We start from the raw sequence: 56169 nt of genomic DNA on the forward strand, positions 1-56169 counted from the left end.
GGTGACCGAAGAGGATGTGTTTGTTGGTAGGGACGTAGTCCAGACCGTCATTGTTGAGCACGGCGGGAGTGGCCCGTCGCGGGTCGAGTTGCATCACATTGTTGGCAATGAACAGACTGTAGTAGCGGTAGGCAACCAGATAAATGGCCACGGCCGCGACCACAATCCACAAGGCGTTGATCGCCTCACCTCGGCGCAATGCCACGACACCAAGGGCGCACGCCCCTACGATTGCCAGCAGCAGCCAGGGTAGATGGCGTAGCAGGCTATTATTATTTTTCATTTTATGATTCCAGCCAGAGTGGACAAGAAAGACAGCCACCCCGAGTTTAGCTCGCCTGACGGCAAAGGCCATACCCGACATAGGTCGAGAGCCATCACTTTGCTGGCAAGCTTTAACAAGGCGGGTCTATAGTCAGCGGACATTCAGAGGATTGCGTCATGAGCGAACACCCTGCCGATCGCCGCCGCTTCAAACGAATTGCGTTCGATGCCAAAACCGAATTGAGCCAGGGGGAATTCATCTGGCCGGTGAAGCTGATTGACCTGTCACTCAAGGGGCTGCTGATCGAGAAGCCCGAGCCGTGGCTGGGTAATCCAGACTGGCATTTCCTGGTCGATATTCATCTGACCGAGGACGTCGAGATCAAGATGGATGTGATGTTGACCCACGATGACCATGGCCAGCTTGGGTTTGAATGCAAGCACATCAGCCTGGAATCGATTGAACGCCTGCGGCGGTTGATCGAATTCAATCTGGGCGATCCCAAGGAACTGGAGCGCGAATTGGGCGCTTTGATCGAAATCTGAAGCCCAACACTGATCCAATGTGGGAGCGAGCCTGCTCGCGATAGCGGTTTAGCATTCAACGATGATGTTGACTGATAGTCCGCTATCGCCAAGCAGGCTCGCACAGGGGGCTGTGTTCTACCTGGAAATTATTCGAACAATGCGTCGAGGGCCTGTTCCAGGCGGGTCACGGCAATAATCTGCAACCCCGGCGGCGCTTCCTTGGGCGCATTGCCCTTGGGCACGATGGCGCGTTTGAAGCCGTGCTTGGCCGCTTCCTTCAGGCGTTCCTGGCCACTCGGCACCGGGCGTACTTCGCCCGACAGCCCAACCTCGCCAAACACCAGTAAATCATGCGGCAGCGGGCGGTTGCGCAAACTGGACATGACCGCCGCCATCAACGCCAGGTCGGAGGCCGTTTCCAGCACCTTCACCCCGCCGACCACGTTGAGGAACACGTCCTGGTCGTGAGTCGGAATCCCGCCGTGACGGTGCAGCACCGCCAGCAACATCGCCAGGCGATTCTGATCCAGCCCCAGCGTGACCCGGCGCGGGTTCGCCAGATGGCTGTCATCCACCAGCGCCTGGACTTCCACCAGCATCGGCCGCGTCCCTTCCCACGTCGCCATGACCACACTGCCCGGGACTTCTTCCTGGGCACGGGTGAGAAAAATCGCTGACGGGTTGGAGACTTCTTTCAGGCCCTTGTCGGTCATGCCGAACACGCCCAGTTCGTTGACGGCACCGAAACGGTTTTTCACCGCACGCAGCAATCGCAAGCGCCCATCGGATTCGCCTTCGAAATACAGCACCGTATCGACCATGTGCTCCAGCACGCGCGGTCCGGCCAAGGCGCCTTCTTTTGTCACGTGGCCGACGAGGAAAATCGCGGTGCCGCTCTGCTTGGCATAACGCACCAGCAACGCCGCACTTTCCCGGACCTGCGACACGCCGCCCGGCGCCGATTGCAGCTGTTCGGTGAAGATCGTCTGGATCGAGTCGATCACCATGACCTTGGGTTTTTCGACCCGGGCGGTGGCAATGATGGTTTCGATGCAGGTTTCAGTCATCACCCGCAACTGGTCCTGAGGCAAACCGAGACGGCGGGCGCGCATGGCCACTTGCTGCTGGGATTCTTCGCCGGTGACGTACAGCGCCGGCATGACTTTGGCGAGGTTGCACAAGGTCTGCAGCAAAATGGTCGACTTGCCGATGCCAGGGTCACCACCGATCAGCACCACCGAACCATCCACCAACCCGCCGCCCAACACCCGATCAAGCTCACTGGAGGCGGTGGAGAAGCGCGGAATCTCTTCGACGCTGACTTCGGCCAGGGTCTTGATCTGTGCCTGTTGGCCGGTCCAGCCGGTGCGACCGCTGGGTGGCGCGGCGCCGCCGCTCTCGACCATGGTTTCGGTCAGCGTGTTCCAGGCCCCACACTCGCCGCACTGGCCGGCCCACTTGGGGAAGGTTGAGCCGCACTCGGTGCAGCCGTACATGCGCTTGGCCTTGGCCATCTGAACTCCCGGCAAAAACCGCGATGATAGCTCAGCTGACGCGGATCAGCGCGGCGCCGCTGTGCGGATTTCACCCTTGGCCAGACGCGCGGCGCTGTTGCCCAACGGATCTTCAGCATTAAGGTCGGCGCCCTTGGCCTTGAGCTCATCCAGCAATTCGACCCGTTTGAACAGGCCGGCGTACATCGCGGCGGTCTGGCCGGCGCCGTTACGTTGGTCGGGACTGCAATGAGCGGCCAACAGGGTTTTGGCGATCTGGATTTCGCCCTTGAAAATTGCGCCCATCAGGGCGGTGTTGCCGCGTTGATCCTGCGCGCAGGCGTCGGCCCCGGCCGCGAGCAAACGGTCCACGGCGCCGGTCTGGCCGTGATAGGCGGCAAGTATCAGCGCGGTGTAACCCTTGCTGTCGCGAGTATCGAGGGAGTACCCGGCCTCGATGAAGGTCTCGAGCATCGGTACATCGCCACGGCGGGCGGCATCAAAGTAGTAATCCTGCAGTTGAACCTTCAGCGCGGCGGGATCTTCGGCCGGCCCTGCGAAGACGCTGAACGACACGCACGCCAGAAACAGCGATAGACAAAAACGCATGGCAAGCTCCTTGGTCTGACGGGACCTCCTCAAGAGGCCCCGCTTTCAGGCAAACGCGATCAGTCGGCCAGCTTGGCCGCCAGTGCCTTGACCCGGCTCAGATCCCCCTTGGCCACCTTGGTCACGCCGCTCCCGTATTCCGGGTCGGCCTTATAAAGGAAGGACAGGATGATGTGCTTGCTCTCGTCATCGGTGGTGGCCAGTGAGCCGCCGAAGCTCTCGATCAAGTCCTTGCGTTCTTTCTTGCTGAACGAGCGGTACAGATCCCCGGCCTGCTTGAAGTTCTGCTCTCGCTGGATTTTCGCTTGCTGCGTGCTGCCCGACAGGGTCGACTGGCTGTAACGCGCAGTTTGCGGCTCGTCACGCGGCAGCAAACGGCTCGGCTGATAATTCACACCGCTGCTGCTGTGGCCGATGTTCATCGCGCCATCCTGGTTACCGTTGTTCACGGCGATCTTGGGTGCATTGATCGGCAATTGCAGTGCATTGGCGCCCAGGCGATACAGTTGAGTATCGGCATAAGAGAACACCCGCCCCTGTAATAAGCGATCTTCGGAAGGCTCGATACCTGGAACAAGATTGGCCGGTGCCATGGCAACTTGTTCCGTTTCCTGGAAGACATTTGCCGGGTTACGGTTCAACACCATTTGTCCAACTTTTCGCTCAGGAACTCCGGGCCAGATTTTGGTGGCGTCCAATGGATCGAAATCAAACTTGTACAAATCTTGAGGATTTAATACCTGGACGTACAAGTCCCATTTCGGAAACTTACCCTTGTTAATATGAGACACCAAATCATTAGTCATATGACTGTAGTCTTGACCTTGAACATTGGTAACTGCTTTTGGATCGAGGTTATTAATCCCCTGCAGACTTTTCCAGTGAAACTTCACGTAGTGAACTTCACCCTTGGCATTCACCAACTTGTAAGCATGAACACCGTTACCGTCCATTTCCCGATAACTGGCCGGTGTACCGGCATTGGAATATAACTCCGTCAGGGTGCGAGTGGCCTCTGGCACATGAGAGAAGAAATCGAAGCGGCGGGCATCATCGTCCAGGTTGGTACGCGGGTCCGGCTTGAAGGCGTGGACCATGTCCGGGAATTTGATGGCATCACGAATGAAAAAGGTCGGGAAATTGTTGCCGACCAGGTCCCAGTTGCCGTCCGCCGTGTAGAACTTGGTAGCAAAGCCACGGGGATCACGCAGGGTTTCTGGCGAATGGTTGCCATGGACGACCGCCGAGAAACGCACAAACACCGGGGTGCTTTGACCGCCAGAGAACACCTTGGCTTTGGTCAGGTCACTCAGGTCGTCCGTTACCGTGAAGGTGCCGTGGGCTCCGGTGCCGCGGGCATGCACGACGCGCTCGGGAATTCGTTCGCGGTCAAAGCGTTGGAGTTTCTGGATCAACTGCACGTCCTGAAGCAGCACCGGGCCGTTGGCACCGGCGGTTTGCGAATTCTGGTTGTCGCCGACGGCAGCACCGTTATCGCGGGTCAGGGTCGCAGCGTGGACGGAGAAGGACAGCAGGCTGGCGGTTAACACGCCAAGGGTACGCCGATGGGGAAAAGCCCCGAGGCCAATGGTCGAAGTCATATCAGGTTCCTCTGTTTTCAAGGCGCACTCCAAGTGCGCTACCCAGAGGCTAGAGGCCCTGGCCGCAGAACATAAATAGAAAGAACGCAATGCGATGATTCAGAAAATTGTGTGGCCAATCAGCTTGTTAGCGCGTAGTTCCCGCGCGATTGGTGGCACTTTGAAAACTAAATGCCTGCAAATGTGTCGATAAACACGGGCATTGTAAGAAGGCGTTTCGAGCATGAGCGGATTTGCTGATTTACACTGCGTTCACCAACCTCATCTGTAACAAGGAAATAACCTATGGGCGTGATAAGTGAGTTCAAGGCCTTCGCGGTCAAAGGTAATGTGGTCGACATGGCCGTCGGTATCATCATTGGCGCTGCATTCGGCAAGATCGTTTCATCGTTTGTCGGCGACGTGGTAATGCCGCCAATCGGCCTCTTGATCGGTGGGGTGGACTTCAGTGACCTGGCCGTTACCCTCAAGGCAGCCAACGGCGATATCCCGGCGGTGGTGCTGGCTTACGGCAAGTTCATCCAGAGCCTGATCGACTTCATCATCGTCGCTTTTGCTATCTTCATGGGCGTCAAAGCCATCAACCGTCTGAAACGCGAAGAGGCCGTCGCGCCAACCTTGCCGCCGGTTCCAACCAAGGAAGAAGAGCTGTTGAGCGAGATCCGTGACCTGCTCAAAGCCCAGAACAATCAGCCCTGAAGGCTGGTTGCATGCAGAAAAACGGCGCCTGCAGGGCGCCGTTTTTTTTACCAGAAGTTTTCCACCGCCACCTGGCCGGGTCGTCGACTGAGGCTCAGGTGCATGTCGCGCTGTTTGAGCAGCTTGCGTGTGTCATCGATCATCTGTGGATTGCCGCAGAGCATGACCCGCGAGTGCTCGGGCGTAAGCTCTACGCCTGCCACACGCTCCAGTTCGCCATTTTCGATTAGCGTGGTGATTCGCCCGTTCAGGGCGCCGGGGTGCTGTTCACGCGTGACGGTCGCAATGAACTGCAACTTGTGCGCGTATTCCGCCAGATAGTCGCGTTGCGTCAGCCCTGCGATCAGCTCCTGATAAGCCAGCTCGCGGGCCTCACGTACGCTGTAGACGAGGATGATCCGCTCAAATTTCTCCCACACCTCGAAGTCCTGCAGGATCGACAGAAACGGCGACACGCCAGTGCCTGTGGATAACAGCCAGAGATCACGACCATCGACGAAACGATCCAGCGTCAGGTAACCGAAAGCCTGACGGTCGACCAGCAGCGTATCGCCGACCTCCAGTCGACTCAGTTCACTGGTGAACTCACCGCCCGGCACGACAATGGAAAAGAACTCAAGGAATTCGTCATAGGGCGAAGAGACCATTGAATAGGCGCGCCACACGGTGCTGCCGTCGGCTTTCGTCACGCCCAGCCGGGCGAATTGCCCCGCCCGAAAACGAAAGCCAGGGTCTCTGGTGGCCCGCAACGTGAATAGGTTGGGGGTCAATGGCTGAACATCAGTCAGGGTCTGGCGAGTGAATTTTTCTGCACTGGCAGTCATGAGGTGCTCCATTCAACAGATGACCCAGTGTCCCGCAAAGCGAGCGCTGGAAACACCGGTGATTTGTAGTGGCTTTAGATAAAAGGCCATTATTTCGCCTGCACTCTCCGCATTTTAAAATGACTACTAACCAGTAACTACATAACTAAATTGTAATGGTTGAAGGATGAACCCCATATAACTTCGCCTTTGCGGGCTAAGAACCAGTTATGTATTTTCCGGACTTTTCAAGAGCAAAAAAATTGCAGCGTATGTGTAGGAATGGTCCTACACTCGGAGCGTGCTGGATTTCGGATCCAATGTGCACCCCCTGAGAAACCCACATGGAGTTCAACCGATGGAAATGTGGAAGGATTCACAATTAAGGCAGATATCGAACGCACGGAATGTTGAGTCTGCATACGGGATGTCACTTAATCTCGTTCAAGATCTTGGCTTTAAATTCTGTGCCTTTTCAATAACCTCACATTCGCGAGGACCGCACTTCGAGAGGGTAAATCTCAACAATTACCCAAGCGAGTGGAACGTGAAATATGCACAAAGTCATTTCAGCGATGAAGATCCGATACTGGCTCATTGCAAACGTTCAACGCTGCCAATTCTATGGGAAGAGAAGATCTACTCGAAAGCACCAGGACTGTGGCAAGCACAAAAAAAACTGGGTTTGCAGCATGGCTGGTCACAATCGTTTCACGACGACAAAGGGCTCTGCAGCATGTTGAGCCTGGCCAGAAGCGACAGCCCCATCACGCCCTATGAGCTATATGAAAACCTGGGCTATGCGATGTTTATCAGCCAACAACTGCATGGACTTGTCGCTCAAAATCTGCCTTCGCGCATACCCCATTCGTGCCCTGTTTTGTCGACACGCGAACTCGAGATATTGAAGCTGTCAGCCGACGGAAAGACGGCATACGAAATATCCAGGATCCTGTACCTCTCTGAACGCACCGTAAATTTCCACATACACAATGCGATTCAGAAACTGGGCGTCAACAACAAGATCGCGGCGGTCATCGCGGCAGCCAGGGCCTGCATGATCTGAGCAGTACGTCCGAATAAACGAAGGGGAAAAACCCGCGAGTATTCCGAAAGAAAAAAACGTACCATTTGCGGCTCCTCCAGAGTGATGACGAGTGAAACATCACGTCGTAGTCCACTCGGACGGCCCCGCCCGCTACAACGCTTCAGGCAGCGGGACACCACACCTGTTGACTACCCAGAGCCCCCAGCCTCATGCCCCTGCTCGAAACGCCCTTCGCCCAACTCGATCTGATCCGTCAGCCAGAACAACAGAACGAACCGCTGCAAGCTTTCGATGCAGCAGACGAATACCTGCTCAATCATCTGTCCGAGCAGCAACCGGCCGCGGACACCCGAGTGCTGGTGCTCAACGATAGCTTCGGCGCATTGGCCGCGAGCCTGGCAGGAAAAGTATTCGTGACCAGCAGCGGCGACTCGTTCCTGGCTTTCCAAGGCCTGGAAAAGAACCTGATCCGCAATGGCCGGGCCTTCGACACCGTACCCATCGTACCGGCCAACGAAAAATTTACAGGCCCGTTCGACCGTGTGTTGATCCGCGTGCCGAAAACCCTGGCCTTGCTGGAAGAGCAACTGATTCGCCTGCAAAACCACTTGGCCCCGGGCGCCCAGGTGATTGCAGCAGCCATGGTCAAGCATCTGCCTCGCGCGGCGGGTGATCTGCTGGAGCGCTACATCGGCCCGGTACAAGCCTCATTGGCAGTGAAGAAAGCCCGGCTGCTGATCGCAACACCTGAAACCAAATCCCCGGCCGTGTCCCCCTACCCTTCACGCTATCAACTCGACACACCGGCGATCGAGCTGCTGAACCACGCCAATGTGTTCTGCCGCGAAGGGCTGGACATCGGTACGCGAGCCTTTCTCCCACATTTGCCCAACAACCTCGGCACAGCGCGAGTCGCCGACCTTGGTTGTGGAAATGGCGTACTGGCAATCGCCAGCGCTCTGCAAAACCCTGAGGCCCGGTACACGCTGGTGGACGAGTCGTTCATGGCGGTGCAATCGGCCAGCGAAAACTGGCGCGCTGCGCTGGGTGACCGTGAGGTGATCGTGCGTGCGGACGACGGCCTGGCCGGGCAAGAGCCGCAATCGCTGGACGTGGTGCTGTGCAATCCGCCGTTTCACCAGCAACAGGTCGTTGGCGACTTTCTCGCCTGGCGGATGTTCCAGCAGGCGCGCGAAGCCCTGGTGGTTGGCGGTGCGCTGTACATCGTCGGCAACCGTCACCTGGGTTACCACAGCAAGCTCGCACGGCTGTTCCGCGGTGTTGAACAAGTAGCGGCTACGCCGAAATTCGTCATTCTCAAAGCCCGCAAGTAATCGCAGGTAAAAAAACCCTCCGTGACAGGAGGGTTTGAATCCGTGCCGCAAGGCAACGGGATGGGAATGTCGAGTGTCTCAGTGCGTGGACAGACCTGCGGCGTTCATGAACATGCGCATCAGGCTGGCCACGATAAACAAGGCCCCCACGCTACCGACCCAGATCAAGGCCAACCAACCGAGCCGCTGCCAAAGCGGTTTTTTCTCTGCTTCCTTGATTTCCTCAAGGGAATGTTTGCCAGCCATCATCGTGACCTCCTCTGAAACGGCGCAGGAATCGGCCCTGCGCCGTTGTCGTGTGCGCTAGTGATAACCGTCTTCGTGGGTCACCTTGCCGCGGAACACGTAGTAGCTCCAGAAGGTATAACCCAGGATGAACGGGATGATAAACAGCGTACCGACCAGCATGAAGCCCTGGCTTTGCGGCGGTGCAGCGGCGTCCCAGATCGAGATCGACGGCGGCACGATGTTGGGCCACAGGCTGATGCCCAGACCGCTGTAGCCAAGGAAGATCAGCACAAGGGTCAGCAGGAACGGCGTGTAATTCGCATTGCGGGCCACCGCGCGAATCAGACCGTACATGGTCACCAACACCAGAATCGGCACCGGCAGGAACCAGAAAAGATTCGGCAGCGTGAACCAGCGAGCGGCGATTTCAGCGTGAGTCAGCGGGGTCCAGATACTGACGATACCGATCACCGCCAACACCACGAATGCCAATGGCCGTGCCAGATCGTGCATCTGCTCCTGCAACTTGCCTTCGGTCTTCATAATCAGCCAGGTGCAACCCAGCAGCGCATAAGCCACCACCAACGCGAGGCCGCAGAACAGGGTGAACGGTGTCAGCCAGTCCAGTGAACCACCGGCAAACTGGCGATTGACCACCGGCAGCCCATCGATGAATGCGCCCAGCGCCACCCCCTGAAAGAAGGTTGCAGCAATCGATCCACCGATAAACGCCTTGTCCCACAGGTGACGCTTGTCGTCCTTGGCCTTGAAGCGGAACTCGAAGGCCACGCCACGGAAAATCAGCCCGATCAGCATGAAAATCAGCGGCAGGTACAGCGCCGAGAGCACCACCGAATAGGCCAGCGGGAACGCGCCGAACAAGGCCGCGCCGCCCAGTACCAGCCAGGTTTCGTTGCCGTCCCAGACGGGAGCGACGGTGTTCATCATCACGTCACGGTCGGTCTTGCCCGGGATGAACGGGAAGAGAATCCCGATCCCCAGGTCGAAGCCATCCATGACCACGTACATCATGATGCCGAAGATGATGATCACGGCCCAGATCAGCGGAAGATCAATACCCATGACTCAAATCTCCTTGGTCAGGCTGGGGCTGCTATCAGCGTCGGCGTCATCGTCGGCGGCGGACAGCGGACGAGCCGGCGTGCGTTTCTTGCCTGGACCACCTTCGGGCGTTTCCTTGCCTTCGTCGATCTTCGGCCCTTTGCGCACCAGGCGCATCATGTAGCCCAGACCGGCACCGAACAGCGCGAAATACACCACCACGAACAGGATCAGCGTGATGCTCATCTGCAAGAAGCTGTGATTGGAGGACGCATCTGCCGTGCGCATCAGGCCGTAGACCACCCACGGCTGACGGCCGATTTCAGTGGTGAACCAACCGGCGAGGATCGCGATCAGGCCGGATGGCCCCATCCACAACGCCAGATAGAGGAACGGTCGCGAGGTGTACAGCTTGTCGCTCTTGCGCAGCCACAGGCTCCACAGTCCGGTGAAGATCATCAGCATGCCCAGCCCCACCATGATCCGGAACGACCAGAACACGATAGTCGAATTCGGCCGGTCTTCAGGCGGGAAGTCCTTGAGCGCCGGCACTTGCTTGTCCAGGGAGTGCGTGAGGATCAGGCTGCCAAGGTACGGAATTTCCACCGCGAATTTGGTCCGTTCTTCTTTCATGTCCGGCCAACCGAACAGGATCAGCGGGGTTGGCTCATCGCCATGATTTTCCCAGTGACCTTCGATCGCGGCGATTTTTGCCGGCTGGTGCTTGAGTGTGTTGAGCCCGTGGAAGTCACCGATGACGGCCTGGATCGGCGCCACGATCAAGGCCATCCACATCGCCATCGAGAGCATGGTGCGGATCGCCGGATTGTCCTTGCCGCGCAGCAAATGCCAGGCCGCCGAGGAGCCGACGAAGAAAGCGGTGGCGACGAACGCGGCCGTGGCCATGTGCATCAGGCGGTAGGGGAATGACGGGTTGAAGATCACGGCGAACCAGTCGGTGGGAATGACCTGGCCATTGATGATTTCGAAACCTTGCGGGGTCTGCATCCAGCTGTTTGAAGCAAGAATCCAGAAGGTCGAGATCAGCGTGCCGATGGCGACCATAACCGTGGCGAAGAAGTGCAGGTTGCGCCCGACCTTGTTCCAGCCGAACAGCATGACGCCAAGGAAACCGGCCTCAAGGAAGAACGCTGTCAGTACCTCGTACGTCAGCAACGGCCCTGTCACGGAACCGGCGAAATCCGAGAAGCGGCTCCAGTTGGTGCCGAACTGATAGGCCATGACCAACCCGGACACCACGCCCATGCCGAAGTTGACGGCAAAGATCTTCGACCAGAAATGGTAAAGATCGCGGTAAGTGTCGTTGTTCGTCTTCAACCACAGACCTTCGAGCACCGCCAGGTAACTCGCCAGGCCAATGGTGATGGCCGGGAACAGGATGTGGAATGAGATGGTGAACGCGAACTGAATTCGGGCGAGATCAAGCGCCTCCAAACCGAACATAAGTCTTCCTCTGTCAGGTAATACCGGCTGAAGGCTTGCGGCCTGCACCCACTGCCCCCACGGATATGGAGTGTGGCGAATTAGCATTCGTTCTTTTTTTACAAACATCACAACGTAGGGAGTCTGGCCATCTGGCCGCCGGATCATTTCCACAAGGGTCTTGATCTGGATCAAGCAATGGTTGAAAGAGTAGTCCGATTTTTGACGATGGACGGTGTGGTCTTTTGACGCGTGACAGGTTGCCTCATCTCTGTGCTCATGAACTGAAACACATTCCCTGTGGGAGCGGGCTTGCTCGCGAAAGCGATCTGTCTGGCACCTTTATGGTGAATGTGTCGACGCCTTCGCGAGCAAGCCCGCTCCCACAGGGGATTTCTGTGTTTTTGGAGATCGGTGTCTAGCTAACTAAATTTAACCATCCTGCAACTTCTGGTTACAGGATGGTGATAATCTCGACCCTCCCCTCGCTCAAGAACCGCCCTCAGATGCCCAGCCACGCGCCCTTGCTGCTACGTCATCACCGCCCTTTTATCGCGTTCTGGCTGGCTCGGGTGTTTACCGCCAGTGGTTTTCAGATGCTCACCGTGGCTATCGGCTGGAATCTGTATCAACTGACCGGCAATGTGCTGGACCTGGGCTTGGTGGGGCTGGTGGAATTTGCCCCGCGGGTGCTGTTCATGCTGCATACCGGACATGTCGCGGACCGCTATGACCGGCGCAAGGTTGCGGCGATCTGTCAGTCCCTGCAGGCGTTGATCGCTCTTTCACTGGCCATTGGCAGCGCGACCGACCATGTCACCCGGGAAATGATCTTCATCCTCGCGTTCCTGCTGGGTGCTGCGCGCTCTTTCGAGATGCCGACCACCCAGGCCTTGCTACCGAGCATCGTGCCCAGCGCGCTGTTTCCCCGCGCAGTCGCCGCCGCGCAGTCGGCCCAGCAATCGGCCACCATCGTCGCCCCGGCCCTGGGCGGTTTGCTCTATGCCTTCGGTAGTGTCTGGGTGTATGGCCCGACGGTGATCCTCTACATCATTGCCTGCCTGTTGATGCTCAATCTGCCCGCCCGACAAACGCCGCTGAACAAGGGCAAAGCGACCCTGGACTCGTTGCTCGCGGGCATCCGCTTCATTCGCAGCCGCCCGGACATTCTCGGGGCGATCTCCCTGGATCTGTTCGCGGTATTGCTCGGCGGTGCGACAGCGTTGCTGCCGGTGTTCGCCAAGGACATCCTGTTGACCGGCCCATGGGGCTTGGGCCTGTTGCGTTCCGCCCCGGCAGTCGGTGCGCTGTTGATGTCGCTGTACCTGGCGCGATTTGCCGTGGAGCGCAAAGTCGGGCGGGTGATGTTCACCGCCGTCGGTGTGTTCGGCGTCGCGACCATCGCGTTTGGCCTCTCGACTTCGTTCTGGTTTTCCCTGGCCGTGCTGGTGGTGTTGGGCGCGGCGGACATGATCAGCATGGTGATCCGCGCCTCCTTCGTGCAATTGGAAACCCCGGACGAAATGCGCGGCAGGGTCAGCGCCGTCAACGGTCTGTTTATCGGCGCGTCGAACCAGCTGGGCGAGTTTGAATCCGGCCTCACCGCCCATTGGTTCGGCACCGTGCCGGCGGTGGTCATGGGCGGTATTGGCACATTGGTGGTGACCGGGGCGTGGATCAAACTGTTCCCGACCCTGGCCAACCGCGACCGCATGCATGTACCGGTGGAAGAAGTGAAGGTCTGAGTCCTTCTAAACAACCAACTCCCCCGCCACGGCAGCTCGCGTGGCTTTACCGCAGAGTTGCTCCACCAGCGTCAGGGCAAACTGCAGGGCCGCACCCGATCCCTGCGCGGTGATGCAGTTGCCGTCGACCACCACGGGCTGGTCAATAAAATTACAACCCGACAGTTGATGGCTGGCCGATGGCAGGCAGGTCATGCGCCGCTGTCGCAAGACGCCGAAGGCTTGCAAGGCCAGCGCGGGGGATTCACCGATGCCGGCGAACAGACGCCCGGCGGCGGCCTGGTCCTTGATCAACTGTTGCAGGGGCTGATGCGCGGCGAGGTGCTGTGAACCCACCTCTCCTCCAGGCAATACGAGAAGGTCGAACGGCTGAGCCAGCAAATCCACCAGCATCGCATCGGCGGTCAGGCGGGTACCGCGAGCACAAGTGATCATGCGTCGCCCCTCAATGCTTGCCACCACCACTTCAACCTTGGCGCGGCGCAGTACATCGATCAGGGTGACGGTTTGCAGGTCGTCGATGCCCTCGGCGAGGGTAATCAAAGCTCTAAAGGTCATGGGCGCGGTCCACAGAATGATCTTTAAAGCGTAGTCAGCTTTCCTGGCCCTTGTTCGAGCGCTGCCGTTACTTGATGTAAAGCTGTGTCGACATCGTGTTGCGGGGCGCGTTGATGGAGGTGTTGCTGAAGGTAAAGATGCCGTCCTGCTTGCCTGCAAGATTGAAGATATACAGATTGCCGACGGTTTTTTCTCCGGGCGCGCACTCCTTCAGGTTGCCGGTTTGATAGGCACACACCGACGTCCGGTTGCCGTCCACTTCAAAACCATCCAGCGCAACGTGCGGACTAAGGCTACCGTAGCCAATCTCCAGAACGTAGACCTTGATGCTTGGACCACTGTGGTCGCAGCTCGTCTGCTCCTGTTTCTCGACAATATTTTCAAGACCACAGCCCTGCGATTCGACCTTGATCACTTTCACCTGAGTCAACGCAGACGCCATCGCCGCCGAGGCCGTTTGCGCCCCCAGCCACAACGCCATCGCGACGCCAATCACCGCAACCCCACACTTTTTAATGCAATACATATCGCCCCCCAGAACCAGCGCGCAGTATGGCGCACTTCGCTTTAGCGCAAAACATCGGCGACGATCGCAGCCATAAGCAGCCACAGCCCCACGCTGCTGGTATGATGCGCGGCTTTTTCCGACCCGCAGAAAATTACCAGGCGCCTTCAACGGTCTGTGCTTTGCTGTTGAGGTCGATACATTCACGGCGCCGGGCGCGCCACGGGGAGCAGACATGCTGGAAAGGCTGTTTCAACTCAAGGCACACAACACCAACGTGCGGACCGAGATTCTGGCGGGCGTCACGACCTTCTTGGCCATGGCCTACATTCTGTTCGTCAACCCGAGCATCCTCGGCGAGACCGGCATGGACAAGGGCGCGGTGTTTGTCGCGACCTGTCTGGCAGCCGCCATCGGCTCGACGACCATGGGCCTGATCGCCAACTACCCGATCGCGCTTGCGCCGGGCATGGGCCTGAACGCCTTCTTCACCTACACCGTGGTCCTGCACATGGGCCACACCTGGCAAGTGGCGCTGGGGGCGGTGTTCATCTCGGCGGTGCTGTTTTTCCTGCTGTCGATCTTCCGCATCCGCGAATGGATCATCAACAGCATCCCGCTGCCGCTGCGCTCGGCCATCGCGGCCGGTATCGGCCTGTTCCTGGCACTGATCGCCCTGCATAACGCCGGCATCGTGGTCAGCAACCCGGCGACCATGGTCGGCCTCGGTGACCTCAAGCAGCCGGCACCGATTCTCGCGACCCTCGGTTTTGCCCTGATCGTCGCCCTCGAAGCGCTGGCCATACGCGGTGCGGTGCTGATCGGCATTCTGGTCGTGACTATCGCGTCCATCGCATTGGGCTTCACGCCGTTTGGCGGCGTGATGTCGATGCCACCGTCCTTGGCGCCGACCTTCCTGCAACTGGACATCAAGGGTGCGCTGGACATCGGTCTGGTCAGCGTGATTTTCGCTTTCCTGTTCGTCGACCTGTTCGACAACTCCGGCACACTGATCGGCGTCGCCAAGCGTGCCGGCCTGATGGGCAAGGACGGCCACATGCCGAAAATGGGCCGCGCCCTGATCGCCGACAGTACCGCGGCCATGGCCGGTTCATTGCTCGGTACATCGACCACCACCAGCTACATCGAATCCGCCGCCGGCGTGAGTGCCGGTGGCCGCACCGGCCTGACCGCCGTCGTGGTGGCGATTCTGTTCCTGCTGGCGCTGTTCTTCTCGCCATTGGCCGCCAGCGTTCCGGCATTCGCCACCGCCCCGGCGCTGCTGTTCGTCGCGGTGTTGATGACATCCGGCCTGGCCGAAATAGACTGGGACGACATCACCGTTGCCGCACCGGTCGTGGTCACTACGCTGGCCATGCCATTCACGTATTCCATCGCCAACGGCATCGCCTTCGGTTTCATCTCCTGGACCGCGATCAAGTTGCTGTCCGGCCGCGGCCGTGAACTGAACCCGGCGCTGGTGATTCTTTCGATTCTGTTCGTGATCAAGTTGGGTTGGTTCAACGCATGACTTTTGATTCCCAGGCTTACGCCGTCCAGCTCGAAGAAAAGGTCACGCGCCTGCGCGACCTGCTGGCCCCGTTCGATGCACCGGAACCTGCGGTGTTTGACTCGCCGCTGAAAAATTTCCGCCTGCGTGCCGAGTTCCGCCTGTGGCGCGAAGGCGGCGATCGGCATTACGCGATGTTTTCCCAGGAAGACAAACGCACGCCGATCCTGATCGAAGAGTTCCCGATCGCCAGCCTGCGCATCAATGAATTAATGCCGCAGCTCAAGGCGGCGTGGAAGGCCAGTGCGGCGCTGAGCCACAAGCTGTTTCAGGTGGAGTTCCTCACCACCCTGGCCGGCGATGCGATGATCACGCTCTGCTATCACCGCCCGCTGGACGAACACTGGCACGCGGCGGCGACAAAACTGGCCGCCGACCTGAACGTCAGTGTTATCGGTCGCTCGAAAGGCAAACGCGAAGTGATTGGCCAGGATTACGTGGTCGAGAAACTGGACGTCGGTGGTCGCACGTTCAGCTATCGCCAGCCTGAAGGCGCCTTCACCCAGCCCAACGGCACCGTGAACCAGAAGATGCTCAACTGGGCTTACGACGCCCTCGGCGATCGCCCGGACGACTTGCTGGAGCTGTATTGCGGCAATGGCAACTTCACCCTGCCGCTGGCGACCCGCGTACGCAAAGTGCTCGCCACCGAAATCAGCAAGACGTCGGTCAACGCCGCACTGAGCAACCTCAGCGAAAACGCTGTGGATAACGTCACCCTGGTGCGTTTATCCGCGGAAGAGCTGACCGAAGCCTTGAACGAAGTTCGTCCGTTCCGTCGCCTGCACGGCATCGACCTGAAGAGCTACGAGTTCGGTAGCGTCTTCGTCGATCCGCCTCGCGCCGGCATGGACCCGGACACCTGCGAGCTGACCCGGCGCTTCGACAACATCCTCTACATCTCCTGCAACCCGGAAACCCTGGCAGCCAACATCGCCCAGTTGCACGACACCCATCGCATCACCCAGTGCGCGATGTTCGACCAGTTTCCGTGGACACATCACATGGAATCCGGGGTGTTGCTGACGCGTCGTTAATTGCAGCCCTCCCCTACAAAACAGCCGTCTGTACGACGGCTTTTTTGTGGGTGCTCATTCGGTGACCTCTGCCTTGCGCGGACGCCCGCCTTTACGGCCATTAGCCCGCGCAGCCTCGGCTTTGGCGGCGCTGCTTTGGCGACCATTGCGCGAGGCGATGACCGAGGCTGCCATGTCCATCAAAGGCTTGCTCGCCGAAATCATCCCGGCGATGGACACGTGCAGATCCTTGCCAACATGGCACAGGGCGGTTCCGGAAAAGCCGACTTTCAGATCTACGAAATCCTCGATGTCGAAATCATCAAATTCCGGGTAGTGCTGCACAGGCAGCAGCACGCCACTGCCATCAGTAAAGCTGACCGCCAGACAAGGTTCCATAAACCTCACCGAAATCGCCTGCAATCCGCTTTTTTGGCGCACTTGCCCGCGCTGGATGGCTTCATCCAGCACTGCCTCGGTGACGGGCCGATCGGCCAGCATTCCTGCCTGTATCGTTTTCATAGTTGGATCTCCACCCCCTCCGGAACACCGATCAGCGCCAGCAGGGTCTTGTTCGTCTCGGGTTCATAGCAAGCCGAGCCAATCATCCAGGTCGTACTCGCAATCCTTTTTACCACCACGACTTCGCTGGTCTGCCAGTCCCATTTCTGATGATCGAGACAGACCGTTTGTAGCTTGTCCCACCAGATGGCCCGGGCGCGTCGCAGGTGGGCGGGCTGTCCAAGTGCGTGCCGCAACCCTTCCAGCACTGCCACAGGTGGCCGGTTTGAATGAGGAACCACATCCCACAGCTCGACACTGTTGTGCCAAAAGCAGAATTTGAAGCGTGCACTCCAGCTTCCGGCGTCTACATGCGCGTGCGGCGGACAGTGTTCATCGCGCAGCATGATCACCATTGAAAATCCTTTGTAGCTGAATAATCGCATGCTAACCCATCCGTTAGGTTAATGAGTCCACAGACTCGACACTCCCTGGAAAATCCGACAATTGGCTCTGCGCCAAATTGCCTTTATGCCTCTGAGACTAGCGCCAAGCCTCGTCTTGAGCCGGTGGATAACTGCGCAAAATAGTAAGCAATCCTTTCCTCGTGCCCACAAAAAAGCCGTCACGAGAACGGCTTTCCTGGCTTGGCACACAATCATCCCGGCTGGTTTTTTCGATACTCGGTGGTGGTGATGCCCGCGTACCCCCAGTTATCAGTATCGACTTCCTCGATCACGATGTGAGTCAGCTCCGGTGGCTTGCCGAGGACGCGTTTCAGGGTGTCGGTGATTTCGGCGATGACCTGGGCTTTCTGCTCCCGGGTGACGCCGTCACGGGTGATGCGTACGCTGACGAAAGGCATGATGCTGCTCCTGTCCGGTTATCAAATGAGACGCCGGTCAAGTAAAGCACCGCTTCGTCGATTTCATCTACAGTGGCGCAGTCCCTCATTTGATCCGTGGTGTCATCAATCATGCAGCGAGTATTCGACGATCTTCAGCTGGGCAGCATCGAACTGTTTTGCCTCGCGGCCGAGGCCGGCAGCTTTACAGCGGCCGCGTTGGTGGCCGGCGTAACACCGGCCGCCGTGAGTCGGTCGGTGTCGCGCATGGAAGAACGTCTGGGCGTGCGACTGTTTGCGCGCACCACCCGCAGCGTCAAGCTGACCGACAGTGGTCGCCGCTATTACGAGGAGTGCCGTCAGGCATTGGCACAACTGGTCGAGGCTCAGCGCGAGGTCATGGGCCAGCAGCAGCAACCGTCCGGCACACTGCGTATCAGTATTCCCACGACGTATGCGCACCACCGGATCTTGCCGTTGTTGCCGGCATTTCGGGCGCGGTTTCCAGATGTGAAAGTCGAGTCGCACATCAGCAATCGCAACATCGATTTCGTCGGCGAAGGCTATGACATGGCGATCCGCGTGCGGGCGATTCCGGATTCCGGTCTCATTGCCCGGCACCTTGAGGACGCCGAGCTGGTGATGATTGCCAGTCCCGAGTACCTGAAGCGCGCAGGTGTCCCGCAAAGCCTGGACGATCTTGCGCAGCACGAATGCATTCAATACGAACTGCCCAGCAGCGGTCGGCGAATTGCGTGGCTGTTCAACGACAACGGCGCACCGCAGGAGATTCTTGCCGAGGGCAGCTTCAGCTGTTCTGACGATGTGCTCGGCGGCGTGACCTTGGCCAAAAACGGGGCGGGGCTGTTTCAAACCTACCGCTTCATCGTCGAAAACGAGCTGGCCAATGGTTCGTTGGTCGAAGTGCTCAAACCTTATGGCGGACGCTCCCGGCCGTTTACCCTGCTCTATCCACAGAGTCGCCATATGCCGCTGAGACTGCGGGCATTCATCGATTTTCTGGTTGAACATTTGCCGCGTTAAAACATTGAGACTGTCCGATCACCGCACACAAAACCTGAATGAAAGCGCTCTTCAATTGACCGAACTAACCAGCTAGTACAATTTATCTCCACAGGCTGAATACCCCAGCCCATTCCAAAAATAATAAGTGGAGAGACTTCGATGTCCCCTATCGTTCTGGTGCTCAACGGCCCGAATCTGAACCTGCTCGGCACTCGCGAACCGGCGACGTACGGCCACGAAACCCTGGCCGACATTTCGGCGCTGTGCGGACGCGCCGCCGAAGAGTTCGGCCTGGCCGTGGAGTTTCGCCAGACCAATCACGAAGGCGAATTGCTCGACTGGATTCACACAGCCCGCGGCCGTTGCGCCGGGATCGTGATCAACCCGGCGGCCTGGACACACACGTCAGTGGCGATCCGCGATGCCTTGATCGCCAGCGAATTGCCGGTGGTCGAAGTCCACTTGTCCAACGTCCACGCCCGCGAGCCCTTCCGGCATCACTCCTTCGTTTCAGCCATTGCCACTGCGGTGATGGCCGGTTTCGGCAGCCACGGTTATCGCCTGGCGCTGGATTATTTCAGCCAACGTTTGAAGGGGTGAACGCCGTGACTCAGAACAACGCGGTATTGGCCGGGCTGATCGGCGCCGGCATCCAGGCTTCCCGTACCCCGGCGCTGCACGAGCATGAAGGTAATGCCCAGGGTTTGCGTTATCTCTATCGCTTGATCGACCTCGATCAGCTGAAACTCGATAGCAGCGCCCTGCCCGACCTGCTGATGGCCGCCGAGCGAATGAACTTCACCGGTTTGAACATCACCTTCCCGTGCAAGCAAGCGATCATCCCGCTGCTCGACGAATTGTCGCCGGAAGCTCGTGGCATCGGGGCAGTGAACACCGTTGTGTTGAAGGACGGTAAACGCATCGGCCACAACACCGATTGTTTGGGATTTGCCGAGGGTTTTCGCCGTGGATTGAAGGACGTTGCCCGCGAGCGTGTGGTCCAGATGGGCGCTGGCGGCGCAGGTGCGGCGGTGGCCCACGCGCTGCTGAGCGAAGGCGTACAGCTGCTGAGTATTTTTGATGTGGAGATCAGCCGCGCTCAAGCCTTGGCGGACAACCTCAATCAACACTTCGGCGCTGGTCGGGCCGTGGCGGGGCATGATTTGCCGAGCACGTTGGGCCAGGCGAATGGGTTAGTGAACACCACGCCCATGGGCATGAAAAAACTGCCGGGCATGCCGGTGCCGGTGGAGTTGCTTCGGGCTGAATTGTGGGTGGCGGAGATTGTTTATTTTCCGCTGGAAACCGAGTTGCTACGCAACGCCCGCGCCTTGGGTTGTCGTACGCTGGATGGCGGCAACATGGCGGTGTTTCAGGCGGTGAAGGCGTTTGAATTGTTCAGTGGCGTGGTGCCGGATGCGCAGCGGATGTTGGCGCATTTTCAGAGCATGAATGGCTAAGGTAGAAAGTATGAGGGCTGCGTCGCAGCCCAACGGGGCGATCCCCCTCGCCACAGGTCAGGCCTGCAGGTATCGCAAGACCGACTCGCAGATCATCTCCCGATGCCGCTGCTTGATGCTTTCGTCCGGCAAGTCGATCTGAAAGATCTCACCGAAGGTGTGGCGGTTCGACACGCGATAAAAACAGAATGAGCTGATCAGCAAATGCACATCCAGGGGCTCAAGCCCTGAACGGAACACGCCCTCTTCGGCCCCGCGACGCAAAATCACGCCCAGTGAGTCAAGGATGGTGTTGTTCATCGCCTTGATCGCGTCGGAGCGCTTCACGTATTCAGCGTTGTGAATGTTCTCGATGCTGACGATGCGCACGAAATCGACATTGCGATCATGGTGATCGAAGGTGAACTCCACCAACCGCCGGATCGCCTCCACCGGGGCCAGTTCGGCCAGGTGCAGGTGGTTTTCCGTATTGCGGATATCGCCGTAGAGTTTCTCCAGCACCTCGACGTAGAGCTGCTCCTTACTGCCGAAGTAGTAATAGATCATGCGTTTGGAGGTGTGGATGCGCTCGGCGATCGCGTCGACGCGAGCACCGGAAAGCCCTTGCTGGACGAACTCGACAATCGCCTCTTGAAGAATGTTCTCGCGGGTCTTTTCCGGGTTGTTCTTGCGACTCTTGCGCGGCTCGGCAATGGGTTCGGCGGGCGCTGCGGAGAGTTCTGAAGTTATCGTCATTGCGGGCTCACGGCCATCACTGCACAGGCTGGCGATTATGGGCCGCGCCGCACAGTGAAGGAAGCCGCGCGGCAGCGCTTTGTCGCCGAGTTTACGATTTTCCTACAACTTTGCCTGACGTACGGCACCGCTTCGGGATTTGGCCATGGCCGCCAGGCGCACCGCCACGTTAGCCGCGCCGTAACCGGCGTAGCCATTTTTGCGCTGGATGATTTCGAAGAAGAACCGCCCTTCAAACGGCTCGGTATAAACGTGGAACAGCTCACCGCCCTGGGCATCACGGTCATAAAGAACGTTGAAATACGCCAGTTCGCTGAGGAATTCGTCATCGAAGTCGAATCGTGCAGCAAGGTCGTCGTAGTAATTGAGCGGGATATCCAGCAGCGGCACGCCCGCCTCTTTCGCACGACTGACTTCGGCAAAGATGTCATCGCAATCAAACGCAATGTGATGCACACCGGAGCCGCGATAACTCGACAGCGCGTGTGAGATCGCGGTGTTGCGGTTCTCGGAAATGTTCAGCGGCAAGCGAATCGAACTGTCGCGACTGCGCAACGCCCGGCTCTTCACCAGACCGTACGGATCGGGCAGCACCACTTCGTCGTCGGCTTCGAAATCCAGCAGGCTCTTGTAGAACAGCACCCAACTGTCGAGGCTGTCGGCCGGCAGCGCCATCGCCATGTGGTCGATGCGCTTGAGGCCGCCACCGGTCACCGTGGCTGGTTGCAGATTGAAGTCGGTGCCGTAGACATCAGCTTCCTGATCCACCAGATAGATCAGGCTGCCGTCCGGAGCGCGCACGGCGGCCAGCTCAAGTTCATTGGGGCCGACCAATCCGCGATACGGTTGACCTTTATAGGCCACGGCTCGAGCCAGCGCACTCGCGCTGTCCTTGACCCGCACGGCGGTGGCGCATAGTGAAGGCCCGTGTGCTTCGAAAAAACTGTGGGCAAACGAGTAAGGCTCGCAATTGAGGATCAGGTTGATATCGCCCTGGCGCAGCAGGCTCACGCTCTTGGAGCGATGTTGCCCGGCCTTGACGAAACCCAGGCGCTCCAGCCAATGGGTAAGCTTGGCGCCAAGGCTTTCGTCCACTGCAAATTCGAGAAACTCGATGCCGTTGTATCCGCTGGCTTTGGGCGTCTCGAACAGAATGTCGGGATGGGTCGACGGTGCCGCTTCCTGCGCCAGACGCTGACGGGTCTTCTCCTCCAGATACAGCAACGAGCGCAAACCGTCGGCGGCATTGGCCCGAGGCGGGGCGGCGCGGAAACCGTCATTGAAGATTTCCAGCGACAGCGGCCCGGTGTAACCACTCTTGATGATGGGTGCCAGGAAGCCCGGCAAATCGAATTCGCCCTGGCCCGGGAAGCAGCGGAAATGCCGACTCCATTCCAGCACGTCCATCGCCAGGATCGGCGCGTCGGCCATCTGCACGAAGAAGATCTTGTCACCGGGAATCTCGGAGATCGCACTCGGATCACCCTTGAGCGACAGCGTGTGAAAGCTGTCCAGCAGCACACCGAGGCTTGGGTGATCGGCTTGACGGACGATGTTCCACACCTGTTGCCAAGTGTTCACATGCCGGCCCCAGGCCAATGCTTCGTAGCCGATCCGCAATCCGCGTGCGCCGGCGTGTTCGGCCAACAGGCGCAGGTCATCGATGAGGATGTGTTCATTCCCGACGGAGTCGGCGGACGCGTTGCTGCACACCAGCACCAGGTCGGTGCCCAGCTCCTGCATCAGGTCGAACTTGCGCTCGGCCCGTTCCAGATTGCGAGACAAACGGTCGCGGCGGCAGCCTTCGAAGTCGCGGAACGGCTGGAACAGCGTGATCGCGATCCCGAGATCGGCGCACATCTGTTTAATTTCCCGCGGGCTGCCGTCGTAGTAGAGAAGGTCGTTTTCGAAAATCTCCACCCCGTCGAAACCGGCGGCGGCAATGGCTTCGAGTTTTTCCGGCAGGGTACCGCTCAAGGAAACGGTGGCAATGGAACGCTGCATATTTCGGCTCCCGGTGGAGGCTTCGGCTACAGGGAATTTGCGCCGCTTTTAAAAGAGTGAGCGAATTATTGGGCGGGCTTGATTAATGAGCAATTCAAAGTGTACTACCCGGTTAGTTTTGCGTGCGATTATCGAACACAATGCCCTTTGGCGAATTGACGATTTTTCGTCCACTGCCCAACATCGACAACACATTGAGCCCGGTCACACACATCGGTCTCGGTGACCAAAGAACCAGAACACCACATAAAAATAATCGGTGGCCTACATGACTCCTTCTCAAAGCTCTCCCGTGGAGCGTTCCTCCATGCCTTCTGCCAGTGGCGGTATCGGCGACAAGATTCGCGGCGCCATGGCGGTCGGCAAAACCCGTTGGGGCATGCTGGCGCTGGTGTTTTTCGCCACCACGCTCAACTACATCGACCGCGCCGCACTGGGCGTCATGCAGCCCATCCTCGCCAAGGAAATGAGCTGGACGGCGATGGACTACGCCAACATCAACTTCTGGTTTCAGGTCGGCTACGCCATCGGTTTCGTCCTGCAAGGCCGGCTGATCGACCGGGTCGGCGTGAAACGCGTGTTCTTCTGCGCGGTGTTGCTCTGGAGCCTGGCGACCGGCGCCCACGGCCTGGCCACTTCGGCGGTGGGCTTCATGGTTTGCCGGTTCATTCTCGGATTGACCGAAGCCGCCAACTACCCGGCCTGCGTGAAAACCACACGTTTGTGGTTCCCGGCCGGCGAACGCGCCGTGGCCACCGGCATCTTCAACGCCGGCACCAACGTCGGCGCGATGTTCACACCGATGCTGCTGCCGCTGATCCTGCACGTGTGGGGCTGGCAAGCCGCGTTCCTGTGCATGGCGTCACTGGGCGGGATCTGGTTGCTGTTCTGGGGTTTGAAGTACTTCAACCCGGAAGATCATCCGAGCGTCAAACAATCGGAACTGGACTACATCCAAAAAGAAGTCGAGCCGGAACAGGCCCGCGTCCCGTTCTCGAAAATCCTGCGCATGCGTGGCACTTGGGCCTTCGCCCTCGCCTACTCCATGACCGCGCCGGTGTTCTGGTTCTACCTGTACTGGCTGCCGCCGTTTCTCAATCAGCAATACAACCTGGGGATCAACGTGACCCAGATGGGCATCCCACTGATCATCATCTACCTGACCGCCGACTTCGGCAGCGTTGGCGGCGGGATCCTCTCTTCGTTCATGATCGGCCGCGGCATGAACCCGATCAAGGCGCGACTGTTGTCCATGTTCCTGTTCGCCTGCTGCATCGTCGGCGTGATCATGGCGGCGGGTTCAAGCAGCCTGTGGGTCGCGGTGTTCGCCATCTCCCTGGCCATCGGTGCGCACCAGGCGTGGACCGCGAATATCTGGAGCCTGGTGATGGACTACACGCCTAAACACATGATGAGTACGGTATTCGGCTTCGGCGGCATGTGCGCCGCCATCGGCGGGATGTTCATGACCCAGTTGGTCGGCCACATCCTGACCGTCACCAACAACAACTACACCGTGCTGTTCACCCTGATTCCGGCGATGTACTTCATTGCCCTGATCTGGATGTACTTCATGGCGCCACGCAAGATTCCTACCGTCACCGAGTAAAAGTCGACGCAATTCCCCTGTGGGAGCGAGTCTTTGTGGCGAGGGGACTTGTCCCCGTTGGACTGCGCAGCAGTCCCAAAATCTGAATTCTCGGTGTATCAGATACAACTTGAATTCAGAAATTGGGGCCGCTTCGCGACCCAACGGGGACAAGTCCCCTCGCCACAAAGGCCCGCTCCCACCGCTCGTTCACCGTTTTACCGACGACTCTGCTGCCACGCCGCCGCCAACCCGCTGCAGCAAATCACCGCGATCCCGATCACCGTGGTCAGGGTCGGTGTGTGGGAGAACAGCAGCCAGCCCAATAAACCGGCAAAGACGATCTGGCAATAACCGAACGGCGCCAACAACGCGGGGGCGGCGTGACGGAAGGCCTGAGTCAGAAACAGATGCGCGGTCATCCCGCAGGTCCCCAGCGCCACCATCATGAAACCATGCCCAAGGGTCGGCACTTGCCAGAAGAACGGCACCAGCGCGCTCATCACCAGGGTGTTGCACAGGCCGGCGAAGAAGTTGCTGGTGGTCGGGCTGTCGATGTTGCTGAGCTTGCGGGTGAGCAGTTGATAGAAGCAGAAAAACAGCGCCGAACAGAGCGGCAGCAACACCGCCGGCGTGAACAGATCGCCACCGGGATGGACGATAATCAACACGCCGACAAATCCGCAAATCACCGCGATCCATTGGCCGCGGGTGACACGTTCACCCAGCAGCGGTACCGACAGCGCAGTCACCAGAACCGGCGCAAGAAAGTTGACCGCCGTGGCTTCCGCCAACGGGATGTACTGCAGCCCGGTGGTAAAAAACAGACTGGTGCCCAACAGGCACAACGCCCTCACCAACTGCAGCATCGGCCGTTTGGTCCGTAGGACGCGCAGCCCGGATTGCGGCAGAAAAATCCCGGCCATCAGTAGGGTGTGAACCACATAACGAGCCCAGACCACCATCACGATCGGATAGAAGCCCGAGAGGTATTTCGAAAAAGCGTCATGGCTGGAGAACAGGAACGTCGCAACGACAATCAGCAGGATCCCTTTAAAGGGCTGGTTTACGCCGGAGAGCGGAGTGCTGGCTGTCATGGTTATCCCTTGCGAAGTGAAACGTGTCGCGGACGGCGAGTTCAAACAATTTAGAACCTGGTTCCAGATTCCAACACAAGCATAGGCCGAAAGTGTTCGAACATCGCACGGTTTGCGACCTACAAAAATCCACTGGCGGCGCACCGAGGTTAACTGAACAACTCCGACGCCAGACTCGCCGCCGCCAATTCCTCGGTATACCTCACCAGCAGCGGCGCCAACTCATGCAACCGCGCCCCCGGCATCCGTGCACTCGGCCCGGCGATACTCAGCACGCCGATCACTCGCCCCTCGCTCGGGTGCCGCACCACCGCCGCAATCGCCGAGGTGCCCACCGCCGAGCTTTCCTCGACCCAGGCGTAGCCCTGCTCCCGCGCCAGACGCAGGCGTTCGAGCAATTCAATGTTGGAACGCGGCGCATTCGGCCCGAGGTCTTTTGGCCGCTCGCCGCCCTGGCGTTCCACCAGTGACAACGCCTCGGCATCGCTCATGCACGCCAGCCACGCATGGCCCGACGCGGTATAGAACAACGGCGCATCGCGGCCCATTTCCGGGTCATAACGCAGGCCGGAACGGGCGCCCTGAGACTTGGCGATCCAGACCTGCCGCTCACCTTCAATCACCCCAAGACGCACCAGCTCCCCGGTTTCCTGGGCCAGGCGATCCAGCACGGGCTGGACGATATCGGCGCCGCTGCCCGACAGGTAACGAAACCCCATCGCCACCAGTTTGGTGGACAAGTGATACCGCAAGTTTTCCGGATTCTGCCGCACATACCCCAGCCGGATCAGCTCGGCGAGCAGTCGGTGAGTGGCGCTTTTAGGGATGTCGAGTTGCTCCGCGAGCAGCTGCATCGGCAGACCGCGAGGATCACTGGTGAGGCTTTCGAGCACGTTGAAGACACGTTCGATCTGACTGCCGGCCATGGGAGGTTCCACCTACAATTTGCCTGATTCTAGAAGATGAACCGTGTAATGCGAAATCTGGAACCCGCTATTCCATAGACGCAGCGACTCGCCTGCTCGTTAAATACCTGCCCCCTGACGGAATTCAATGGGTGATCCATGTTCCTACAGTCTGCAAGGCTACCGGCCCGTAAACGAAAAAAGCCGGACAGCCGGACTGGCGCCGCTCCCACACTCCAGCAACACTCATCACCACGGACAATCAGAGGATTCCCACATGCTATGGAAAAAAGGCCGACGCAGCGACAACGTGGTCGACGCCCGTGGTGATAATGTTGGCGGCGGTGGCGGCGGGATGCGTTTCGGTGGCGGCAAAGGCCTGAGCCTGACCGCGATTGTCCTGATTGTGGGGATCGGCTGGCTCACCGGCCAGGATCCGATGCAAATCCTCGGCGAACTGACCGGGCAAATGACCGAACAATCGGCCCCGGCCACCAACCAGAGCCGCAAGGCGCCGCCGGCCAATGATGAAGGCGCCGAATTCGTGCGCTCGATCCTCGGCGATACCGAGGACACCTGGGGCCAGATTTTCCAACAGGCCGGGCGACAATACAAAAACCCGACGCTGGTGCTGTTCAGCAACCGGGTGAATTCAGCCTGCGGCCTGGCGACATCGGCGACCGGGCCGTTCTATTGCCCGGCCGATCAGAAGGTCTACCTGGACATGGCTTTTTTCCAGGAAATGTCGCAACGCTTTTCCGCGGCCGGTGACTTCGCTCAGGCCTATGTGATCGCTCACGAAGTCGGACACCACGTTCAGACCTTGCTCGGCGTTTCCGCGAAAATTCAGACGGCCCGTCAGCAAGGCCGGCAGATGGAAGGTGATGGCGGCCTGTTGGTACGTCAGGAGTTGCAGGCCGATTGCCTGGCCGGTGTCTGGGCCAACAATGCGCAGCAGCGTCTGAACTGGCTGGAACCGGGTGACATCGAAGAAGCCTTGAACGCGGCCAACGCCATCGGCGATGACCGTTTGCAGCAACAGGGTCAGGGCCGCGTGGTGCCCGACTCGTTTACCCATGGCACATCGGCGCAAAGGGTGCGCTGGTTCAAAACCGGATTTGCGCAAGGCCAGGTGGGCCAGTGCGATACCTTTGCGGCGAAAAACCTGTAAATGAAAAATTGGCTGTTGATTGTGTTGTTCACGTGCGCAAGCACCCAGGCTGCGGAGCATGGCGTCAAGGAACTCAGCCCCGGGCGATTATTGTTGAAAGAAGGCGAGATGGCGGTGAGCCTCGGCCCGGCGCCAGCGAAAATCGAACGCGTGCTGATCATCATCCATGGTCGCCTGCGCAATGCTGAAACCTATCGACAGAGCGCCGAGCATGCGGCGGAACTGGCCGGGCAAAGTTCAAGCACCTTGGTGATTGCTCCGCAATTTCTCAACGAAACCGACATCGCTCAGCACCCGGTGGCTGACACGGTATTGCGCTGGCAGGGCAATGACTGGATGGCTGGAGGCTTATCCACCGCTCCTTTTGCGCTGAGTTCCTATGCAGCCCTCGATCAAATCATCGAGCGAGTCAGCGACCGCCGGCAGTTTCCGGACGTGAAGCAAATCATCATCGCCGGGCACTCCGGTGGCGGTCAGGTGGTCCAGCGCTATGCGCTGCTGGCGCGTGAGCAACCGGCCCTGACGGCCGCCGGCGTGAAGCTTCGCTACGTCGTCGCCAATCCTTCGTCCTATGCGTACTTCAACGAGCAGCGGCCGGTGGCGTTCAACCATGCGGCGTGTCCCGGTTTCAATCGCTGGAAGTATGGGCTGTCGGATTTACCCGTTTATGCCAGTGGGCAAACGGCACCGCAGATTGAAGGCAATTACGTCAAACGGGACGTGACTTACCTGCTTGGGCAACAAGACACCGACCCGCAGCATCCGGCGCTGGACAAAGGTTGTGAGGCTGAAGCGCAAGGTGCTTATCGTCTGGTTCGCGGGCGGAATTTTTTCAATTACGTGCTGCGTCGCAACCCGAAAGGGGTCAATCAGCGGCTGGTTGAAGTGCCCGGAATCGGGCATAACGGGGATGAGATGTTGACGTCGCCGGAGGGGCAGAAGGTGTTGTTTGGTCAGTGAGCTTGTGGTGTCTGGCCTGACGCCATCGCGGGCAAGCCCGCTCCCACAGGTATGTGTCGTACCTGAATTATCCTGTCGACACACAATCCTGTGGGAGCGGGCTTGCCCGCGAAGGGGCCCTCAAGCCGAGAGCATTTCCCGCAACACCCCACAATCCGCCGCATGCCAATCCGTCAATTCAGGCCAAGGGTTATCTGGCAAATTCACCAACACCGTGCGCGCCCCTGCCGCCCGACCGCAATCCAGATCAAAGCGGTAATCACCGACCATCACCATCTCGCTCGCCGGCACGTTCCAGGCCTCGGCCAGTTTCAGCAAACCACCGGGATGCGGTTTTGGCGGCGCTTCATCACGCCCCAGCACATCCTCCTCGGCAAAGCAGTCCGCCAGGCCGATAGCCTCCAGTGTCACGTGCGCCAGCTCCCGGGCATTGCGCGTCAGAATGCCCAGGCGATAACCGCGCCCGGCCAACTCACGCACCAGCTCCACCGCACCCGGCGCCGCTTTCGAGCCCAACGCCAAATCGCGTTCGTGCTCCAGCAACCAGGCATGTTTGGCGGCCGCTTCATCGGCCGGCAGCGCGGCGAGGTGGGTCAGGATGTCGTCTTCGGCCGGGATCGCCAAGGCCACGCGGATCGCCGCGAAGTCATGCACGGCCACCGTCAGGGTGCCGTCCATGTCGAACACCCAGTGCCGCACCTCGGCCAGGCTCATGCCCAATCCTTGCGGTGACGGATCAAGCCTTCCTGCGTCACCGACGCCACCAGTTGCCCGGCACGGTTGAACACGCTGCCACGGGTGAAGCCGCGAGAGTTGCCGGCCCATGGGCTGTCCATTGCGTACAGCAACCAGTCATCGGCGCGCAGATCCGCATGGAACCACAGCGCGTGATCGAGGCTGGCGACTTGCATGTCTTTCTGCCAGACCGATTTGCCATGAGGCTGCATCGAGGTGGTCAGCAGACCGAAGTCCGAAGCGTAGGCCAGCAGGTATTTGTGCAGCGCCGGAGAATCCGCCAAGGCACCGTCGGCGCGAAACCAGACGTACTTGACCGGATCGGACGGTTGCGGGTTGTAGGGATCTTTCTCGGTGATCGGTCGGAATTCGATCGGTTTGGGGCACAGAAATTTTTCGCGCATGTGCTCAGGAATCAGGTGCGCACGCTGCTGGGTGAGCTCCAGTTCCGAAGGCAGGTTTTCCGGGCCGACCACGGTCGGCATTTCGGCCTGATGCTCGAAGCCTTTTTCGTCGTACTGGAACGAGGCACTGCAGGTGAAGATCGGGTTGCCCTTCTGGATCGCCGTCACCCGACGCGTGCTGAAACTGCCGCCATCACGCACCCGGTCAACCTGATACACCACGGGCAATGCGGAATCGCCCGGACGCAGAAAATAACCGTGCATCGAATGCACATGGCGCGTTTCTTCGACCGTCTGACTGGCCGCCGACAAGGACTGACCGATCACCTGACCGCCGAACAACTGGCGAAAACCCAGGTCCTGACTGCGGCCACGGAACAGGTTTTCTTCGATCGGTTCCAGGGTCAGCAAGTCGACCAGATCATCCAACACTTGGCTCATTCAGACTCTCCTCACACAAAGCATGCCGCGCAGTCTTGGCTGCGGCGGTCGATTCAGTTTATGGCCAGGGCCCATGGGGGCCATTGTAAACGTCCGTGCCTGCTTATCCATGCAAGGTTTGCAGCCATTGTTCACGGGTGATGCGGTACAGCACATGGTGACGCAGGGGATGATTGGCCGCGAGCTTGGGGTGTTCGAAATCATCGGCTGAATCATGGTGCATGCCGATGGCCTGCATGACTTTTTCCGAAGGCAGGTTGTCTTTGGCGGTAAACGACACGACCTCTTGCAGCGCCAACCGGTCAAAGCCGTAGCGCAGAGCGGTCCACGCCGCTTCACTGGCATACCCCAGTCCCCAATGCTCGCGCGCCAGGCGCCAGCCGATTTCAGTCGCCGGGGTGAACGGCGCGTCGAAACCGACCACACCGAGGCCGGTGAAACCGATGAATGCCCCCGTGTCCTTGCGCTCCAGCGCCCAGAGGCCGAAGCCATGCTCGGCAAAATGCCCGCGAATCCGTCCGATCAGCGACGCACTTTCCAGGCGACTCAACGGCGCCGGAAAATAACGCATGACCTGTGGATCGGCACACATCGCCGCAAACTCCGGCAAATCCTCATCGCGCCACTGCCGCAACAACAGTCGCGCGCTCTCGAGTTCCAGTATCGGCTCCATCGTCTCCTCCCCTTTCCATGCCGCAAGTCTACATCGCTGGTAGGATCCTTCCTTCATTCCGAACTGAATTCGTCATGCCGCTGCCACTGATCTACCACGAAGACTACAGCCCCGAATTCCCGGCGGATCACCGCTTCCCCATGGACAAGTTTCGCCTGCTGCGCGATCACCTGGTGGACAGCGGCCTGACCCGCGACGCCGACCTGCTGCGCCCGGAACTCTGCCCCCCGGAAATTCTCGCCCTCGCCCATGACGCTGCCTATATCGAACGCTACATGAGCGGCGAGTTGTCCCGCGAAGACCAGCGGCGCCTCGGCCTGCCTTGGAGCGAAGCGCTGGCCCGGCGCACCGTGCGCGCAGTCGGCGGTTCGTTGCTGGCGGCGGAACAGGCGCTGGAACACGGGCTGGCCTGTCATCTGGCCGGAGGCACCCATCACGCGCATTACGACTATCCGGCGGGTTTCTGCATCTTCAATGACCTGGCGGTGATCAGCCATTTTCTGTTGGAAAGCGGCCGTGTGAATCGGGTGCTGATCTTCGATTGCGACGTGCACCAGGGCGACGGGACTGCACGGATTCTGCACAACACCCCGGACGCGGTGACCGTTTCCCTGCACTGCGAAAAGAATTTTCCTGCACGCAAGGCCGAAAGCGACTGGGACATCCCGTTGCCCAAAGGCATGGGCGATGCCGATTACCTGAAAGTGGTGGACGACGCGCTGAATTATTTGCTGCCGCTCTACCAACCGGACCTGGTGTTGTACGACGCCGGGGTCGATGTGCATAAGGACGACGCACTCGGTTACCTGAAGCTGACCGATGAAGGCGTTGCCGCTCGCGATGAAAGCGTGATGCGCCAGTGCCTGGGGCGGGATATTCCGGTGGTCGGGGTGATTGGCGGCGGCTACAGCAAGGACCGCAAGGCTTTGGCGCGCCGCCACGGCATCCTCCATCACAGCGCGCAACGGGTCTGGCAGTCATCAGGTTGTCATTGAGGTGTGAGTCTTTACCCACAATGCCTGTGGAACTGCCTGTGGATAACCTGAGTGAAAGGGTCTGCAGGCCATGCGGTACTTAGCCTGCAACTCGGTGGTTGTTTTTTAACCACCTATTTTGAGCCCACCAATGCCCCTGTGGGAGCGGGCTTGCCCGCGATGAGGCCGGCACTTCCAACATCTTTATTGACTGACAGTCCGCTTTCGCGGGCAAGCCCGCTCCCACATGAATCTGTGCTGATAGAATGCGCGGCTTATTCCGCCATACCGCAGCGCATTCCATGACCCAGCCCTCGACCTCCTCCCCTTCCCACGTCGCCATCATCGGCGGCGGCCCCGCCGGCCTGATGGCGGCCGAAGTGTTGAGCCAGGCCGGGATCAAAGTCGACCTGTACGACGGCATGCCTTCGGTGGGGCGAAAATTCCTGCTGGCCGGTGTCGGCGGCATGAACATCACCCACTCTGAAGCCTACCCGGGGTTTCTCTCGCGCTACGCCGAACGCGCCTCGCAAATTGCCCCGCTGCTTCGCTCATTTGGCGCGGATGCGTTGTGCCAATGGATTCATGACCTGGGCATCGAAACCTTTGTCGGCAGCTCCGGCCGGGTGTTTCCGACCGACATGAAAGCCGCGCCCCTGTTGCGCGCCTGGCTCAAACGCCTGCGAGACGCCGGCGTTGTTATCCACACCCGCCACCGCTGGCTCGGCTGGGATGACACCGGTGGATTGCGCATCGACAGCCCCGAGGGCGAAAAAACCATCAAGTCCGACGCCACCTTGCTGGCCCTCGGCGGTGGCAGTTGGTCACGCCTCGGTTCGGATGGCGCGTGGATGCTGCCACTGAAACAGCGCGGCGTAGGATTGATGCCGCTGCAACCGAGTAATTGCGGTTTCGAGGTGCAGGCCTGGAGCGACCTGATGGTCAGCAAATTCGCCGGTGCGCCGCTGAAAAACATCGCCATCGGCCTCAATGACGACGTGCCGCGCTTGGGCGAATGCGTGATCACCGCGACCGGGATTGAAGGCAGTTTGATCTACGCCCTCTCGGCACCGATCCGTGAAGCTATCAACGCGCACGGCTCGGCGACCATTCACCTCGACCTGTTGCCGGGCCGGCCTGTGGATAAAGTTCAGGCTGCGCTGAGCAAACCGCGTGGCTCCCGTTCCATGTCCAAACACTTGCACAGTCAGCTCGGGATTGATGGGGTGAAAGCGGCGCTGTTGCGCGAACTCACACCGGCCGAAAGCTTTGCTGATCCGGCATTGCTGGCCAGAGCGATCAAGGCACTGCCCCTGACGCTGGTCAAAACCCGTCCACTGGATGAAGCCATCAGCAGCGCCGGTGGCGTGATGTTCGAGTCGATGGATGAACGGCTGATGCTCAAGCAGTTGCCTGGCGTGTTTTGCGCGGGGGAAATGCTCGATTGGGAAGCGCCGACCGGCGGCTATCTGCTGACCGCGTGTTTCGCCAGTGGGCGTGCGGCGGGGGTGGGGGTGGTGGAGTGGTTGAAGCGAGGGGCGTGATTTGTTGGCCATACGTACTTCGACAGCCTTCAAGATCCACCCCTCACCCCAGCCCTCTCCCCACAGGGGAGAGGGGGAAAGGGAGCAGATCTCCAAGCCTTTCAAATCATGCGTTCGACTCGATATCTCAGGTCGCAGAATATTCAAAGAAACCCACGGTTAGTCCCCTCGCCCCTCTGGGGAGAGGGTTAGGGTGAGGGGACGGCTCTCAAGCCAATCCCACCATCAAGGCTTCTTCTTACGCGGCCCAGTGTTAAACACCGGCACCTTGCGCACAGGCTTGATCGAAGGCTCCGGCGTCGAAGCATCCCCGCTCTCCACCCACTTGCCCAGATTGCGTTTACCGCCACCGGAGGTCTTCGGCTTCTTCGGTTTTTTCGGCTTCTTCACCACCTGACCGCTGGCATCGGTATCCGGCACCCGGTGTTCAGGTTCGAAATCATGTTCCATCTGCCGCGGCAATGTCTGACGGGTCAACGTCTCGATGGCCGACAGCAGATTCACTTCATCGGCACAGACCAGCGAAATGGCCTGCCCGGTAGCGCCCGCACGGCCGGTACGACCGATGCGGTGGATGTAGTCTTCCGCCACGATCGGCAGGTCGAAGTTGACTACCAACGGCAGGTCTTCGATATCCAGACCACGGGCGGCAACGTCAGTGGCCACAAGAATCTGTACTTCGCTGGCCTTGAACCGGTCCAGCGCACGCTGGCGGGTTGCCTGCGGCTTGTCGCCGTGGATGCCGTCGGCGTTGATGCCCAGGCCCTGAAGTTTTTCCACCAGCGCGTCCACGCCATTGCGGGTCTTGGCGAACACCAGCACCTGCTTCCACTTGCCCTTGCGCAGCAAGTGAATGAACAGCTCCGGCTTGCGCTTCTTGTCCACCGTCACCACCCACTGTTTAACGGTGTTGGCGGCGACGTTGCGCGGGCTGACTTCGATGCTCAGCGGATCGTTGAGCATTTGCCCGGCGAGGGTGCGGATCGCGTCGGAGAAGGTCGCGGAGAACAACAGCGTCTGACGTTTCTTCGGCAGCGCCTTGTAAATGTTCCCCAGCTCCTCGGAAAAGCCCAGGTCGAGCATGCGGTCCGCTTCGTCCAGCACCAGGGTTTGCAGCTGGTTGAACTTGAGGGCGTTCTGACGGAACAAGTCGAGCAGACGGCCCGGCGTCGCCACCAACAGATCGACACCTTTGCGCAGCTTCATCATTTGCGGGTTGATGCTGACACCGCCGTACACCGCATAAGTGCTCAGCGGCAGGTTCTCGGCGTACTGACGCACGGCTTCGTGAACCTGTTCGGCCAGTTCGCGGGTCGGCACCAGGATCAGCGCGCGGACCGAGTTGGCGGTGACTTTCGGCCCTTCCATGGCCAGCAATTGCAGGAGCGGCAGCGCGAAACCGGCGGTCTTGCCGGTGCCGGTCTGGGCGGCGGCCATCAGGTCGCGACCGGCCAGCACCGCCGGAATGGCTTGCGCCTGAACCGGCGTCGGGGTCTGGTAGCCGAGCGTCTCGAGAGAGCGCAGCAAGGGTTCGATCAGGCCAAGGGTGGCGAAAGTCATGGGATTACCGTAGGAAAATTCAGCGCAGTTGTGCAAAACGAGTGTGCAATGGCGCGCAGTTTACCCTAATTCACGCTCGATTCTGTCTGCACCACGGCAGCAGGTCTTTGCGGAGCCCGGCGCCACTGCGGCAGACCGATCAGCACCACCGCACTAATGATCACCATCATCGCTAGCCCTTCCTCGATGCCTATGGTCTCGCCGACAAACACGATCCCCAGCAACACCGCCACCGCCGGGTTGACGTAGGCATAACTGGTCGCCGCTGCCGGACGTACGTTTTTCAAGAGGTACATGTAGGCGTTGAAGGCGATGATCGAACCGAAGAAGGTCAAATAGGCCAAGGCTGCCCAGCCTTCGATTGGCGGCATGGCTTGCAGATGCTCGCCGCTCAGCGCACTGCCGATCAGCAACACCACGCCACCCACGAGCATTTCCACGGCACTGGCCATGGCGCCCTGAGGCAGCGGCAAGTGTTTGCTCCACACTGAACCAAAGGCCCAGGAAGCCGCCGCGAACACCAACAACAGCGCACCCAACGGGCTCGATTGCAGGTTGGACCCGAGGTTGAGCATGGCAATGCCGATCAGCCCGAGCACAATCCCGGCCCATTCGAGACGGGTATTTCGCGCGCCCCAGAAATAGCCGCAAAGCAAGGTAAACAGCGGCACCGTCGCCACCGCCAATGCCGCCACGCCGGACGCCACACCCATGTGCTCGGCCACGCTGACCCCGCCGTTACCGCAAGCGAGCAGCAAAATCCCGATGATCCCGGCGGCTTTCCACTGCGCCCAGGTCGGTGCCGGTGCCCCGCGCCAGCGCAGGAAGGCGTACATCAGCGTCCCGGCGATCACGAAACGGATACCGGCGAGCAGCAACGGCGGCCAGTACTCCACACCGATGCGAATCACCAGATAGGTCGAGCCCCAGATTACGTACAGGGCGAAGAAAGCGGCGATCAACGGTAACGGGAAACGGCGCATGGGCAGCTCGACGACAGGAAAATGTGAACAGCTATTCTAGAAAGGCCAGCGGCGTAAAATAAGTTACAAAACCTGTTTATAGCGCCAGTACACTTTTCAAATCACGGAGATCGGCGCTATAAACCGTGTTTTCGAAAGTCAGCCATTTTTCAGGAATACGACCATGGATAAATACGACCGCATGCTCCTCAGCGCCCTGCTGGAAAACGGTCGTGCGTCCTACGCCGACCTGGCGCGCAAGGTCAACCTGTCCGCCCCGGCCGTGGCCGAGCGCGTGGCCAAGCTCGAAGCCTGCGGGGTGATTACCGGTTATCAGGCGAAAGTCGACATGGCCAAGCTGGGGTTGCCGATCCAGTGCGTGATCGAACTGCGTTTGAACCAGCACGGCAACCAGAAGGCCTACGACGATCTGATCAAAATCCCACAATTGACGGAATGCCATCGGGTGACAGGTGATCCGTGCGTGATCATGCAAGCGGCGGTGGGCTCGATGCCGGAGCTGGAAGAGTTGATCAACCGGATCGCCAAGTTCGGGTTCAGCAAGACCTCGATTGTGCTGTCGAGCGCCATCGAGAAGCGCGTGCCGTTGGGGCAGCTGGAAGGGAATGGCAAAGCCTGAAACACCGCAAATCCCCTGTGGGAGCGAGCCTGCTCGCGATAGCGGAGTACCAGTCGACATCGATGTTGAATGATTAATCGCTATCGCGAGCAGGCTCACTCCCACAAGGGATTTGCAGTGTTTTCAGAACCCGCGATGGCGCTTGAGGCCAAATGTGCCGTCAGTTGGCCGCCAGTTCGGCATCGGCCATAGCCCGGCGAGCCTGACCAAAAACCCGTTCCCACAGGTGTTACCTAATCCCTGTGGGAGCGGGCTTGCCCGCGAAGCGATCTGTCAGACGCCGCTGTAACTTGCAGGCAACAAACCCGGCATATCCCGTAGACGCACCCAAGGTTCCTTGCGCCAATGCAGCAGTCGCAGCGTTCCGCCCGCCCATTCCATCGCCCGCATATGCGGCGCTTGATTCGAAATGGACCCGACTTCCTCCCGCAACATCGGCACCACGTCGTGGGTCAGCCAACGTCGTAAATGGCGGTTTTCCGGGCAGTAGTGGTACACCAACATCGCGTATACGCCCGATTCACTCAGCATCAAGGTCTCTTCGAGGTCATCATTTCCGGACAGACACATCAGTTGCTTCTGATCCGCATCAAGCTTGAGCACTTGCCTTCCATTTATGTCCACACCCATCAATCGACCGATATCGCGGGCGCAAAACCAGGGCTCTGCGTGCAGCAAAAGTGCTCGCAGCTGGATGTGATGGCGGATGAATGTTTTGGGGGTGAAGTGAGCTGCGCTCGTAGCTGATTGCGCAGAGTCTTCGGGGGGATTGGGGGTAACTTTAATCATGGCGAATTTCCTACTGAAAGTTGGAGCCGCCAGCATCACTTGCAGATGATGGGTGGCAGCTATGTGCGGGTCTGCAAGACCGAGTCAGTAGACAACCCCGGCAGACCCGAAGGTCTCCCGCACACAGCTACCATAAATCGATGGTCGCAAATAAAGCGACGCGATTATAGGTGTGCCGTTAGGCGTCTACCAAACTATCGGCGGGCTTGCAGTCCCGGTCGCTGAATTGGCAGCGACGTCCCAGAGGTTATCGATGCGACAGGTACGGGGCAAGACGGACAAATTCCTAATATTTGGTAGGAGCAATCGTCGATTTTGAGGCGTGGTTAAACACAAGGATTGAGATCGAACACCGACCTGTGGGAGCGAGCCTGCTCGCGATAGCGGTTCATCTTCAACAGTTATGTCGACTGACACTCCGTTATCGCGAGCAGGCTCGCTCCCACAGGGGATTTGCGGTGTTTTCAGAACCCGCGATGCCGCTTGAGGTGTTCGTTGATCTTCGCCGCCGGCACTTTCTGCAAGCTCACCAGCAGATCATGGGACAACTCGCGCAACCCATGCTTCTGCTGCAGTTCCTGAAGCAGATGCTCCGTCAGGTTGGCCGCCATTTCGGCATCGGCCATGGCCCGGTGAGCCTTGCCGGTGTTGGGCAGGCTGGCGAAGGTGGTGAGGGTGCCGAGTTTGTGGTTCGGCGCGGCGGGCATCAGGCGGCGGGCGAGGAGCAGCGAGCAGGCGAAGTTCTGCAAGCGGGTGCGCTTGATGCGACTGAGTTCGAAGTCCCAGAACTTCTGGTCGAACGCGGCGTTGTGCGCCAGCAGCGGCGTGATGCCGACGAATTCGTTGACCTCGTTCATCACCTGCTCGGCCGATGGTGCGGTGCGCAGCATGGCGTTGCTGATGCCGGTGAGTTGTTCGATGAAGGCTGGCACGCGCACGCCGGCGTTCATCAGGCTCTGGTAACGCTCGACGATGCGCCCCTGTTCAAGGATCACCACGGCTATTTCCGTGGCCCGGCAGCTGCTGCTCGGGGAGATCCCGGTGGTTTCAAAGTCGATGACTGCTATGCGTTCCAAACCTGTTTCAACTCCGTAAAAATCAATTCTTGAGCAGCAACGCGCCTTCGATCGGCACGTAGCGGCTGGCGGCGCGGATCAGCGAGTTGGCCGTCAGGCCCGGCACGCCGTAGGCAACGGCTTGCACGCCGTGCTTGGTGATGATGCGCTCCAGCAGCATGTCGAAGTCACCGTCGCCGGAGGCCAGCACCACTTCGTCGACGTGATCGGCGGCATCCATGATGTCGAGGGTGATGCCCACGTCCCAGTCGCCCTTGGCCGAGCCGTCGCTGCGCTGGATGTAGGGCTTGAGCTTCACGATGAAGCCGAGGTTGCGCAGGATCTGCTGGAATTGCTGCTGCTTGCTGTCGCCGCGATCGATCGCGTAGGCATAGGCCTCGACGATCTCGCCCTGTTTGCTGATATCAGCCCACAACGCGGCGTAGTTGAAGTGGCAACCATAGGCCTGACGCACGGTGTAATAGAGGTTCTGGACATCGGCGAACACTGCGATTTTTTTCACCGTGCATCCTCTTTGGCGCAGTTGCGCGCAGGCTGGGTCAGGCACCAGGCCCGAAAAGTGGCCCAGTATGCCAGCCTGAAGGATTGTTCCGCGAATAATCGGCCCGAAGCATTTTGGAGCCTCGGACGAATGGCAACCTGTGGCGAGGGAGCTTGCTCCCGCTGGGTCGCGCAGCGGCCCCAAAAAAGGACTGCTGCGCAGCCCGGCGGGAGCAAACTCCCTCGCCACGGGTTCAGTGTTACACCTGTAACGTTGAATCAGACGAAGGAATCGTCGTCGCCGCCAAAGAACGACGAGCTGTCATCGCTGTAGTCGGCGTCGGTGAAGCCGCCCTGATCACTGGAGTTGTCAGCCACACGCTGATCGTCGCCCGAGCCGTTGTCACCGCTCTGATCGTTGACCTGGGCCGGCTCTTCCTTGATGACTTCGACGATTTCCTGAGGTTGCTGATTGCTGTGGAACAGGCTGCTGATGCCTTGCGCCAGCATCACGCCACCGGCCACGCCAGCCGCGGTTTTCAGGGCGCCGCCAAGGAAACCACTGCCAATCCCAGGGGCTTGCTGCTGCGGCGCGTAATTCTGCTGCGGCGGTGCAGCGCCGAAGTTCTGTTGCGGTGGCTGCGAGTTGAACGACGGCCGCCCCGGCTCACGCCATCCACCATTGGAGGACGGCGCGCTTTGCGTCGATGCAGGCTGCGGATCACGGGAACCGCCACCAAAGATGCTCGACAGAAAACCACCGCTGGCGGGCGCCGACGGCTGAGTCTTGGCCGATTGCAGCTCGGCCTGCAATTGCTGGACTTGCTGAGTGAGTTGCTTGTTCTGTGCGTCGAGGCTTTTGAGGGCGGCCTCTTGAACCAGAATTGCCTGGGTCATGAAATAACCTGCCGCCGGTTGGCGAGTCAGGTGTTCCTTGATCCGCGCCTCGGCCTGGGCGTCGCGCGGGGCTGAGTCCGTTTCGGCCTGTTGCAGCCGGGAAAACAGTCCATCGATCAGGGTTTGTTCTTCGCTGTTCATGGCGACCTCGTAGATTGCCGGAGAAATCGTTGACCTTACCAAAGAGGATAAGGTGCTCGACCTTAATGGAGGCTGAAACAAGTTGTTTCAATGACCTTTACCGAACGTTTACGTTTGCGCCCCAAAGGGCTTCATCGGTTAAAGTGGGCCACCGCTTTCAACCTGCGATACCGACTGATGAATCCGTTCGATGTACTGCGTGACTCTCTGTATTTCTTCAAGCGCAATCTGGGTCAGATTGTGCGGTTGTGCCTGCCGCTGGTGATCTTCGAAGCGCTGCTGCAACAAGTGGTTGATCGCTCCACCGAGCCGGACAGTTTCCCCGGCATCAGCGTGATGGTCGGCTTGCTGGTCTATCCGCTGTACACCGCCGCATTGATCCTGTTTCTGGATGCCCGCAGCCGTGGCGAATCGCCAAGCACCCGCGAGCTGCTGTCGAGGTCGGCGTACCTGTGGCCGCGCTTCGCCCTGCTCACTGCTCTCAATACCTTGCTGATCCTGATCGGCCTGTCGCTGTATTTCCTGCCGGGCATCTGGCTGATGGTGACCTTGGCGTTTGGCGAATACTTGCTGGTGCTGCGCGGCCTGGCCCCGTTGGCGGCGATGAAGGAAAGCTTGCGCCTGACCCGCGGCCATTTCCTGCGCATCCTGGTGTGCATCCTGTGTGTGATGGGCCCGTTGTGGGTGCTCAAGGGCGCAACCCTCGCGATTTACCCGGAGCCGCAGAACCCGGTCATTTCGCTGCTGATCGACAGCGCTCACAGCTTTTTGCAACTGTTCACCAGCGTGGTGTTGTTCCGGTTGTTCATGCTGATTGCCGATGCCCCCGAGAAAATTGATCGACCGCTCTGACCCATGGGCTTAAGCCCGACGCTCGGTTATGCTCGGGCTCATCTTTTGTAACGCTATAAGCCGAGCCATGACCCGTCTACTGCGCTACACCCTGCTGGGCCTGCTGATCGCGGCAGGCCTGATTGCCTTACTCATCTACAACCTGACCTGGCGTCCCGAAGCCAAGGAAGCGTTACCGGTCAGCTGCAGCACTCAGGCGCCCACGCTGGTACCCGGCCAAGCGCTGAAAGTGATGACCTGGAACGTCCAGTACCTGGCGGGTAAACGCTACGTGTTCTGGAATGACCTGGCGCAAGGCGACGACGAAAGCCCCACCGCCGAAGACATGGCCTTCAGCCTCGACGAAGTGGCACGGGTGATTCGCGACGAGCAACCGGATGTGGTGCTGTTGCAGGAACTGGATGACAACGCCAAGGCCACCGATTACCAGAACCAGTTCAAACTGCTTCAGGAACGGGTCGCCGACCTTTATCCGTGCAGCGCTCACGCCTTCGATTGGAAGGCCGACTTCGTGCCACAGCCGCACATCTTCGGCAGCGTCGGCCGGCAACTGGCAACCCTCAGCCGTTTCCAGATCGAACACGCCGAGCGCCTGCAATTGCCGGTCGCGCCGGCCAACATCATCAGCCGCCAGTTCAAACCGAAAAACGCCTTGCTGGTGACTTACCTGCGGTTGAACGACGGCGGGCAGATCGCGGTGCTCAATACCCATCTGGACCGCGTCATCCAGCCTGATGAAACCCTGCAAGCCCAGGTAACCGCCGTAACCAAGGTGCTCGACAAGTTTGAAAGCCGGGGCACCCCGTGGCTGATCGGCGGCGACTTCAACCTGTTGCCGCTGGGCCAGTATCGACGCCTGCCCGATGAGCAACGCACGCCCTACTCCGCCGACAGCGCACTGCATGTGCTGTGGGACAAATACCCGATGATCCCGACCAACAACGAAGCGAGCGGTGTTGATCGGGCACGGTGGCTGACCCACTACCCGAACGATCCAGGCTTGAACGGCCCGGACCGGACGGTTGATTACCTTTTCTACAGCCCGCGGATCAAACGGGTCGAGGCCATAGTGAGGCAGGACGATACGTTGCGGATTTCCGATCATTTGCCGGTGATTGCAAGGTTCCTCCTCCCGGCAGCGCCCTAACTTCGGTTAAACGCAAAACCTGTGGGAGCGGGCTTGCCCGCGATAGCGGACTGTCAGTCAACAAAGATGTTGGATGTGATGGCCTCATCGCGGGCAAGCCCGCTCCCACAGGAATTGCGGTGAACTCAATGTTCCTCCAGTTCATCATGCAGCAACCCGAAAATCCTGCGCTTCATCTCGATAAACGAACGTTCCATGACCATGTCCAAGGTCCGTGGGCGTTCGATCGGCACGTCCAGAATCTGCTTGATCCGCCCAGGCCTGGCGCCCATCACGTAGACTCGATCCCCCAGCAAAATCGCCTCGTCGATATCGTGAGTCACGAACAGCACGGTCTTCTTGCTGTTACCCCAGACCCGCAACAACAGTTGCTGCATTTGCAGGCGTGTCTGGCTGTCGAGGGCGCCGAACGGCTCATCCATCAGCAGGATCTGCGGGTCATTGGCCAACGCCCGGGCAATCGCCACCCGCTGCATCATGCCGCCGGACAACTGCTTGGCGTAGTTGTCAGCGAAGCCTGTGAGGCCTACTTCATTGACGTAGTAATCGACGATCTCCTTGCGCTGAGCCGCCGCCATGCCGCGCCGCTTGAGGCCGAACTCGACGTTCTGTCGCACGGTCAGCCACGGGAACAGCGTATAGCTCTGGAACACCATGCCGCGATCTGCGCCCGGCCCCTGCACTTGCTGGCCGCCGACGTAGATTTCGCCTTCCGTGGGCTCGTTCAGACCGGCCGTGAGGTACAGCAAACTCGACTTGCCGCAGCCCGACGGCCCGACCAGCACGGCGAATTGTTGATCCGGCACTTCGAACGATACCTGCTCCAGCGCGGTGAACATGCCGCCGTCAGGTTTCTGATAACGCAGGCTGACCTTGTCCACTTGCAGCCGTGGCGCGGCCTGCACCGGGGCGGCCGTGGGTGTGACGAAACGCGGGTTGACGGCGCTTACTGAGCCCATGCGGCAATCCTCAGACGTAGGAAACGGAACAGTTGATCGGTGACCAGGCCCAGCAGGCCGATGATCGCGATGGCCAGGAAAATCACATCCACTTGAAAACCGCGCATGGCTTTCAGGCTCAAATAACCCAGGCCACTGGACGCGGCGACCAGCTCGGCGACCACCAGATAGGTCCACGCCCAGCCCATGGTTACGCGCAAGGTATCGAGCACACCCGGCAACGACGCCGGGGCGATCACATGCAGCACCGCATCGCGGCGGGTCGAGCCCAAGGTGTAGGACGCGTTGATCAGGTCCTTGGAGATGCCCTTGGACACGTCCGCGATCATCACCAGTTGCTGGAAAAACACGCCGAAGATAATCACCGACACCCGCTGCTCCAGACCGATGCCGATCCACAAAATGAACAGCGGCACGAACGAAGTGACCGGCAGGTAGCGGATGAAATTCACCATCGGCTCAAGGAACGCCTGGACGATGCGGAAGCTGCCCATCAGCAACCCCAACGGCACGGCCACCAGCGACGAGACAATGAAACCGACCATCACCACTTCGAGACTGGCCCACACATGCAGGCCGAGGGTGCCGTCGCGGCTCAGGCGCACGGCGGCCTCGGCCACCGCGCCCGGTGTCGGCAGGAACATGCCCGGCACCACGCCGCCGTAAGACAACCCGGCCCACAGGCCGATCAACAACACCCAGGCCAGCCCGCTCGCGCCCCAGATTACCTGCACCGGCAACCCGGTCTTGGGCGTGATGCAGCGGCTCAACCATGAATTGCGCTTGAACATGCGGACCTCCTACTGCGGGCTGACGAAGCGGTTGTCGATCAGGTCGTCATTGCTGACGTTGTAGGGTTTGCCCTGCAATTCGCTGGCGGTCTCGTTGGCCAGTTTGATCAGCGGTTCGCTGTCGCCCGGCTTGCCCGGTGAACCGAGGAGTTTCTCGCTCATGGCCTGATCGTAGAAACGCACGCCTTTCGCGGCGGCGGCCAGCTCCTTCGGATCGGCGAGGTAACCGCCGACGCCTTTGGCCATGATTTTGTAGGCTTCTTCCGGATGGTCCTTGGTGTACTGCACGGCTTTGTAGAGTCCGGCGACCAACGCCTTGACGTCTTCCGGCTGCTTCTCGATGACCGTGCAGTTGAGCGCGACCACGTCGACAATCACTCCCGGCGTGCTGCTGCTGTCGATCAGCACCTTGCCTTGTTGCTTGTTGCGGACCATCGACAGGTGCGGCTCCCAGGTCACGGCGGCCGGTACACGTCCGGCGATGAACGCGGTGGCAGCATCGTCCGCCGTCATGTTCTGCACGGTGATGTCGCTCATGCTCATGCCGTGTTTTTTCAGCAGGTACGACAGCCAGAACTGCGAGGTCGAGCCTTCATTCACCGCCACCGCTTTGCCTTTCAGCTCTTGCAGACTCTTGATGTCCTTGCCCACAAGCACGCCGTCGCCACCATGGCTGTCATCCAGCGCCGCTACGGCTTTGAAACAGAACTGCGGACGGTACTTGAGCACTTCGTCGATAGTCGACGCCGAGCCCGACAACTCGCCAGACGCTTGCGCGGCCATGTACATCGAGGCTTCTTCGACGACGGGCAATTCGACGGTCAAACCGCCTTCCTTGAAGTAGCCAAGGTCCCGAGCGAGATAGAGGGTGCCGTAGCCGACCCACGTGGTATGGCCGATGGACAGGGTGCCGGCCTGGGCGCTGGTGGCGACCGTCGCGGCGATGGCGGTGACCGCCAGTGGATGAGCGACGCGGTTAAGCAAGGACTTGATCATGGAGCACTCCCAAAGCTGTTGATTTAGTTTTGTCATGGGCAGTACGGCCAGCGGCCTCGGGTTAGCTGTCACCTGCGGTCTCTGGTGGACCTCTTGATGGGCAGCATTCGGCTGACTGGCGAGGTCGATGTTGGACCAGGGGCGGGAATAGGAAAATCAGGAAATATGTCGTTGGGAGTGATGAAAAAACTGGGTAGCGTGCGCCGTAAAAGGGCGGGATTGGCGGGGGTGCACGGGGTGGGTGCAAAACATGAAATGTGTGTTGAATCGGCCATAGCTTTCGCGGGCAAGCCTCGCTCCTACAGGGTTTATGTCGGCCCCGGAATTGGGCACGACACATAACCTGTAGGAGCGAGGCTTGCCCGCGAAGAGGCCAGCAAGAACTCTACAAGATCAAAGCCGGCCGTATTCCTGAGCCGTACGATCAACCGCTTTCAGGGTCTTGCCGACCAGCTCATCGATTTCCTCACGACTGGCAATCAACGCCGGCGCCATGATCATCCGCCCCAACGTCGAGCGAATAATCACGCCCTCTTCAAAGCCGATCGTGCGGCAACGCCAGGCGATGTCGTTCTCATTGGCAAAGCGCTTGCGACTGGTTTTGTCCTCGGCCAATTGCAACGCCGCGACCATGCCGACACCCTGAATATCGCCCACCAACGGGTGATTGCCGAACACCTCGCGCAGGCACTGTTGCAAGTACGGCCCGATGTCATCCTTGACCCGCGTCACCACGCCTTCATCGCGCAATGCCTTGAGGTTAGCGATGGCCACCGCCGCGGCCACCGGGTGCCCCGAATAGGTCAGGCCGTGGGCAAATACCCCGCCTTGTTCCACCAGCACTTGAGCCATTTTCTTCGACAGGATCAGCCCGCCCATGGGGATGTAACCCGAGGTCAAACCCTTGGCGATCGACAGCGTGTCCGGCTCGAAACCGAAGTGCTCGTGGGCGAACCATTCGCCGGTACGACCGAAGCCTCCGATCACTTCGTCCGCGCACAACAGCACGTCGTACTTGCGGCAGATCCGCTGAATCTCCGGCCAGTAACTCTCTGGCGGAAAAATCATCCCGCCCGCGCCCTGGAACGGTTCGGCGATAAACCCGGCGACCTTGTCCGCGCCCAGTTCGAGAATCTTCGCTTCCAGTTGTTGCGCCGCCCGCAGGCCAAATTCGGCCGGGGTCAGGTTGCCCTCGTGGGCGAAAAAGTACGGCTCGTCGATGTGCTCGATGTCGGGGAGCATGCCGCCCATTTCGTGCATGAACTTCATGCCGCCGAGCGCCGTCGCCGCCAGGGTCGAGCCGTGGTAACCGTTCCAGCGACCGATCATGATTTTCTTCTCGGGCTTGCCAAGGATCGTCCAGTAACGCCGCACAGTGCGGATCAACACCTCGTTGGCTTCGGAGCCGGAGTTGGTGTAGATCGCGTGGCTGTAGTGCCCCGGCAACAGGCTGAACAGCAGCTCCGAGAGCTCGATCACCTGCGGGTGAGTGGTGTGGAAAAACATGTTGTAGTACGGCAACTGCTCGAGCTGCCGGGTCGCCGCAGCCGCCAGATCCTTGCGGCCGTAACCGAGGTTGGTGCACCACAACCCGGACATGCCGTCGAGGTAACGCCGACCATCGTTGTCCCACAGGTGCAGGCGCTCGCCGCGGACCATCACTCGCGGCCCTTCGTCGTTGAGCGCTTTTTGATCGACGAATGCATGGATGTGGTGCGCAGCGTCGGCGGCCTGGTAGTCGCGGGTTTCACGTGGTGTGGTCATCGCCAGTTCTCCGTTTTGTTATGAGCGGCTGTTATGCGCGCAGCTGAAACCAGGTGGTCTTCAACTGGGTGTATTTGTCGAATGAATGCAGCGACAGGTCGCGACCAAAACCAGACTGTTTGCCGCCACCGAAAGGCACGGTCACGTCCAGTGCATCGACGCTGTTGACCGACACCGTGCCCGCTCGCAATTGCCGCGCCACACGGTGGGCGCGGTTGAGGTCGTCGGTCCACAGCGAGGCCGCCAAGCCGTAGACACTGTCGTTGGCCAACTGCAAGGCGTGCGCCTCGTCGTCGAACGCCGTGACCGCCAGCACCGGGCCGAACACTTCGTCGCGAAACAGCGGCATGTCCGGGCTCACGCCGGTGAAAATCGTCGGTTGAATGAAGTTGTCGGAACCGTTGAAAATCGACTGTCGACCGCCGCACACCTTGGTCGCGCCGAGGCGTTCGGCCTGCTGGATGAACTTCATGATGCGCGCGGTCTGACGGCTGTCGACGATCGCCCCGGCGCTGCTCGACGGGTCCAGTGGATCACCCGGTTGCCAGCGTTCGGCCTGCACTTTGAGCCGCTCGACGAACTCATCATGAATCGAACGTTGCACCAGCAACCGCGAGTTGGCCGAACACACTTCGCCCTGATTGAAGAAGATCCCGAACGCGGCTTTCTCGGCGGCCAGGTCCAGGTCCTGGCAATCGGCGAACACCAGATTGGCGCTCTTGCCGCCGCACTCCAGCCATACCTGTTTGAGGTTCGACTGCGCGGAATACTGCATGAAGTATTTGCCGACTTCGGTGGAGCCGGTGAACACCAGGCAATCGACGTCCGGGTGCAAACCGAGGGCTTTGCCGGTTTGTTCGCCGAGGCCCGGCAACACGTTCAGCACGCCGGGCGGCAGACCGGCTTCCAGTGCCAACTCGGCCAGACGCAACGCGGAGAACGGTGACTGCTCGGCGGGTTTGAGGATCACGGAATTGCCCGCCGCCAGCGCGGGTGCGAGTTTCCACGCGGCCATGTCCAGCGGGAAGTTCCACGGCACCACGGCGGCGACCACGCCCAGCGCTTCGCGGGTGATGGTCGCCAGCACGTTCTGCGCACTGGGGGCGATCTGGTCGTAGAGTTTGTCGAGGCTTTCGGCGTACCAGCGAAACACCCCGGCGGCACCCGGCACGTCGATGTTGTAGGCGTCCATCACCGGTTTGCCCATGTTCAGCGAGTCGAGCAGCGCCAGCTCTTCGCGGTGGGTCATGATCAGATCCGCCAGGCGCAGCAACACTTGCTTGCGCTCGCTAGGTGAACGCGCCGACCAACTGCCGGCCTCGAACACTCGCCGCGCATGGCGTACCGCCGCGTCCACCTCTTCATTACCGCAAGCGGTCACGTCAGCCAGGCGCTGGCCGGTGGCAGGGTTGATCGCCGTGAAGGTCTGCCCCGATTGCGCCGAACGGGGTTTGCCGTCGATCACGGCCAGATCGGGAAACCGCAGCGCAGCGGCCTTGTTTTGCCAGTATGCAAGCTCGAACACGTTCAGATGCTCCATGGGCTTTTCTTGTGTCTGGATGGTGGCCCAGGCCCGAGTCCAGTAAAAATAGTAAAAATGTCTTCGCAGACCATGAAAAAACTAGGCAGCCAATCTCCCCGGTTGTGCGGGATGTGGTTATTGTTCAAACACAACAACACCGTCGTCAGAACGGACGCAGTCGGCGCAAAAATTGCCTGGATGTCGAGTCCATCCACCCCGAGGTTTGCCGTGGCTGCCTACAACCTGCGTCAATTGAAATACTTCATCACCACCGTCGAATGCGGCAGCGTCGCCGAGGCTTCGCGCAAGCTGTACATCGCCCAGCCGGCGATCTCCACGGCGATCAAAGGCCTGGAAGACAGCTTCGGCGTGCAACTGCTGATACGTCACCACGCCCAGGGCGTTTCCCTGACACCGAGCGGTGCACGCTTCTATCGCAAGGCCCAGGAACTGCTGCGCATGGCCAAGGAGTTCGAACAGAACGCCTTGGCCGACAACGATGTGGTGGCCGGGCAAATCGATATCGGCTGTTTCGAAACGGTCGCGCCGCTGTACCTGCCGCAGTTGATTGCCGGGTTCTCGGCGCTGTATCCCGGAGTAAAAATCCGCATTCGCGACGGCGAGCAGCAAGAGCTGGTGCAAGGCCTGACCTCGGGCACTTTCGACCTGGCGATCCTCTATGAACACGAACTCGACGCCACGATTCAGACCGAACCGCTGATGCCGGCGCAACGACCTTACGCGTTGCTGCCGGCGGACCACCGCTTCGCCCAGCTCAAGCAAGTGTCGCTGCGCGATCTGTGCCTGGAGCCGATGATTCTGCTGGACGTGCAACCGAGCCGGACCTACTTCGTCAGCCTGTTCGAAGAACTGAACCTGTCACCGAACATTGCTTTCAGCTCACCGTCGATCGAGATGGTCCGGGGGATGGTTGGACAAGGGTTTGGTTTCTCGATCCTGGTGACGCGGCCGCATTCGGAGTGCACTTACGACGGGAAGAAAGTGGTGTGTGTGGATATTGTCGAGGATGTCACGGGTTCAGGATTGGTGGCAGCGTGGTTGAAGCGCGGGCAGTTGACCAAACCCGCGCAGTTGTTTGCCGACTATTGCCGGGAGCAGCTCACCGCGAAGGCCGGGGCAAGAACCTGAGCCAAGTGAAATCCTGTGGCGAGGGAGCTTGCTCCCGTTCGACTGCGCAGCAGTCGCATAACCATTGCATGCGGTATGCCTGACCAACCGCAGTGGCTGCTTTTTGGGGCGGCTTCGCCACCCAACGGGGGCAAGCCCCCTCGCCACAGGTTTTGTGTTCTACCCCAGGAGTTACTTGCGCGGTTTGATCCGAGCAGTGGCTTCGGCCACCAACGGATCATCCGGCCAATAATGCTTCGGATAACGTCCCTTCAAATCCTTCTTCACCTCGGCATACGTGCTGCGCCAGAAGTTCGCCAGATCCTGCGTCACCTGCACCGGCCGCCGTGCCGGGGAAAGCAGGTGCAGCTTCACCACTTGCCGGCCACCGGCAATACGCGGGGTGTCGGACAGGCCGAACAGTTCCTGTAAACGCACCGCCAGAATCGGCGGCTGCTCGCTGTAATCCAGTCGAATCGACGAACCCGACGGCACGCTCAGATGATGCGGTGCCTGCTCATCCAGGCGTTGCGGCAGCGGCCATGGCAGCAGGTTGTGGACGATGCTCGACAGGTCCAGGTTGGCGAAATGACTGAGGCGCGAGACCTTGCCCAGATAAGGCATCAACCAGTGCTCGAGGTTTTTCAGCAGCGCGGCGTCGCTGACATCCGGCCACTCACTCTCGCTCTTGCTGCCAAGGTCCAACTGGCGCAGCAACGCCACTCGCGCCTGCCACTGACGCAGCTCCGGGGTCCACGGCAACAGTTCCAGCCCCTTGCGCCGAACCAGATTCACCAGCGCCTGGCTGCGAGCGGTTTCGTCGAGGCCCGTCAGCGGTTCACGGCTGAGGATCAACTCACCGACCTTGCGCTGACGCTCGGCGCGCAACACGCCTTCACGCTCGTCCCAATCCAGTTGATCGACCACGCGCACTTGCTCGGCCAGCACCGAATCGAACAACGCCGGATCAAAATCCGCCGCCAGATAAATCCGCTCCTCACGCTGGCCCTGGCGACTGCCCAGATCGGCGATCACCAGCCACGCTTGCTTCATCAAACTGTCCGCTTCAGCGAACAACGCCGCACGGCCGTTCGCCAAGCGATATTCCGCGCCACCGGCCCGACGTTGTTGGGCGACGCGGTCGGGATAGGCCAACGCGAGCAGCGCGCCGAGCCAGCGCGGATGATCCGGATCGCTGACCGGCTCCGACGCTTTGCCGCGCAGGTAACCGCGATACTGCCGCGCCAGTTGCCGGGCGCGTTGCACGCCGCCCTGAGCACCGCGAGCAGCACGCTCTTCGCCGGACAACAGCACCAATCGGCTGTGCAGATCCGCTCCGGCGCCACGCAAGATGTCCCGCTCGCCGAGTAGTGCCGCGACATCGCAAGCCATGTCGGCCAAACCAAGCGCCTGCCCACGCAACAACAAATGGGCGATGCGCGGATGGGCCGGCAGTTCGGCCATAGCCTGACCGTGACGAGTGAGTGCTTCGCCGTCCAAGGCACCCAGGCGATCAAGCAGATCCTGCGCCTGTGCATAAGCGGCAGCAGGCGGCACGTCGAGCCACACCAATTGCGTCGGGGTCACGCCCCAGCGACCGAGTTGCAAAGCCAGGCCGGCGAGGTCCGCCGAGAGAATTTCCGCGCTGGCATAGGCCGCCAGTTGCTCGTGCTGATCCTGCGACCACAAGCGATAACACACGCCCGGTTCCAGGCGCCCGGCCCGGCCGGCGCGTTGAGTGGCGCTGGCCTTGGAAATACGCTGGGTGTCGAGGCGGGTCATGCCGCTGCCGGGATCGAAACGCGGCACCCGCGCCAACCCGGCATCGATCACCACGCGCACGCCGTCGATGGTCAGGCTGGTCTCGGCAATGTTGGTCGCAAGCACCACTTTGCGCTTGCCCGTTGGGGCCGGATCGATTGCCGCGCGTTGAGCGGCGAGGTCCAGTTCACCGTGCAACGGGCAGAGCAACACCTGTGTGCTCTCACCCAGCGCATCGGCCAACTGTTGATGAACACGCCGGATTTCCGCCTGCCCCGGCAGGAACACCAGCACGCTGCCGGTCTCGTCATTCAAGGCTTCGAGAATCGTCTGCACCAGACGCGGTTCGATGAATTCACCGGGCTGGAACGGCCGGCCCCAGCGCATCGCCACCGGGTACATGCGACCTTCACTGCGCAAAATCGGCGCATCATCGAGCAACCCGGCCAGGCGTTCGCCCTCCAGGGTTGCGGACATCAAAAGGATTTTCAGCGGCTGGTCGTCGCGAAACAGCTCCCGGCCATTCAGGCTCAGGGCCAATGCCAGATCCGCGTCGAGGCTGCGCTCGTGGAATTCGTCGAAGATCAGCAGACCCACGCCTTCGAGTGCCGGGTCATCCTGCAAGCGTCGGGTGAGAATGCCTTCTGTGACCACTTCGATACGGGTCTTGGGGCCGACTTTGCTGTCGAGGCGAATGCGATAACCAACGGTTTCACCGACCTTCTCGCCCAGCTCACTGGCCAGGCGCTCCGCCGCCGCCCGCGCCGCCAGACGGCGCGGTTCAAGCATCAGAATGGTCTGCCCGGCCAGCCACGGCTCGTTGAGCAAGGCCAGCGGAACACGGGTGGTCTTACCGGCACCGGGCGGTGCTTCGAGCACGGCTTCGTGGCGTGTCGCCAAGGCTTCACGCAGGGCGGGTAAAACTTCATCAATCGGCAGAGAAATCATGCTGGCTCCCAGACAAGCCGGGAAGTATAACGGCGAAGCTTCCAGACCACTGCAACCGGACGATCAGAATCTAGATTTTGAAGGCTGTCCGTACACGCTCAGCGACTTCAGCCATAGTCACTGCGCGAAGTCCGATGGCTTTCATGTCCACATCCAGTGAGGGCATGACGTCCAGAAACTGCCGCAAATCCTCTGCGATGCTTTCGGGCAGATCAAACGCCGAATCCGCAGAAAGAAGGCGGGACAGCACAACGATGTCCTTCAGGTGTTTACTGCTCTTGCGGCCAGCATTTGGCTCTGTGCACTCAGGGCGACTGAGGTTGGTCCATGCCTGTGCTTTCAGCGGGATCAGTCGATCGACGCCGATATAGGAAAGGTCTGCAGTGTCGTTGCGACCTTCGACTATGAACGTGTAGTAAGCCTCATCGAGCAGAATCGCAGACAGATCGGAAACTTCACCGTCTACAGGAACAGGTGGCCCGGAACGTGATGCCCGCGTCTTCAAGTGTCAGGCTGGCTGCAACGCCACCGATGAGTACATAACGATCCGCATAGCCGGCGAAGGCTCCCCGAAAGGTATCCAGTCCTTTTACCATTCGATCTTCTCCATCATTTCATCAAGGCTGATCTGGACTCTGTCATCAACGTCATCCCTTAGGCTGAGGTAGAGAGACAGGGGGTCCACACTTTCTCCCGACACTGGAACACAGGTTTTGCCAAAAATGTGATCCGGAGAGTAACTCCAGATTTCGACCTCAAACGCGGGATCATCGAATCGACCAACTTCCTTGCGGCCAGCCCTCCTGCCCTCCAGGTCCCACTCTTCTTTGGAAAACGCGATGATCGGTATCGGGGGCTCCCCGAGCATCGACGTTTTACTGAGCGCAGACAGACCAGCCGATCTCTGCACCAAAGGGGCCCAATCAGCGTACGTCACCCGTTTCACCGGGTTTTGCAACGCTGGAAGGGCCTTTTTCCAGATGACCTCCGGCGCCGCAACAAAGCGCCAGCGAGGGGGTTTGTCATTCGAGGCAGGCTCTATCAATCCGAACGATTGAAATTCTTTCATCGCCCTGGACATTGTCATTTTCGAGTACGCCTCCCCTCCCATCAGGTCTGCGCCTCGAAAGGCAAAGTCCTTGCCCCACCCTTGAGTGATGGCCGCGATAAGCAAAGCCTGGCTCGCCGGGCCCATGACTTGTTTATCGACTTGCCTGCTGCGATAAAACTCTCGCAGATCAATTCCAAGCTGTGGAGCGAAGAGTTGATTGCCGGGTACTACAAACTGCACCCCAGACTCGATGAGGCGTTTTCTTTCATATGATTTGAGTGCGCCGGTCGCATAGAGGATCGGATGATCCACCATTTTTTGCAGAACTTCGATGTGCTTGCGGATCGTCGCAACGTTTTCGAAAGGCTCGTGAGCCAGCAATACGAGGCATTGCCGGTCGTAGAGCGTCACGATGTCGAAGGTGTATTCGTCCAAGAGATAGAAGGGTAAACCCTTGGTTTTCCCCCAGCGCTTAATCTCGGGTTTAATCCCGAAAATCGATTCGAAGTAGTCTTGAATCTCTTGCCTGCTGGTTTTCACTTTGGCGCCTCACAACACGTTTTCAGCACAGTAACAGCCTGACTGTTACTGTTCAATAATCGTGTTACTAGCATCTAAGTTCAGCGCGTTTCGAGCACGGCTTCATCGCGTGTCGCCAAGGCTTCACGCAGCGCGGGTAAAACTTCATCAATCGGCAGAGAAATCATGCTGGCTCCCAAACAGAGGGCCGAGTATAACGGCGAACTGTCCGGGGTTTATCACGGTCCTAATTCATATAGACGCCCCTTCGTTTACCAGATGATCCAGGAGATTTCCCATGCGTGTTCCCTTTCGCCTGATTGGCGGTGTTTTGGTCGCCACCCTGCTCACCCAGGTGACCGCTTGCGGATCGATTTTCTACCCCGATCGCCGTGGGCAGATTGACGGCAAGATCGACCCGGCCATTGCGGCGCTGGATGCCGTGGGCCTGCTGTTCTACATCATTCCCGGCCTGATCGCGTTTGCCGTGGACTTCGCCACTGGCGCGATCTATTTCGAGCCTGGCCACACGGCCCAGGTGGCTCCTGAAAAACTCAAGGAAGCGATCGGTGCCGACGGCAAGGTTGATAACCTCAAGTTGCAGACCATTCTCGAAACCGAGCTGGGCCGCAGCTTTCCGCTGGACGACCCGCGTCTGATCCAACACAAGGGCAGCCCCCAGCAACTGGCCATGTTCGGCCTGCAACCTGCCGCGTAACTCGTGCATTTAAAGGAATAGCCGCACCTATGATCTCCAGCTCCGAACACGCCCGCCTGCTGCGGCTGGCGACCCGTGCCTCGGTGGCCGTGGCGTGTACGCTGATCGTCGCCAAAGCCATCGCCTGGTGGTTGAGCGGTTCGGTGAGCATGCTCGCCGGGTTGACCGATTCGACGCTCGACGGCGTCACGTCCTTGCTCAACTTGCTGGCGGTGCATTACGCCTTGCGCCCCGCCGATGACGATCACCGTTATGGGCATGGCAAGGCCGAGTCGCTGGCGGGCATGGCTCAGGCGTTGTTCATTGGCGGCAGTGCGGTGCTGATTTCTTTGCAGGCGATCGAGCGGCTGAAACATCCGGAACCGGTGGGCGCGCCGTGGATCAGCATCGGGGTGATTGTGTTTTCCCTGGCGCTCACCTTGGCGTTGCTGATGTTGCAACATCGGGTGGTCAAGGCCACCGGATCAAATGCGGTGCGCGCCGACTCCCTGCACTACCGCTCGGACATGTTGCTCAATGGCAGCATTCTGCTGGCGCTGGTGTTGGCCGGATTTGGCTGGCATCAGGTCGACCCCTGGTTCGGCTTGGGAATCGCTGCGTATATTTTCTGGAGCGCGATTCAGATCGCCCGGGAAAGTTTTACGGTGCTGATGGATGAGGAGCTGCCGCCGGATGTCAGCCAGCACATGCTTGAGCTGGCCTGTGGCGTACCGGGGGTGTTGGGCGCGCATGACCTGCGCACGCGGATTTCCGGCAATCAGTGGTTCGTGCAGTTGCATCTGGAGTTGCCGGGGGACTTGACCTTGTCAGTCGCTCACGGCATCAGCGATCAGGCCGCCGATGCGATTCACGCCGCTTACCCGCGAGCCGAAGTGCTGGTGCACGCCGACCCGCAGGAAGTGGTGCTGGCGGCAAAGACTCAGAATGAAACCTGATAGCCGCGACTGCTCAGGCAATTGCCTTGAGCCTGGCGGTAGGCTTGCACCACTGACGGATCAGGCTGGTAGGTGGCCGTCCGGGGATTGAAGCCGCTCTGCTGGACCGCGTATTGATAGCACTCATAACCGTCCTGATTGACCTGTTCCGGCGACTGGCCGTTGGCCGGATAGGCTTCTACGTCGTAACTGTTGCTGACCGGCTGCGGCTGCATTTGCACCGGCGGCTCGACCACCACGTAGTCCTGAGTGTTTTCCTGATAGGCGTAATACGAGCCCGCCGCCAGGAACAGCAGCGCCCCGCCGATCCACACCTCACGCGCGTAGTCAGGCAAGTAGCTGACCCGAATCCCGCGCGGCGGTTGAACCACCACATAACGCGGGCCTTGTGGACGATACCAGTAGCCGCCGGAATAGAAATAATCCCGACCGCCATAAGGCACGCGGTAGTCACGGTCCGGGAAACGGTCAATCACATGACCCGGGCGATACTGCGGGCCGGGCCCCCAGCCATTACCGTGCCCGTCCGGGCGACCGGCCCAGCGGCGATCATCGGGACGCGGACCGTTGTTCTGCCAGTGCTGGTTGTAATCGTTGCGTCGTGGAACGTCCTGATAATAACCACGCTGCGGCTCCTGGGTCTGGCGCACGGTGTCGGGGCGACTCTGGATCGGCAGGTCATTGGCCGGTAGCTGCGGTGGAGGCGGTGGTGAACGAACAGGATTGTTGTAGTTGGGCTGCTGACGGTTCTGCCACTGGCCATTGTTCTGATTCTGGCCGTTGTGTTCGAACTGGCGGCTGTTGTCGCCACGAATGATGTCGTTGTTCTGCGGGCGCGGCTGATTATTGCCGCCATGCCCCCGATCGTTGCCCTGATGACCATCCGACCCGCGTTGCCCGCCATCGGGGCCACGGTTTTGCTGATCATCGGCCAGCGATTGCGCAGTGACACTCATACACAGCAA

General features: G+C 59.7%; 56 protein-coding genes and 1 pseudogene (2 of these 57 only partly in view). 21 read left to right on the top strand and 36 right to left on the bottom strand.

The window, feature by feature from the left end; translation table 11 throughout:
* Positions 1-283: the 5' end (the start) of a carbon starvation CstA family protein gene (locus ACA060_RS24985; protein ID WP_497313824.1), read on the bottom strand. It extends 1784 nt beyond the left edge of the window; only the first 283 of its 2067 coding nucleotides appear in the window; its start codon is at positions 281-283; its stop codon lies off the left edge, out of view.
* Positions 284-441: 158 nt separating this feature from the next.
* Here ACA060_RS24985 and ACA060_RS24990 point away from each other — a divergent pair, with 158 nt between their 5' ends.
* Positions 442-810: a PilZ domain-containing protein gene (locus ACA060_RS24990; RefSeq protein ID WP_497313826.1), complete on the top strand. Its 369-nt coding sequence runs from the start codon at positions 442-444 to the stop codon at positions 808-810.
* Between the two features lie 128 nt (positions 811-938).
* On the opposite strand, the gene radA is transcribed toward ACA060_RS24990, so the two are convergent.
* From radA to katB, 3 genes are read right to left on the bottom strand one after another with little or no spacing between them, the layout of a single operon-like run.
* Positions 939-2306, bottom strand: a complete 1368-nt coding sequence (gene radA / locus ACA060_RS24995) for a DNA repair protein RadA (RefSeq protein ID WP_109635008.1) — start codon at positions 2304-2306, stop codon at positions 939-941.
* 45 nt (positions 2307-2351) lie between these two features.
* A complete protein-coding gene (locus tag ACA060_RS25000) occupies positions 2352-2894 on the bottom strand; it encodes an ankyrin repeat domain-containing protein (RefSeq protein WP_497313828.1) in 543 nt (180 codons plus the stop codon).
* A 59-nt stretch (positions 2895-2953) separates the two neighbouring features.
* Positions 2954-4495: a catalase KatB gene (gene katB, locus ACA060_RS25005; RefSeq protein WP_497313830.1), complete on the bottom strand. Its 1542-nt coding sequence runs from the start codon at positions 4493-4495 to the stop codon at positions 2954-2956.
* Positions 4496-4780: 285 nt separating this feature from the next.
* Between katB and mscL the strand changes: the two genes are divergently transcribed.
* Entirely contained in the window at positions 4781-5194 is a 414-nt protein-coding gene (mscL, locus tag ACA060_RS25010; RefSeq protein WP_010467482.1) for a large-conductance mechanosensitive channel protein MscL, read from the top strand.
* 47 nt (positions 5195-5241) lie between these two features.
* Here the strand turns inward: mscL and ACA060_RS25015 are convergent, their stop codons facing one another.
* Complete coding sequence (locus tag ACA060_RS25015) at positions 5242-6018, bottom strand: ferredoxin--NADP reductase (protein ID WP_497313832.1); 777 nt, start codon at positions 6016-6018, stop codon at positions 5242-5244.
* 337 nt (positions 6019-6355) lie between these two features.
* Here ACA060_RS25015 and ACA060_RS25020 point away from each other — a divergent pair, with 337 nt between their 5' ends.
* Complete coding sequence (locus ACA060_RS25020) at positions 6356-7063, top strand: LuxR family transcriptional regulator (protein WP_109635016.1); 708 nt, start codon at positions 6356-6358, stop codon at positions 7061-7063.
* 191 nt (positions 7064-7254) lie between these two features.
* On the top strand, positions 7255-8379 hold the full coding sequence (locus ACA060_RS25025; protein WP_497313834.1) for a methyltransferase: 1125 nt from the start codon (positions 7255-7257) through the stop codon (positions 8377-8379).
* Between the two features lie 78 nt (positions 8380-8457).
* On the opposite strand, the gene ACA060_RS25030 is transcribed toward ACA060_RS25025, so the two are convergent.
* Genes ACA060_RS25030 through ACA060_RS25040 form a run of 3 tightly spaced genes read right to left on the bottom strand, consistent with a single transcriptional unit; the run spans position 8458 to position 11133 of the window.
* Positions 8458-8625, bottom strand: coding sequence for a DUF2474 domain-containing protein (locus tag ACA060_RS25030; RefSeq protein ID WP_109636226.1), 168 nt, complete (start codon positions 8623-8625; stop codon positions 8458-8460).
* A gap of 57 nt (positions 8626-8682) precedes the next feature.
* On the bottom strand, positions 8683-9690 hold the full coding sequence (cydB, locus tag ACA060_RS25035) for a cytochrome d ubiquinol oxidase subunit II (RefSeq protein ID WP_109635019.1): 1008 nt from the start codon (positions 9688-9690) through the stop codon (positions 8683-8685).
* A 3-nt stretch (positions 9691-9693) separates the two neighbouring features.
* Positions 9694-11133, bottom strand: a complete 1440-nt coding sequence (locus tag ACA060_RS25040) for a cytochrome ubiquinol oxidase subunit I (RefSeq protein WP_109635020.1) — start codon at positions 11131-11133, stop codon at positions 9694-9696.
* Between the two features lie 485 nt (positions 11134-11618).
* Here ACA060_RS25040 and ACA060_RS25045 point away from each other — a divergent pair, with 485 nt between their 5' ends.
* A complete protein-coding gene (locus ACA060_RS25045; protein WP_497313837.1) occupies positions 11619-12857 on the top strand; it encodes an MFS transporter in 1239 nt (412 codons plus the stop codon).
* Positions 12858-12863: 6 nt separating this feature from the next.
* Here the strand turns inward: ACA060_RS25045 and ACA060_RS25050 are convergent, their stop codons facing one another.
* Positions 12864-13415 (bottom strand): DJ-1 family glyoxalase III, encoded by a 552-nt coding sequence (locus ACA060_RS25050; protein WP_497313839.1) that lies wholly within the window; start codon positions 13413-13415, stop codon positions 12864-12866.
* A 67-nt stretch (positions 13416-13482) separates the two neighbouring features.
* A complete protein-coding gene (locus tag ACA060_RS25055) occupies positions 13483-13941 on the bottom strand; it encodes a DUF4879 domain-containing protein (RefSeq protein ID WP_109635030.1) in 459 nt (152 codons plus the stop codon).
* Between the two features lie 214 nt (positions 13942-14155).
* Between ACA060_RS25055 and ACA060_RS25060 the strand changes: the two genes are divergently transcribed.
* Together ACA060_RS25060 and trmA are read left to right on the top strand one after the other, a co-directional pair.
* Positions 14156-15451: an NCS2 family permease gene (locus ACA060_RS25060; RefSeq protein WP_109635031.1), complete on the top strand. Its 1296-nt coding sequence runs from the start codon at positions 14156-14158 to the stop codon at positions 15449-15451.
* Positions 15448-16527: a tRNA (uridine(54)-C5)-methyltransferase TrmA gene (trmA, locus tag ACA060_RS25065; RefSeq protein WP_109635033.1), complete on the top strand. Its 1080-nt coding sequence runs from the start codon at positions 15448-15450 to the stop codon at positions 16525-16527. The genes ACA060_RS25060 and trmA overlap by 4 nt, the downstream gene beginning before the upstream one ends.
* A gap of 54 nt (positions 16528-16581) precedes the next feature.
* Here trmA and ACA060_RS25070 read toward each other — a convergent pair whose 3' ends face one another.
* The 3 genes from ACA060_RS25070 to ACA060_RS25080 all read right to left on the bottom strand — a co-directional run bounded on the left by ACA060_RS25070 (position 16582) and on the right by ACA060_RS25080 (position 17872).
* A complete protein-coding gene (locus ACA060_RS25070) occupies positions 16582-17028 on the bottom strand; it encodes a DUF2442 domain-containing protein (RefSeq protein WP_497313842.1) in 447 nt (148 codons plus the stop codon).
* Positions 17025-17453 carry a DUF4160 domain-containing protein gene (locus ACA060_RS25075; RefSeq protein ID WP_094470524.1) on the bottom strand — a complete coding sequence of 143 codons (429 nt, stop codon included), beginning with the start codon at positions 17451-17453 and terminating at the stop codon, positions 17025-17027. The genes ACA060_RS25070 and ACA060_RS25075 overlap by 4 nt, the downstream gene beginning before the upstream one ends.
* Before the next feature lie 212 nt (positions 17454-17665).
* Positions 17666-17872, bottom strand: coding sequence for a tautomerase family protein (locus tag ACA060_RS25080; protein ID WP_059402046.1), 207 nt, complete (start codon positions 17870-17872; stop codon positions 17666-17668).
* A 111-nt stretch (positions 17873-17983) separates the two neighbouring features.
* Between ACA060_RS25080 and ACA060_RS25085 the strand changes: the two genes are divergently transcribed.
* From ACA060_RS25085 to ACA060_RS25095, 3 genes are all read left to right on the top strand, one after another.
* A complete protein-coding gene (locus ACA060_RS25085) occupies positions 17984-18895 on the top strand; it encodes a LysR family transcriptional regulator (RefSeq protein WP_497313844.1) in 912 nt (303 codons plus the stop codon).
* 141 nt (positions 18896-19036) lie between these two features.
* Positions 19037-19477 (top strand): type II 3-dehydroquinate dehydratase, encoded by a 441-nt coding sequence (aroQ, locus tag ACA060_RS25090; protein ID WP_109635040.1) that lies wholly within the window; start codon positions 19037-19039, stop codon positions 19475-19477.
* A gap of 5 nt (positions 19478-19482) precedes the next feature.
* On the top strand, positions 19483-20337 hold the full coding sequence (locus ACA060_RS25095) for a shikimate dehydrogenase (RefSeq protein ID WP_497313846.1): 855 nt from the start codon (positions 19483-19485) through the stop codon (positions 20335-20337).
* Between the two features lie 57 nt (positions 20338-20394).
* Here ACA060_RS25095 and ACA060_RS25100 read toward each other — a convergent pair whose 3' ends face one another.
* Together ACA060_RS25100 and quiC are read right to left on the bottom strand one after the other, a co-directional pair.
* Complete coding sequence (locus tag ACA060_RS25100; RefSeq protein WP_109635041.1) at positions 20395-21072, bottom strand: TetR/AcrR family transcriptional regulator; 678 nt, start codon at positions 21070-21072, stop codon at positions 20395-20397.
* 102 nt (positions 21073-21174) lie between these two features.
* Positions 21175-23076: a 3-dehydroshikimate dehydratase QuiC gene (gene quiC, locus ACA060_RS25105; protein ID WP_497313848.1), complete on the bottom strand. Its 1902-nt coding sequence runs from the start codon at positions 23074-23076 to the stop codon at positions 21175-21177.
* A 268-nt stretch (positions 23077-23344) separates the two neighbouring features.
* On the opposite strand from quiC, the gene ACA060_RS25110 reads away from it, so the two are divergent.
* Entirely contained in the window at positions 23345-24685 is a 1341-nt protein-coding gene (locus ACA060_RS25110) for an MFS transporter (RefSeq protein ID WP_497313850.1), read from the top strand.
* 197 nt (positions 24686-24882) lie between these two features.
* On the opposite strand, the gene ACA060_RS25115 is transcribed toward ACA060_RS25110, so the two are convergent.
* Both ACA060_RS25115 and ACA060_RS25120 read right to left on the bottom strand, forming a co-directional pair.
* Positions 24883-25761 (bottom strand): DMT family transporter, encoded by an 879-nt coding sequence (locus tag ACA060_RS25115; protein ID WP_010467437.1) that lies wholly within the window; start codon positions 25759-25761, stop codon positions 24883-24885.
* Positions 25762-25910: 149 nt separating this feature from the next.
* A complete protein-coding gene (locus ACA060_RS25120; RefSeq protein ID WP_109635047.1) occupies positions 25911-26687 on the bottom strand; it encodes an IclR family transcriptional regulator in 777 nt (258 codons plus the stop codon).
* Between the two features lie 256 nt (positions 26688-26943).
* Between ACA060_RS25120 and ypfJ the strand changes: the two genes are divergently transcribed.
* Together ypfJ and ACA060_RS25130 are read left to right on the top strand one after the other, a co-directional pair.
* Positions 26944-27837, top strand: a complete 894-nt coding sequence (ypfJ, locus tag ACA060_RS25125; RefSeq protein WP_497313853.1) for a KPN_02809 family neutral zinc metallopeptidase — start codon at positions 26944-26946, stop codon at positions 27835-27837.
* Positions 27838-28797, top strand: coding sequence for an alpha/beta fold hydrolase (locus tag ACA060_RS25130; protein ID WP_497313855.1), 960 nt, complete (start codon positions 27838-27840; stop codon positions 28795-28797).
* A 120-nt stretch (positions 28798-28917) separates the two neighbouring features.
* On the opposite strand, the gene ACA060_RS25135 is transcribed toward ACA060_RS25130, so the two are convergent.
* The 3 genes from ACA060_RS25135 to ACA060_RS25145 form a co-directional block, all read right to left on the bottom strand.
* Complete coding sequence (locus ACA060_RS25135) at positions 28918-29511, bottom strand: HAD family hydrolase (protein WP_497313857.1); 594 nt, start codon at positions 29509-29511, stop codon at positions 28918-28920.
* On the bottom strand, positions 29508-30377 hold the full coding sequence (gene tesB / locus ACA060_RS25140; protein WP_497313858.1) for an acyl-CoA thioesterase II: 870 nt from the start codon (positions 30375-30377) through the stop codon (positions 29508-29510). The genes ACA060_RS25135 and tesB overlap by 4 nt, the downstream gene beginning before the upstream one ends.
* A gap of 103 nt (positions 30378-30480) precedes the next feature.
* Positions 30481-31050 carry a GNAT family N-acetyltransferase gene (locus ACA060_RS25145; protein WP_497313860.1) on the bottom strand — a complete coding sequence of 190 codons (570 nt, stop codon included), beginning with the start codon at positions 31048-31050 and terminating at the stop codon, positions 30481-30483.
* 74 nt (positions 31051-31124) lie between these two features.
* On the opposite strand from ACA060_RS25145, the gene ACA060_RS25150 reads away from it, so the two are divergent.
* Together ACA060_RS25150 and ACA060_RS25155 are read left to right on the top strand one after the other, a co-directional pair.
* Positions 31125-32045 (top strand): histone deacetylase family protein, encoded by a 921-nt coding sequence (locus ACA060_RS25150; protein WP_497313862.1) that lies wholly within the window; start codon positions 31125-31127, stop codon positions 32043-32045.
* A 281-nt stretch (positions 32046-32326) separates the two neighbouring features.
* On the top strand, positions 32327-33568 hold the full coding sequence (locus tag ACA060_RS25155) for a TIGR03862 family flavoprotein (RefSeq protein WP_497313864.1): 1242 nt from the start codon (positions 32327-32329) through the stop codon (positions 33566-33568).
* A gap of 225 nt (positions 33569-33793) precedes the next feature.
* On the opposite strand, the gene rhlE1 is transcribed toward ACA060_RS25155, so the two are convergent.
* Positions 33794-35128 carry an RNA helicase RhlE1 gene (gene rhlE1, locus ACA060_RS25160; protein WP_497313866.1) on the bottom strand — a complete coding sequence of 445 codons (1335 nt, stop codon included), beginning with the start codon at positions 35126-35128 and terminating at the stop codon, positions 33794-33796.
* Positions 35129-35193: 65 nt separating this feature from the next.
* Positions 35194-36117, bottom strand: a complete 924-nt coding sequence (gene yedA / locus ACA060_RS25165; protein WP_109635062.1) for a drug/metabolite exporter YedA — start codon at positions 36115-36117, stop codon at positions 35194-35196.
* Between the two features lie 157 nt (positions 36118-36274).
* Between yedA and ACA060_RS25170 the strand changes: the two genes are divergently transcribed.
* Positions 36275-36730, top strand: a complete 456-nt coding sequence (locus ACA060_RS25170; protein ID WP_497313868.1) for an Lrp/AsnC family transcriptional regulator — start codon at positions 36275-36277, stop codon at positions 36728-36730.
* 273 nt (positions 36731-37003) lie between these two features.
* On the opposite strand, the gene ACA060_RS25175 is transcribed toward ACA060_RS25170, so the two are convergent.
* The 4 genes from ACA060_RS25175 to ACA060_RS25190 form a co-directional block, all read right to left on the bottom strand.
* The gene (locus ACA060_RS25175; protein WP_497313870.1) at positions 37004-37519 is read right to left on the bottom strand and encodes a BRO-N domain-containing protein; all 516 of its coding nucleotides are present in this window, start codon (positions 37517-37519) and stop codon (positions 37004-37006) included.
* A 464-nt stretch (positions 37520-37983) separates the two neighbouring features.
* On the bottom strand, positions 37984-38595 hold the full coding sequence (locus tag ACA060_RS25180; protein WP_497313872.1) for a 3'-5' exonuclease: 612 nt from the start codon (positions 38593-38595) through the stop codon (positions 37984-37986).
* A 22-nt stretch (positions 38596-38617) separates the two neighbouring features.
* Positions 38618-39097, bottom strand: coding sequence for a LabA-like NYN domain-containing protein (locus ACA060_RS25185; protein WP_010467410.1), 480 nt, complete (start codon positions 39095-39097; stop codon positions 38618-38620).
* 257 nt (positions 39098-39354) lie between these two features.
* Positions 39355-40113, bottom strand: a complete 759-nt coding sequence (locus tag ACA060_RS25190; protein ID WP_109635072.1) for a DUF2076 domain-containing protein — start codon at positions 40111-40113, stop codon at positions 39355-39357.
* A gap of 177 nt (positions 40114-40290) precedes the next feature.
* On the opposite strand from ACA060_RS25190, the gene ACA060_RS25195 reads away from it, so the two are divergent.
* Both ACA060_RS25195 and ACA060_RS25200 read left to right on the top strand, forming a co-directional pair.
* Positions 40291-40965 (top strand): YciC family protein, encoded by a 675-nt coding sequence (locus tag ACA060_RS25195; RefSeq protein ID WP_497313874.1) that lies wholly within the window; start codon positions 40291-40293, stop codon positions 40963-40965.
* Between the two features lie 67 nt (positions 40966-41032).
* Positions 41033-42112 (top strand): endonuclease/exonuclease/phosphatase family protein, encoded by a 1080-nt coding sequence (locus ACA060_RS25200; protein ID WP_497313876.1) that lies wholly within the window; start codon positions 41033-41035, stop codon positions 42110-42112.
* 125 nt (positions 42113-42237) lie between these two features.
* On the opposite strand, the gene ACA060_RS25205 is transcribed toward ACA060_RS25200, so the two are convergent.
* From ACA060_RS25205 to ACA060_RS25225, 5 genes are all read right to left on the bottom strand, one after another.
* Entirely contained in the window at positions 42238-43071 is an 834-nt protein-coding gene (locus tag ACA060_RS25205) for an ABC transporter ATP-binding protein (RefSeq protein ID WP_497313878.1), read from the bottom strand.
* On the bottom strand, positions 43059-43862 hold the full coding sequence (locus ACA060_RS25210) for an ABC transporter permease (RefSeq protein WP_109635077.1): 804 nt from the start codon (positions 43860-43862) through the stop codon (positions 43059-43061). Before ACA060_RS25210 ends, ACA060_RS25205 begins: the two co-directional genes overlap by 13 nt.
* Before the next feature lie 9 nt (positions 43863-43871).
* Positions 43872-44858 carry an ABC transporter substrate-binding protein gene (locus tag ACA060_RS25215; RefSeq protein ID WP_497313880.1) on the bottom strand — a complete coding sequence of 329 codons (987 nt, stop codon included), beginning with the start codon at positions 44856-44858 and terminating at the stop codon, positions 43872-43874.
* A 393-nt stretch (positions 44859-45251) separates the two neighbouring features.
* Positions 45252-46622 carry an aspartate aminotransferase family protein gene (locus ACA060_RS25220; protein WP_497313882.1) on the bottom strand — a complete coding sequence of 457 codons (1371 nt, stop codon included), beginning with the start codon at positions 46620-46622 and terminating at the stop codon, positions 45252-45254.
* Positions 46623-46653: 31 nt separating this feature from the next.
* Positions 46654-48147, bottom strand: a complete 1494-nt coding sequence (locus ACA060_RS25225) for an aldehyde dehydrogenase (RefSeq protein WP_497318351.1) — start codon at positions 48145-48147, stop codon at positions 46654-46656.
* A gap of 225 nt (positions 48148-48372) precedes the next feature.
* On the opposite strand from ACA060_RS25225, the gene ACA060_RS25230 reads away from it, so the two are divergent.
* Positions 48373-49293 carry a LysR substrate-binding domain-containing protein gene (locus ACA060_RS25230; protein WP_497313884.1) on the top strand — a complete coding sequence of 307 codons (921 nt, stop codon included), beginning with the start codon at positions 48373-48375 and terminating at the stop codon, positions 49291-49293.
* A gap of 171 nt (positions 49294-49464) precedes the next feature.
* Here ACA060_RS25230 and hrpB read toward each other — a convergent pair whose 3' ends face one another.
* The 4 genes and pseudogenes from hrpB to ACA060_RS25250 all read right to left on the bottom strand — a co-directional run.
* A complete protein-coding gene (hrpB, locus tag ACA060_RS25235; RefSeq protein WP_497313886.1) occupies positions 49465-51981 on the bottom strand; it encodes an ATP-dependent helicase HrpB in 2517 nt (838 codons plus the stop codon).
* Positions 51982-52051: 70 nt separating this feature from the next.
* Positions 52052-52486, bottom strand: a complete 435-nt coding sequence (locus ACA060_RS25240; protein ID WP_109635086.1) for a hypothetical protein — start codon at positions 52484-52486, stop codon at positions 52052-52054.
* Between the two features lie 84 nt (positions 52487-52570).
* Complete coding sequence (locus tag ACA060_RS25245) at positions 52571-53572, bottom strand: hypothetical protein (protein WP_497313888.1); 1002 nt, start codon at positions 53570-53572, stop codon at positions 52571-52573.
* Positions 53573-53661: 89 nt separating this feature from the next.
* Positions 53662-53739: pseudogene (locus ACA060_RS25250) on the bottom strand (DEAD/DEAH box helicase); the annotation flags it as partial.
* Positions 53740-53849: 110 nt separating this feature from the next.
* Here ACA060_RS25250 and pmcY point away from each other — a divergent pair.
* On the top strand, positions 53850-54269 hold the full coding sequence (gene pmcY, locus ACA060_RS25255; RefSeq protein ID WP_109635090.1) for a periplasmic Zn2+ metallochaperone PmcY: 420 nt from the start codon (positions 53850-53852) through the stop codon (positions 54267-54269).
* A gap of 29 nt (positions 54270-54298) precedes the next feature.
* On the top strand, positions 54299-55204 hold the full coding sequence (locus ACA060_RS25260; protein ID WP_497313890.1) for a cation diffusion facilitator family transporter: 906 nt from the start codon (positions 54299-54301) through the stop codon (positions 55202-55204).
* On the opposite strand, the gene ACA060_RS25265 is transcribed toward ACA060_RS25260, so the two are convergent.
* Positions 55189-56169: the 3' portion of a DUF6515 family protein gene (locus tag ACA060_RS25265; RefSeq protein WP_497313892.1), read on the bottom strand. The gene runs 36 nt beyond the window's last position; the window shows 981 of its 1017 coding nt (coding positions 37-1017); the start codon falls outside the window, past its right edge — the gene reads right to left on this strand; the stop codon is at positions 55189-55191. The genes ACA060_RS25260 and ACA060_RS25265 overlap by 16 nt on opposite strands.

Source organism: Pseudomonas sp. LBUM1671, from assembly GCF_059695685.1.

Coding starts and splice junctions, on each gene's coding strand:
- ACA060_RS25155 (WP_497313864.1), top strand. CDS start 32,327: ATGACCCAGCCCTCGACCTCCTCCCCTTCCCACGTCGCCATCATCGGC.
- ACA060_RS25220 (WP_497313882.1), bottom strand. CDS start 46,622: ATGACCACACCACGTGAAACCCGCGACTACCAGGCCGCCGACGCTGCG.
- ACA060_RS25260 (WP_497313890.1), top strand. CDS start 54,299: ATGATCTCCAGCTCCGAACACGCCCGCCTGCTGCGGCTGGCGACCCGT.
- ACA060_RS25000 (WP_497313828.1), bottom strand. CDS start 2,894: ATGCGTTTTTGTCTATCGCTGTTTCTGGCGTGCGTGTCGTTCAGCGTC.
- ACA060_RS25150 (WP_497313862.1), top strand. CDS start 31,125: ATGCCGCTGCCACTGATCTACCACGAAGACTACAGCCCCGAATTCCCG.
- hrpB (WP_497313886.1), bottom strand. CDS start 51,981: ATGATTTCTCTGCCGATTGATGAAGTTTTACCCGCCCTGCGTGAAGCC.
- ACA060_RS25205 (WP_497313878.1), bottom strand. CDS start 43,071: ATGGGCTCAGTAAGCGCCGTCAACCCGCGTTTCGTCACACCCACGGCC.
- ACA060_RS25145 (WP_497313860.1), bottom strand. CDS start 31,050: ATGGAGCCGATACTGGAACTCGAGAGCGCGCGACTGTTGTTGCGGCAG.
- ACA060_RS25075 (WP_094470524.1), bottom strand. CDS start 17,453: ATGCGATTATTCAGCTACAAAGGATTTTCAATGGTGATCATGCTGCGC.
- ACA060_RS25175 (WP_497313870.1), bottom strand. CDS start 37,519: ATGATTAAAGTTACCCCCAATCCCCCCGAAGACTCTGCGCAATCAGCT.
- ACA060_RS25130 (WP_497313855.1), top strand. CDS start 27,838: ATGAAAAATTGGCTGTTGATTGTGTTGTTCACGTGCGCAAGCACCCAG.
- pmcY (WP_109635090.1), top strand. CDS start 53,850: ATGCGTGTTCCCTTTCGCCTGATTGGCGGTGTTTTGGTCGCCACCCTG.
- ACA060_RS25015 (WP_497313832.1), bottom strand. CDS start 6,018: ATGACTGCCAGTGCAGAAAAATTCACTCGCCAGACCCTGACTGATGTT.
- ACA060_RS25200 (WP_497313876.1), top strand. CDS start 41,033: ATGACCCGTCTACTGCGCTACACCCTGCTGGGCCTGCTGATCGCGGCA.
- ACA060_RS25080 (WP_059402046.1), bottom strand. CDS start 17,872: ATGCCTTTCGTCAGCGTACGCATCACCCGTGACGGCGTCACCCGGGAG.
- katB (WP_497313830.1), bottom strand. CDS start 4,495: ATGACTTCGACCATTGGCCTCGGGGCTTTTCCCCATCGGCGTACCCTT.
- ACA060_RS25085 (WP_497313844.1), top strand. CDS start 17,984: ATGCAGCGAGTATTCGACGATCTTCAGCTGGGCAGCATCGAACTGTTT.
- ACA060_RS24990 (WP_497313826.1), top strand. CDS start 442: ATGAGCGAACACCCTGCCGATCGCCGCCGCTTCAAACGAATTGCGTTC.
- ACA060_RS25025 (WP_497313834.1), top strand. CDS start 7,255: ATGCCCCTGCTCGAAACGCCCTTCGCCCAACTCGATCTGATCCGTCAG.
- ACA060_RS25040 (WP_109635020.1), bottom strand. CDS start 11,133: ATGTTCGGTTTGGAGGCGCTTGATCTCGCCCGAATTCAGTTCGCGTTC.
- ACA060_RS25120 (WP_109635047.1), bottom strand. CDS start 26,687: ATGGCCGGCAGTCAGATCGAACGTGTCTTCAACGTGCTCGAAAGCCTC.
- ACA060_RS25190 (WP_109635072.1), bottom strand. CDS start 40,113: ATGAACAGCGAAGAACAAACCCTGATCGATGGACTGTTTTCCCGGCTG.
- ACA060_RS25020 (WP_109635016.1), top strand. CDS start 6,356: ATGGAAATGTGGAAGGATTCACAATTAAGGCAGATATCGAACGCACGG.
- rhlE1 (WP_497313866.1), bottom strand. CDS start 35,128: ATGACTTTCGCCACCCTTGGCCTGATCGAACCCTTGCTGCGCTCTCTC.
- ACA060_RS25030 (WP_109636226.1), bottom strand. CDS start 8,625: ATGGCTGGCAAACATTCCCTTGAGGAAATCAAGGAAGCAGAGAAAAAA.
- ACA060_RS25110 (WP_497313850.1), top strand. CDS start 23,345: ATGACTCCTTCTCAAAGCTCTCCCGTGGAGCGTTCCTCCATGCCTTCT.
- ACA060_RS25210 (WP_109635077.1), bottom strand. CDS start 43,862: ATGTTCAAGCGCAATTCATGGTTGAGCCGCTGCATCACGCCCAAGACC.
- tesB (WP_497313858.1), bottom strand. CDS start 30,377: ATGAGCCAAGTGTTGGATGATCTGGTCGACTTGCTGACCCTGGAACCG.
- trmA (WP_109635033.1), top strand. CDS start 15,448: ATGACTTTTGATTCCCAGGCTTACGCCGTCCAGCTCGAAGAAAAGGTC.
- ACA060_RS25060 (WP_109635031.1), top strand. CDS start 14,156: ATGCTGGAAAGGCTGTTTCAACTCAAGGCACACAACACCAACGTGCGG.
- ACA060_RS25215 (WP_497313880.1), bottom strand. CDS start 44,858: ATGATCAAGTCCTTGCTTAACCGCGTCGCTCATCCACTGGCGGTCACC.
- ACA060_RS25070 (WP_497313842.1), bottom strand. CDS start 17,028: ATGAAAACGATACAGGCAGGAATGCTGGCCGATCGGCCCGTCACCGAG.
- ACA060_RS25195 (WP_497313874.1), top strand. CDS start 40,291: ATGAATCCGTTCGATGTACTGCGTGACTCTCTGTATTTCTTCAAGCGC.
- ACA060_RS25045 (WP_497313837.1), top strand. CDS start 11,619: ATGCCCAGCCACGCGCCCTTGCTGCTACGTCATCACCGCCCTTTTATC.
- cydB (WP_109635019.1), bottom strand. CDS start 9,690: ATGGGTATTGATCTTCCGCTGATCTGGGCCGTGATCATCATCTTCGGC.
- quiC (WP_497313848.1), bottom strand. CDS start 23,076: ATGCAGCGTTCCATTGCCACCGTTTCCTTGAGCGGTACCCTGCCGGAA.
- ACA060_RS25100 (WP_109635041.1), bottom strand. CDS start 21,072: ATGACGATAACTTCAGAACTCTCCGCAGCGCCCGCCGAACCCATTGCC.
- ACA060_RS25055 (WP_109635030.1), bottom strand. CDS start 13,941: ATGTATTGCATTAAAAAGTGTGGGGTTGCGGTGATTGGCGTCGCGATG.
- ACA060_RS25170 (WP_497313868.1), top strand. CDS start 36,275: ATGGATAAATACGACCGCATGCTCCTCAGCGCCCTGCTGGAAAACGGT.
- aroQ (WP_109635040.1), top strand. CDS start 19,037: ATGTCCCCTATCGTTCTGGTGCTCAACGGCCCGAATCTGAACCTGCTC.
- radA (WP_109635008.1), bottom strand. CDS start 2,306: ATGGCCAAGGCCAAGCGCATGTACGGCTGCACCGAGTGCGGCTCAACC.
- ypfJ (WP_497313853.1), top strand. CDS start 26,944: ATGCTATGGAAAAAAGGCCGACGCAGCGACAACGTGGTCGACGCCCGT.
- ACA060_RS25050 (WP_497313839.1), bottom strand. CDS start 13,415: ATGACCTTTAGAGCTTTGATTACCCTCGCCGAGGGCATCGACGACCTG.
- ACA060_RS25115 (WP_010467437.1), bottom strand. CDS start 25,761: ATGACAGCCAGCACTCCGCTCTCCGGCGTAAACCAGCCCTTTAAAGGG.
- mscL (WP_010467482.1), top strand. CDS start 4,781: ATGGGCGTGATAAGTGAGTTCAAGGCCTTCGCGGTCAAAGGTAATGTG.
- ACA060_RS25135 (WP_497313857.1), bottom strand. CDS start 29,511: ATGAGCCTGGCCGAGGTGCGGCACTGGGTGTTCGACATGGACGGCACC.